The sequence below is a fragment of the Paenibacillus sp. 453mf genome, from assembly GCF_900116105.1.
GTDB classification, from domain to species: Bacteria; Bacillota; Bacilli; order Paenibacillales; family Paenibacillaceae; genus Paenibacillus; species Paenibacillus provencensis.
Genome location: NZ_FPAC01000001.1, coordinates 1501526 through 1559196 on the forward strand (window position 1 = coordinate 1501526; position 57671 = coordinate 1559196).

The following is a 57671-nucleotide window of genomic DNA, read 5'->3' on the forward strand; positions in this document are numbered from 1 at the left end:
CCCCTCGCACTCAGTACATTCCTGATCTGTGGCTTCTCGGGACAAGTCCCTCTAGTGCACGGCTTGCCGCATCCATGGGACTTCGATACGCATTTGCCTATTTCTCACCAGGGCAGGAGGAGCAGCTCTACTCTGCATTCCGGGAATATAGAAGGAGCTTTGTACCGCATGAAGGTCTCAATGATCCTTACGGACTTGCAGCGATTCGGGTGATCGCGGCAGATACGGATGAAGAAGCAGAGGAGCTCGCGAAGACGTCCATCCAGTTTACCTACTATTTAAAAAAAGGAAGGGTGCTGCGAATGGACACTCCCGAAGCTTGGAATGAAACCGAGCTGTCGCTGCATGACAAAGAGCTGGTTGATTCCATTAAACAGGCGCATATCATAGGCTCTAAAGAAACCATACAAAGAAAAATAACGGAGCTGAAAGAACGCTATCTGTTCGATGAGCTGATGGCTCTTTCCTTTATCTACGATCTGGATAAGCGTAGGAAATCATTTCGTATTTTGCATGAGGCAGTGCAGGCTCTATAGTCTATAGGCACGGATCATTTCAATATTGAATTCGGATGTGGTATTGTAGAGAATGAACCGGAACGCTTGGGTACAATAACAGATCTTATATCAAAAAGGTGGATACATTCGTTGAACAAGAAGAAAGACCAAAAATCACTGCTCTATATGTTGAAAGGAGATACAGCGGCTGAAGTGCCTGTCAAAGCAAAAGGCAAGCTGAATTGGACAGCTTCGTTCAAGCTGTTTAGAGTGTATCGACAGGTGAGGGCAAGCAAAATGCTGGCTCCAAGCCTCATTATTTTGTATTTTATCTTTGCGCAGATCATGCTGCTCTTTTTCTCAATAATCATGTCCGTGTCGCTCATTCCTTTTTTCCTGCTCGGCATTCTCCTATGGGCGATACTGAACAAATATCTAGTATGGGTACTTAAGGAAACAACGATTCGCACGTTAATTAAAGAAGGGTATACCGCGAAGGATCAAGAGGATCAAGCTTACGTAGACTCGCTGTACTTATAAAAAAGGTTGTAACCAATAATCAAGTTTACATCCGTATTTAATATCGATAGATGCCGTTCTTGCATCAGTATTTCAGTAAAACCAGCCATGAACATGGCTGGTTTTTTTCGTGTTAGGAGCTGCATCAGAAAAATGCGAATTTATAACATTAGGCGAATACAACATTAGTAATGTTTAGGGACCGATATTTTTATTTATTATCAATCAATTTCATAAATCATTAAATAGGTAAAATTATAAAATTGATTCCTATTCAGTTAAATAAGTGTTTTGGTCATTATAAAGTCAATTTGTTCTTCATCTCCCATAAAAAAAGAGTGGGCTCCAGTTTGAACAAACCCCATTTTCTTATAAAAAGCGATTGCATTATCATTTTTCTCCCAAACGCCTAGCCAGATCTTCTTTTTATTACTTTCGATTGCCATTTCCATAGCTTTATTTAGCAGGTGCTTTCCAAGCCCATGGTTTTGAAACTTATTCTTTATATAAATTCTCTCTATTTCAAGTGATTCCTCGCCCACTTCTTCAGACTGAGCATCATTTGTATTAACTTTTAAATATCCAGCGACGTCATTATTACAATAAACAAAAAAGAATTCTGATGAAATATTGGACAATTCCTTTTCCAATTGTTTAGAATGAAATGCTTTTTCCAGATAGGCTTTCATATTTTCAGATGAATTTTGATTTTTAAAAGTATCGTTGAATGTTTCAATACTTATCTCTTGGAGCAGCAGCAAATCTTCATGGTTGCACTTTTTTATTTTTAAAGTAACTGTCATTTAAAAATGTCCCTCCTTTATCTATTATCAGTAATCTCTTTTTTTACCTTTTTTTACATATTCCCAATCTGTTTCAATATTTTTTCTGATTCTTTGAAGAAAATTATGCATGATTTCTGTTTCTTTTTCAGAAAATCCCTCTAAAGCAACGTTATTCGAATAATCATTTTCTCTTTTAATAAATGGATAAACCGTCATTCCTTTCTCTGTTGGGAAGAGTTTCTTGATTTTTTTGTTATGTTCATCCTCTTTCTTTTCAATAAAGCCATTCGTTTCGAGTTTTTTTATAGCACGAGCTGCTGTTGTTCGATCCACTTTTATCATCTCAGCCAATTTTTCTTGAATGATTCCGGGTTTTTCGCAAATTCGCACAAGATACAAATACTGTCCTTTTGTTAGGTCGTATTCTTTAAATTCTATATTGCTTATGGAATCTAATGCTCTTGCTATCATTCCGATTACTCGTAGAATGTCCTTCATCGTTACCTCCTTTTATATTTTTGTTGCGAATCAATAAAATATATGATATTGAATTTAACTTAAAATTGTTGTAAATGCAACAAAAACAAAATAGAGTAATATAAAATGAAATATATTATATCGGTTAATAATTGATGTACCTCTCTGTTAATCTATCAAAAGACTGAAACTTATCAGATTAAAGAAAATTAACCTATTTTTTCTATTATTATAGTAAAATATGCAGCGTTGATAGAAACACTATTTACTAAATTGATGAGAATGGGAGACGAGCGAGAAATGAAGCAATGGGGAAAAATACTGCTCAGCTGCGCAATTGTATTAGGTTCAGCGGCAAGTGGAACTGTACTTACGTCTGCAAATGCGGCGAGTGCCAGTCAAGTAAAGATTATGCTGGATAACTATCCTTTGCCTTTTCCGGTAGAACCGGTTGTCATTAGCGGAACAACGATGGTGCCTTTCAGAGCCATATCCGAAGCGCTTGGAATTAATGTGATATGGAACCAGAAGGCCAAGAAAATAACGGCTTCAAAGCTCTCGGATGGCATTAAAAAGACAGTAGAGCTTACCCTTGGCAGCAAGACAGCAAAGGTAAACGGACAAAATGCAGCATTAACGTTAGCCCCTAGGACGATCAGCAATACGACGATGATTCCGCTTAGCTTCTTCAGCCAGCAGTTTGGTGCGGGTGTGGGCTGGAACCAAGCTTCTAAGACCGTATCTATCATATCGCCTCGGGAAGAGATGTATACGCTCGGCTATTATGCACTTCGTTCCTTTGATGAAATTTCCTACCTCCATCACTTTGACGCAGCCGCGTTTGGCTGGAGCCGCATCGATCGAGAAGGTAATTTTACATTAACCGGGGATGAGTACAGATGGCCAGCTCCATCCGGCGAGATTACTGGTGAGTCGATTATTAAGGATGCAGTATCTGAAGGAACAACACCATATCTAATGGTTTATTCTGTAGATGGCATGCTGGAGCTCACGAAAAACCTTGAGGATAAGGAGCTGCGAAATAAAACTATAGACAGCATTATGGAGGCTGCAGCAGAGAAAGGCTTCAAAGGCATCGAACTTGACCTGGAAGGACTCGGCATGACCGGCGATAAATCCAAGGTGAAGAGTGATTATAATACTTTTGTAAAGGAGCTGTCTTCAAGAGCAAAGCAGCAAGACATGAAGCTGACTGTCATTGTACATGCATTGAACAGTGTGTATCAAGGCTATGACTACAAGACACTCGCAAATCTAGCGGACGATCTTGTCCTTATGGCGTATGCCTACGGTGATGAACAAAGTCCCGAGCCCGTGGCAAAGGTGGATGAAGCCATACAGCTGGCACTGAAGCAGGTTGACAAGGACAAGCTCATTCTAGGTATTTCCCGCGGAAGCGAAACCTCGGCAAGCATTAATACGAAGATTGGTCTCGCGAAGCGTTATGATCTGAAAGGAATTGCTCTATGGCGCCTTGGGATTATAGGGCCTGATACTTGGACCGAAATGAACAAAACCATTGTACTTGATTAGTGAGGGGTTCCATTGAGAAATTTAAATTTGCTCGTTGTGCTTCTGTTCCTATGTATTGTAGGCTGCAGTGTTCCCAGTAAGGAAACGGACCTGTCTTATTTTCTATCTGATACAGAAGGGATGTACACCATTCATCTGTTCCGCGACGCGAGCACGGATCTCGATAACGAGCTGCTTGAATATATGAACTCAAGTGAGGAATTACTAGAGGTCATTCGAGGTATACAATTGTATAACGTTAATACAGTCGACAACCAGATAAAAGCGGATAAAGCAGATATTGATGAAATCCCAACGATGATGATTACCAATGACAAAGAAGTTGTCCTGCGTACCCAGAGCATTGAGGAAGTGAAGAAATATTTTGAAAATATAATTAACTGAATAAAGACGCCAAAATAAAGATTATTAGCCGCTGCTTTCATTTATTGTTGACAGCGGCTTATTTATATTTTGCTGGTACGAACCGGGAGAGAATAACTATAATAAGGTAATGTGATAAATGCGAATAGGAAAGGGTGGATAGAATGGGCGTGCCGACATTTCTTGAAACAGGTCATATGACAGAAGGTTTTCCTATCAGAGTTATTCATACTGGCGATCAATTCAATTATGCAGCTCATTGGCATGAAGAGGTAGAGATGGTGTTCGTCAAAGGGGAATACGGACGCATAGGCGTGAACAATTGTATGTATGAGCTCCAAAAAGGCGATGTGCTTGTGATTAAGCCGGGAGATGTACATTGTTTTTTGCCGGGTACACAGAATTTGACCATTATTTTATTTCGGATGGAGCTGTTTACGGGCAGCTTTATTGAAGATAATGATTGGCTAAGTATGAAGCAGTTATTTAATAAAACAACTGTTATTCCTGCTTCCACATGTAAAGAAAGAGACTTAGGGGAGTACGTCATTTCGTTGTCAGCCGAAGAAAGCAACAGGCAGGCAGGATACAAATGGGCAATGATAGCACGATTGTATGATTTTATTGTACAGCTCCTGCGAACTAAAGGCCTGTGCGAGGATTCCGATGCGCTTAACTGGCAAATTACAACCTCGAAGAAATTCGAGTTCATTGAGGGTGTATGTAAATATCTGGAAGAGCATTACTCCGAGAATATCAAGCTGGATCAAGTCGCTGACCATATTAAATTCAGCAAATTTTACGTCTGCAAGCTGTTCAAGGATATTAAGGGCATCACACTGATGGAGTACCTGAATCACTTTCGGATCATCAAATCGGAATGGGCGCTGCTGTTCAGTGAGGATTCCATTCTTGATATTGCTGTAAGCCACGGGTTTAACAATATTAACTCATTTAACCGTCTGTTCAAAAAATATAATGACTGCACGCCGTCCGATTTTCGAAAGAAGCACAAGACAAACAACACAAAATATGAAGGATGATGAACAATATCGGTGAAGAAAGCCCACTTCGAAATCAATATAATCGAATAAAATGTAAGCGTTTCCTTAAATAAAGGAGGGGGCTCATGAAGAAATTTTATTGTCAGCTGGATTCAAAGAGTAAACGTCATCATTTAGCGCTGCTTGTTCTACTATGCTCAGTCGTATTGCTGTCAGGCTGTCAGCTTCAGGCTATGGCCGAATCTAATGATAACGAGATCACGGTGTGGAGCTTTACGGATGAAGCCGGCTATGCGATTGAAAAGTTCGAAGAGAAGTACCCGGACATCAAGGTTAATTTTATCAACATTCCGGGCAACTTCTATATCACGAAGCTAAAGTCGGCACTGCAGACCAGCTCCAAGGCACCTGATGTCTTTATGATTGAAAACGCTAACATACGAGAGCTGATTGATGTACCTTACCTGCAAAATCTGTCTGAGGCACCTTATAATGCGGACGAACTGCTTCCTGAGCAGTACCCTTTTGTCCAGGCCAATGAGAAAGACAGTGAAGGCCATGTTAGAGCACTTGGCTATCAGGCAACTCCGGGCGCCATCTATTACCGGCGTGATCTGGCGAAGGAATATTTGGGGACAGATGATCCCGAAGAGGTCAGCAAGCAGATTGATACCTGGGATAAAATCTTTGAGATTGGCGAGCGGGTACAGCAGGAGAGTGGCAATCAAGTGCATGCTCTGGCGAACTGGAACGCGATCTCGAACTCCTATGACGGAATTCCCTGGGTACAAGATGGTAAGTTTGTCATGGACGATACTTATCTGGAAATTCTGGATCTGGTTAGGGAAGCGAGAGAACGCAAGGTGCTTGCTGAATATGAAGAAGGAAGCGCAGGCTCAGCTGCCTCCATGCAAAAGGGTACAGTCATGTTTTACCCAGCCGCCACCTGGGGGCTTCAATACACCTTCAAAGCTAATGCGCCGGATACTTCTGGCATGTGGGGGCTTGCTCAAGGACCGACAGGATTTAGCTCGGGCGGAACCTATATTGCCATGTACAGCAATAGCGACAAGAAGGATCTTGCTTGGAAGTTTATTGAATTTTATAACTTTGATCATGAATTTCTGTCTCAGCTTGCACAGGAGCAGGATTATTTTACGAGCAATATGATTGTGAATGATCAGCTGGCAAAGACAGTGACATCGGATTATCTTGGCGGGCAGAAGCATTTTGAATTCTTCTCAGAGGCAGCGAAAGACGTACCCGTCTATGAAAGAACCAAATACGATACCGTGATTAACAACGACATATTCAAGAACGTTCTTCAGCTGTACCTAAACAACGATATTCAAACAAAGGAGGAAGCGGTAGAGAGAATTAAACGCGACGTCAAATTGAGATTTCCAGAGCTCGAAGGATTGGAGTGAAATGCTGAATACGAATGAACGTCAATGTGAATCCGATGACGGGGGGTACAAATGAATGTTTGCTAAATCCATACGCAAAGACCACTATGGTTATTATTTTATTGCTCCGTTTTTCATCATCTTCCTCATATTTGGACTTTATCCGATTCTGTATAGCTTATACATCAGTTTCACCAACTGGGACGGGATTACGACACCGGAGTTCGTTGGTCTCGGCAATTATGTGGCGGTCGTGCAGGATCCGCTCTTTTGGAAAACACTGTTTAATACGTTGTTTATTTGGGGGATTTCGGTTGTTCCTCAGCTGACCGTTTCGCTGGTGCTGGCCTTTATTCTTAACGACAAGCTTCTCAGGGGAAGAGATTTTTTCAGAGCGGTGTATTTCTTTCCGAACATCGTCACTGCTGCATCCCTTGGCTTGCTGGTCAGCTTGATCTTTGATTGGCAGTCCGGGGGACTCAATCACTTTCTTGTACAAGTTGGTCTAATTGAGAACCCAATCAACTGGAAGAACGATCCTTGGATCATGCGGCTAATCGTATCTGCCATCCTGTTCTTTCAGTATTTCGGCTACTCGATGGTGATCTATCTTGCAGGCTTGCAGGGCATTGATCCTTCCTTGCAGGAAGCCGCTCAAATTGACGGAGCGGAGAAAAAGCATATCTTCCTTCACATCATCGTTCCTATGCTGCGTCCGATTATTTTGTTTCAGGTTATTACGTCCATTATCGGCGGAATTCAAATCTTTGATCAGCCCTTTACACTGACGAACGGAACCGGAGGACCCGACAGGGCAGCGATGACGAGCATTATGTACCTGTACAATGTTGCTTTCCAAAGCACGCGCTTTGGTTACGGAGCAGCCATCGCCTTCTGCCTATTCGTTATCATTATTTTGTTCTCGGTTGCATCGTTCGTGATGACTAAACGCAAGAGCAGCTCATAAGAGAGGGGAATGAGGATGCAAACGGCCAAACCTTTAGAGCAAAGCATGGCTTATGAGAGAAAAGCAAAGGCAAATCGGCTTACACCCGGCAAAGTGTTAATATACTTTTTCCTAATTGTGCTAGCCATTATATGTATCATCCCGTTCTATCTCATGCTGATCTATTCCACCCATAACAATGCTACCATCGCGTCGACCTTTACTTTTCTTCCGGGTTCATTCCTGCCCGACAATTATGTCAATATGGCTTCCAAGATCAATATCTGGCGGGGCTTTGGGAACAGCTTCTTCATCGCAGGAGCTTCTACGATCCTCTCACTGTACATCGGTGCCTTAACGGCATTTGGATTTGCCAAATATAAATTCAAAGGCCGCACGTGGCTGTTCCTGTTCCTGCTGGCGACAATGATGGTACCCGGACAGCTGGCGCTGATCGGGATGTATCGACTGTTCAGTACACTTGGTATGCTGGACAGCTATGCAGCCATTATACTTCCTGCAGCAGCGAATGCCTTCAACGTATTCTTTATCAAGCAATTCATTGAGAGCAGCATCCCGGATGAGATTATCGAGTCATCACGGGTCGATGGGAGCGGAGAGTTCAGAACCTTCAACCAGATCGTGCTGCCGATCCTTGGCCCGGCGGTAGCGGCGCTTGGAATATTCACATTCATTGGCTCATGGAACAATTTCCTAACCCCACTTGTGCTGTTCTTCTCCTTGGATAAATATCCGCTTCCCGTGCTCGTTGCTCTGGTACAAGGATATTATGGCATGGATTACGGGCTCTTGTACTTGGGTGTGGCGATCTCCATTGTACCGATCATTATCGTGTTCGCCGTGTTCTCCAGACAGATTATTGGCAGCGTTGCGCTTGGCGCGGTAAAGGGATAAAGAACGCAATCGCTATTAGGTAAGAAGACAAGGTTCATGTGAGTTCTACCGTACTCATGTGAAGCTTGTCTTTTTTTCATTGCTACCTAAATTCTGACTGATGGTACTGTAACCCTCGTGTTCGGCATCCAGCAATTTTATGGTGACTATGCAAAGCAAGTATACCGATCAACGTCAACAGTTACAGACTCCAAAACCGGTAAAACACAAACTATTCAAATGGTTACTAAATCCGATCTAATCGATCCGACTTTTAACAAACCAATCATTAATTCAGTAAATTATAATAACGTGCTGAACAATGGAGGTTACGGGGAGACGGAAGGACCTAATCTATTTGTAAAAGACCTTCCTGCAGCCATTGCAGAGACTCTCTCCAGCGGTACCGAAGAGGTACTTTATATCTCTAACGTTCAGTATGTAAGGGGAATATACTGAATATAAATTTAGGGAGTTGTTAATAGAAAAGATTGAATGTCAATTTCAAACATACTAATACATAAGCTATTACGAAGAGAATGGTGTTCGGAATCGCTATTATTATGATAGTAACCAGATCATAGCAGAAGCCGAAGTAGTTGATGGGAAGCCAATTCATAAGGCTACCTATATCCGTGGAAAAGAACTAGAAGCAATTGATTATGCAGATGGTTCAAGAGTGTATGTGTTATCCAACGGTCATGGAGATATTACTGAGTTGCAGGATAATACAGGTCAGACTCTAAACAGCTCTTATGATGTTTGGGGCAATATTCTTTCTCAGGAAGAACTAGTACACAATCCTTTCCGCTATTCAGGGGAATACTGGGATGATTCTACAAAACTACAGTACTTAAGAACTCGCTGGTATGACCCAAATATTGGTCGGTTTATTAATGAGGATACGTATGAAGATGAGCTAAATAATTCGCTTAGTTTGAATCTTTATACGTATGTGCATAATAATCCCTTAATTTATGCTGACCCGACTGGTCATAAAATTTGGCTTATTCATGGTACATTTAGTAATCCGGAAACTTGGACTCCAGAGTTTAAAGAGTATATTGGTGAATTGTATGATGAAGATGTTTCTACTCATCGTTGGACTGGTGGAAATGATAAACCTGCAAGAAAAGAAGGGTCTGAAGCATTAGCTGATGAAATAATTTAATGGAGAGAAGAGAATCTTGATGAACCTATTAGATTGGTAGGTCATAGTCATGGAGGAAATGTTGCGATTATGGTGGCTAATCTATTAGGTGATGAAGACATAAAAGTTGAAACTCTTGTGACGATCGCAACACCTGTTAGAGGATATCAGCTTAAACAAGAAGTAGGACAGCACCTTCATGTATATAACGAACGTGATGGAGTTCAAGTTAACGGAGGAAGTATATGGTTACTAGGGAAGGCACGTCGAACATTTAATAATGCAGGGAATGTGAAAGTAGAAGTTGATAAAAAGTACGATGGAATTGAGTCTCACTCGGTAATGCATTCTAACGTTTGAAAAAGTATGTTCAAGGACTATTAGCAGATTTCTATGTAAAATCATAATTATTCGTTGGTATATAAAGGACTGCAATTAGCAGACCTCATATATTTCAAATAATTATTAAAGGGGTGGTGTATTTGCTACAGCTAATAAGAGCTATATGGGTAGTGGCATTATTAATTAATCTATCTGCCGTTATATGGTTTATCTTAGGAACAACGGCAAATTTCCAACGAGGAATAGATTTGGTATCAACCGTAATTTTTGTCTATTTTGGAATACCATCAATACTGTTAATTAGTTTATCAATATTCTTATTTATCAAAAGATGGCTCCCTGCATCATCATGGGGCATAGTTGCTGTGTCTATAATAATTTTATGTATGCTATCATTGAGTCCAACTTTATTCAAAAATGTCAACAAGAGTGGTTGGTTAACAGAGAATATAGTAACGGACACGTTGCAAATAACAACGGATGGTCAGTATGAATATCAATTGGAATTAGTAAATCTATTTCAAAAAAACGGCAATGCTCGGCTCTATATTAAAAGGATTTCTGATGGTGAGGAAATGCATATCCCTTTAGATATGCATCTAAATAAAATTAAGGGATTATCAGAGGAAAAGGTGAATTATTGGGTAATGATGGATGGGACTTTTGAGAAAGATAAATATATTATGCATACGACATCAAAGTTTCCCTTGCCAGATAAAAAGTATAAAGTTGATTTAGAAAAAAGAGAAGCAGTGAAGACGAAATAAAATCGTTTTGTCTAGAAATCCATTGACTCAAGGTAATAATTAAGATAGCCACATGCGAGAATATTGCTCCATGTGGTTACTTATTGTCCTTTTGACTGAAACCCCACCCAGTACGGATGAATCTATTATGACTCAATGAACTTGCATTACCTATGTAATACCCCCGCTGCAACAAAATCTTAATAGCCTTGTACGCACATCTTATGCTTGAATTTTATACCCCAAATAACGCTATGCCGATACATTGGACTGGTCGATTATGGTCAGATACCACCATGATTGACCTGTTTTTTGTTTTCTTCGTTTTCTCATGTTTTTTTCAAAATTATTCGCAACTGTAGAAACTCTACAACGATATTGAGGATGAGAAGGAATTGAATCGCACCTTCTATGATGGAAAGAGCGACAATTATAGTGTAAGCGGTATTCAAAGGGTTTTGTTTGCAACCATGGAAGGAGTGAAAGTATCAATAGACCGTATTGTAGTTGACTTTACTAATGTGTTTTGGGATTTCTTTAATCCCTTTCAGCTGCGATTACGTCAGTACTTTAATGCATCTTTTAACGTGCATGAAAAAGGATTCAAGTACCATGTGCATGTAAGAGATGGAGGACATTTTTTGCACATTTCCTATCAACTTACCTTTGTTCCAAAGTCAAGGATTTTTGTCTTCTTACCCACTTAGTGTAACTTTATAAAATAGTACTTACATTACTATAAAACTTTACACCAACGGAGGAGAAAGAATATGGGATTTTTAGATGGGTTATTAGGAAATGCTTCGCAGGTGAATTTGACTGATGTTCAAAACATTCAATAGAACACAAATACGTGTTGAGCGATTTTCTATTCTCACTCCTGGCTCATTCATTCTTATCGGACAAATGATCAGAGATCTTACATGAATCCAGCAGGATTTTATGACTTGGCAAAGAACTGCTCAATATGTATAATGGTAAAAATATACATACACCTCATGCGATGATAGGGATTTGCTTCTGTAAGATGATGAAGAGAACTGCCGGCTGGTGCAAGGCAGGGATTCGAACAGAAGTATAGCTCACCCTGGAGCAGTATAGCTGAATTGAACTCTGAACTGATTGGAAGAGACTTCATTTAGGCTATGCCGGTTGACCGCCGATATTGGGTTATTCAAGGTTCGGGTGCATTTGTTGTTAGGAACAGCAATCGAACATAGAAGAGTGGTACCGCGAAGGAATTTAGCCTGTCGCCTCTTTAGAGGCGATGGGCTTTTTTGCGCCAAGCATGCATTTTAGCTAGAGATATATTACAGGGGGAAGGTCATATGAAAGAGATCATTGATTACTATTCTGCCTTTGATGAATGGGGAAGACTGGACCGTGAGCCACTGGAATTTATCGTGAATTGGCATTATATCAGCAAGAATCTTCCCCCATCCGGGCGGGTATTGGATAATGGAGCTGGTCCAGGTAAATATGCAATGAAGCTGGCGAAGCAGGGCTATCAGGTCACATTGTCTGATCTGACTCCCAGACTTGTGAGTGTAGCAGAGGAGCAGGCAGATCATTTACAGCTGACTTCACAATTTGACGGATTTCATGTGCTGAATGCGGCCGACCTCCATTTATTTTCAGATGAAGCCTTTGATGCATCCTTGATGCTCGGTCCTTTGTACCATCTGCAGGAGGAAGCGGAGCGATCCAAAGCTGCGAAGGAGCTGTATCGTGTTACCAAATCAGGCGGAGTTGTGTTTGTTGCTTTTCAGACACGAACCCGTATGCTGCTGAACTCATTACTGAATCCAGCGCACTGGAAGCCGAATCATACGATGGACAATCTTGAACAATTTTGGGCTACAGGCAGATTTAATCACGAGGACCAGGGACGGTTTACGGGAGCGTACTATTTCGACACAGCCGCCATTGAGCCTTTCATGGAGGAACACGGGTTTGAGAAAGTTAATCTCATCGGTTCTACAAGTATCGGTGCATTGCTTCATTCTGAACAGGTGGATTACTGGAGGAATCAAGGCGACGAGGCACACAGAAAGTATATAGAACTGATGATCACAACTGCAGAAGACCCAGCGCTGCTCGGTATATCCTCACATTTACTCTACATCGGACGAAGAAGGTAGCTTGAATCATCCAGCTTGATCATCAGCAAATAGCTCACCATTGGTGGTCAACTGGATTGACGGTGTTGATCATTCGTAATGTTCTTGGTATTAAGGTATAATGATGTCTATATAAGAAGGAGGGACAATCTAATAATGATCGCTCAAATTCAAAAAAATGAATCGGGTTATACAGCTGAATTCAAGCGGGAGTTACAGCATCCTGCATATAAGGTATGGGCAATGCTTACTGAGAATAAACGATTAAAAGAGTGGTTCCCAGAGCTTGAGGTAAAAGAACTCGGAACAGGCGGTATGATCCTGTTTGATATGCAGGATGGGACGTACGAGGAAATGCCGATATTGGACTATGTAGAGGGCAAAGTCCTTGAGTATGTGTGGGGAGAAGACAAGGTACGATTCGAAATTCATGCAGATCAAAATGGAGAAGCTTCCACACTTATACTGACCGAGAAGATCTCTGCTCTTACAGATCATACACCTAAGGATCTGGCAGGCTGGCATGTCTGTCTTGATGCTATTGAGACTTTATTAAATGGTAAGGCATTAATGGAGAGCAAAGAAGAGTGGGATCACTGGTATCCGCAATATGTGGAAGCGCTCAAGCCTTTTCGTTAGCTAGATGGAAGGAATGAACCCATTAAATTCTTCACTAAGACCAGCTTAGCCTAAAAAGGTCCTCCTTTGCGGAGGACCTTTTTGGTGTATCCTCATATATCCTCTTATCCCATCATAGTTGAAGTTAGAATAAGAACCAAAATGTTGGAAAAATATCCTAGGACACTTCTTTGAGAGCGTTTACAATACAGATGACACTTTCCAAGGAGAGTGAAATGGATATAGGAGGTCTGGTATGAATAAGTTCCGTAAACGATTTGGATTGATATTTCTAAGTCTCTCGATGTTATTGATGCTGCTCGGCCCGTCCGGTGGAGATCACAAGGCGGAGGCAGCACCTGCTTTTGCCAAAGGAGCGGATATCAGCTGGGTAGCAGGGATGGAGGCAGCAGGTTACAAATGGAAGGACAAGAACGGGGTTCAGCGTGACATCCTGCAGATTTTGAAAAATGATTATCAGATGAATTCAGTTCGCTTACGTGTATGGGTGAATCCCAATATGAGTGATTATGCAAACGGATATATGAATGCAGAGAAAGCAGCTGATCTCGCGCTTAGAGCGAAGAATCTGGGAATGAGTGTTATGCTTACCTTACATTATAGTGATTCCTGGGCTGATCCCGGACAGCAAAATAAACCTTATGCTTGGCGAAACTACACTTTTCAGCAGCTCATGGACGCGGTATGGTCCCACACAATTTATGTGATGAATACGATGAAGAACAAAGGGGTTACTCCGGACTGGGTTCAAATCGGCAATGAAACGAATGACGGCATGCTATGGAATGATGGTAAAGCTTCCGTGAACATGAAAAATTACGCGTGGCTTGTAAACACAGGCCATAATGCCGTGAAATCGGTCAGCCCGAATACGAAGACCATTGTACATCTGGCGAACGCTCACGATTATGCCGTGCTTGATTGGAATATCGGGGGACTGGTACAAAACGGGGCCAATTTTGATGTCATCGGTTTGTCACTCTATCCTTCAGCCTCGGATTGGTCTACGAAAGTGAACCAGACAATAACCAATGTGAATCAACTGATTTCCAAGTATGGTAAGGAGATCGTCATCTCTGAGATTGGTATGGATTATAATCAGGCATCGGCAGCCAAGAGCTTTATTACCAAGATCAAAAATGATGTGCGCAATATTTCTGGAGGCAAAGGACTAGGCGTATTCTACTGGGAGCCGCAGGCAACCCCGGGATATAATGGCGGTTATGCAAAAGGTGCTTGGAATGCGGATGGCAAACCAACGATTGCCCTGGAAGGATTTATTAATTAATTGGATTAGAGATAATGGAGCTGGCGTGTATTGTTCAAATACAGACCAGCTCTTTTTGCTTATAAGGAAGAGGAGATCTGTTAAAAATTGCTTGAAAGCTAGAGCTGCTTTGGATAAATAGCTGCGCTACAGTACGAAAATAGTGAAGCTGCAGAAGTTCCATTTATTTTCGCTCCTTTGTCTGTAATAACTACAGCTTAATATACTTGAGTATATAAGGATATGGCTAAATATATATTTTTCTTCCTTCATCTTTAAGAATAAACTGGAGAACAGAGAAGAAGAGGGAGGAAAAATTGGAATGGACGATAAAGTGGTTAGTCCGTCATCTCAACTAGGTGCAGCCGACACTGCTTATAAATTGATTCGAGTTTTGGCATTCACCATGGTGCTGTCCGTCATGAGTGTGACGATGTTTAACATCGCGCTAACTGACATCAGCATTGAATTTTCATTATCTGTAGCCCAGGTAAGCTGGGTCTCAACCGCGTATCTCGTCGTTTATGCGCTCGGAACCCTCACTTACGGGAAACTGGTTAACATGTTTCATCTGAGGCATTTAGTTGTGGTTGGATTGCTCATATTCGCTATGGGATCGTTAGTTGGATTTACAGCGGAGTCTTACTATATGGTTGTACTGGGTAGAATCGTACAGGCGGCGGGTGCTGCTGTAGTGCCGGCCATGAGTACCATCATCCCAGTCAGATACTTCAGTCCGGAGAAAAGAGGGTATGCACTGGGGATTACCTTTACAGGTCTTGCGGTAGGTAATGCAATCGGACCCGTTATCTCAGCAGCAGTTGTCAGCTTTGCCGAATGGAGATGGCTGTTTGCAGTGCCAATACTGACACTTACTACTTTGCCGTTTACTTGAAGTATCTGGGAAGGGACCAATTAAAGAAAGACGACAAGATCGACTACCTTGGGGGCGGCTTGCTAGCTTTATTTGTTATATTGCTTATGATGTCGATAACTCAAGCAAAAATACTGTATTTCGTAGCAGCGGCAGTCCTGTTTATACTATTTATTGTTCGCTCAAGGTTGACTTCAACCCCATTTATACCGCTTCAATTGTTTCATTCGAAAGGGTATGCGATTGGACTCGTTATCCTGGTTCTTGTACAAGGGATCGGTTTCTCGTTCCCATTTCTGACCCCGCTGCTGCTGCAGCAGGTCAATGATCTATCAGCTGGAATTGTCGGATTTATGCTGGTTCCTGCAGCGATCTGCTCTGCATTCCTTGGAAGAAGGATTGGAAAAATAGTCGATGCACATGGTAATCACTTTGTCTATTCGATATCGGCATCTCTCTTGGTCATTACTTTTATGGCGATGTCGATTTGGGCGGGTAGTCATCATTACTGGATTGCTGCAATTCTCATTGTCGGGACTGTAAGCCAGATGAGTCTTCAAATCTCGCTCATCAACAGCGTCTCCCGCTCACTTGCTCCAGAATATACCGGAGTAGGGATGGGTCTTGTTTCGACTCTTAATTTCATGTCGGGCGCAATATCGGCCTCCTTCTACAGTATACTCCTTGATCAAGGAGCAAGGACGGCATGGAATGGTATAAATGCCAACCTGGAAGCATCGGTGTTTAGCAATATGTATTTTGTTTTTGCCGTGATGCATATCTTACTGCTTGTAATATTTCACTACTTGTATAAGGTTCCCGTCCCGAAAGTACAGACAGCAAACAAGCAATCGCATTAATTCGTCAAATTGAAACAATTAGTATTATATTCCTATAAAATCATGGGCTACAAGCAATCAAGCCAGAAATAATCTATCAAACAGGACAAAATACATGCTTTATGAGCATATATAGTATTATTTCGATGATGAAAAACCATGTTCTGTGCGTCAAAACGCAATTATTCAATACAAAATACCTAAATCGTAATAGATCCCAAATCGTTCCTATATACGCCCCTATTTCGATGTCATTATCCAAAAAAAGCGGTCATACCAATGCTTCTAACAACATATTCCACTTTTCACATCAAGAACCGTGTTGATCACGGTTCTTTTTACATTTATAAGAATATTATCGAAAAATGCGGCAGGCATGTAATATGGCGTATCGGTCTTAGTTCTTAATTGACCTATGTAAAATAAGTATTAAGTACCAAATGTAAAAATATGCTAATAAAATGCTTGTAAGAGTCATTTTTTATGATTTATACTCTCTACACAAGTAAAAGTACTTACTTTAAATCTTCAAATTCACCTTTTTGTTAAGTTATAAAATTGATTAAATTTAACAAATCCTCTAAATGTTAATTTCGCATCTCATCAAATTCTCTCAGCAAAATGAAATAGACTAGCCCCCTGAATCTACTCGATTGAATCTTCTTTTTCCCATCTAAGATGCTTAATTCAAGGCACCTTCTTCCGAAGAGATTGTACAAGCATATCTGAACTGACCTAAGCCAATCATTTCATTCTTTGTTTTACCCTTTAAAGGAGGTGGTTGTCAAAATCATATTCTGAATCCTCGTCGTTTGATTTGTCGTGTATTGCTGCTCATGTTCTAAGTTGCTCGACTGTGCTATTTGTTCGCAGTTAGAAAGACAAGTGTTTGGAGGAAATTCAAACGGTTTCTATCTCGATTCTAAAGGAGTGTAGTAGACTTGGTCACAGCGAAAAATACGAAAAAAACCTTCTCATTAAGCATGGCTTTCCTCCTGGCAGTGTCCATCGTAAGTCCGGCTATGGCCGCTCCAACGACCTCGGTTTCCGACAAGATTGATTTGCGTTCAACGGCTCCCGAACTGATCACTGCAAAAGTAGACTCTAAGCTGAACAAGCTGTTTAATGAAGACAAATATGTCACCTATTTGGTTAAGATGTCCGAACAAGCGGATACTGCGCTTGCCTCACAGAAAGCAATGGAGCTAGCTTCCACTCAAAAAGCAACCCCTGCAGCTGCGAAGCTCTCTGCTCGTACCTCAGTAGTGAGCACACTGCGTGAAACGGCAACCCGTACACAAATACCGATTCAAAAATACTTGGATGAACAGAAGGAAGCTGGGGGAGTACAGGAGTATAAGAGCTATTTCATCGTAAATTCCCTGGCGGTAACAAGTACAAAAGAAGTGATGGAGGAGCTAGCCCTTCAGCCTGGCATTGAAAAAATCCTTCCGAACGAAGAACGGTTCCTGCAGGAAGTTACGGTTGATAAGAATGCTTCCACTCCTAAGGCGAGTGATCTAGACAGCGATTCCTCTGCTTCAGCAGCGGACAAGAACAAGAATACAGAACCTTCAGATTATGATCCGGCGAATATAGAATGGAACATTGCCCAAGTTAATGCTCCAGAAGTATGGGAGCAAGGGATTGACGGTTCTGGTATTGTCGTCGCTAATCTGGACACAGGTGTTGATTATACACACCCTGCCCTTGCAAGCAAATGGCGCGGTTTGGATGCAAACGGCAATGTCGTTGATCCAGAGCTAAGCTGGTACGATCCGCACAGTGGTGCCTCACTTCCAGCAGATACAGATGGTCACGGAACTCATACTATGGGAACGATGGTAGGTGCTGAAGAAGATGGTACTAACATTATCGGTGTGGCTCCTGGAGCTAAATGGATGGCGGTAAGGATATTCAATCCTTCCACTACCGATGCCATTATTCTAGATGGTGCTCAGTGGCTGCTAGCACCAGTAGATGAAGAAGGAAATCTTCATCCTGAGCTTGCTCCAGATGTGGTGAACAATTCCTGGGGTGGAGGACCAGGCATTGATGAATGGTTTAGACCTATCGTGCAAGCATGGCGTGATGCACAGATTTTTCCGGAATTCTCTGCGGGTAACACCACACTAACGAACCCTGGTGGACCGGGATCAGTTGCCAATCCGGCGAACTATCCGGAATCCTTCGCCACTGGCGCAACCGATATAAACGGAAATTTGGCTGACTTCTCTCTCCTGGGTCCATCTCCGTATGACGAAATTAAACCTGAAGTCTCTGCTCCAGGTGTGAATATTCGTTCATCGGTACCAGGGGGCAGTTATGAAGGAGGTTGGAATGGAACATCGATGGCAGGGCCCCATACAACTGCAATTGCGGCCATGCTTCTGCAAGCGAACAGCTCTCTCACTGTCGATGATCTGGAATATATTCTGACAGAAACGGCGACGGAAAGAACAGACAGTACCTATCCCGAATCACCTAACAATGGATATGGACACGGTATCGTAAATGCACTTGATGCGGTTGGCTCTGTCCTTCAAGGTGTTGGCTCTGTGTCGGGTCGTGTGACCATTGATGGTGATGATCTGACAGCACCTGAACTGGAATACACGGCAATGGAATCGGTTTACGCTGGACTTGATGCTGCCTTTTCCATTGATGCCAGTGATAATGTATCCATTACCGAGGTAAGTGTTTTCGCAAGAACAGAAGGAATGAGCCGCTATGTATACATACCAGCGGAACTTACTTCCGGTGATGCGCTTGAAGGTACGTACCAAGCCGTCATCCCTGCATCACTAATAGAGGAGCCTGGCCTTGAGTATTACATTCGTGTCAACGACTATGGCAATAATGGTTATAGTACGGAAGTACATTCAGTAGAAGTACTGGAAGGAATTGAGCCAGGGTATACCCAGGATTTCGAACAAGATTATGTCGGTTTCTTACCGGATCTTGAAGATCCGTGGGTCTGGGGAAGTCCTGAAAGCGGTCCTGGAAGTGCCTATTCCGGAGAGAATGTAATAGCGACAAATTTAACGGGTACTTACGCACCCAACTCAAGTACTGCACTTATTGCGCCGCCAATCAATCTAGCAGACGCGCCGGAAGGTGCACTGTTGTCCTTCAAACAATGGTATGACCTTGAAGATGGCAGTGATTTCGGCAGTGTGTACTTAGCGACAGAAGAGAATGACTATGAATTTGAACAGCTGCTAACTGTTACGGGCAGCAGTGAAGATTGGGTAAGTCAGTATATTGATTTGACAGCGTATGCGGGTCAAAAAGTATATCTTGCATTTGTTCTTAGCTCAGACAGTTCAGCCGAAGGAGAAGGCTGGTATATCGACGACTTCTCGCTGCAGCTTCCAGATGAAGTTGCTCCAGCAGCTCCATCCGAGCTGACAGGAACACCTTCTATCCTTGGTGACGTAACGCTTGAGTGGACTGCTCCTGCTGATGAGGATTTGAAGGAATACAATGTATATCGTTCCTTAACATCAGACACGGGTTACGAGCTGATTGGAACGAGTGCAGAAACATCGTATGTTGACAGTATTACAATAGAAGGAAACGCAACTTATTATTACGTTGTAAAAGCTAAAGATTACAGTGGCAACGAGAGTGACGCTTCTAATGAAATTGCTGTAGAGGTTGCCGTACCTGAGACCATCTTCAGTGATTCGTTCGATGGTGATAATGACAATGGTTGGACACACTCGGGAACGAATGATGTATGGGAGCGGGGTGCTCCTGCTGCGCCGGGTCCAGCTTCTGCGGTAACTCCTCCGAATGTTTGGGGAACGGATCTGAACGGAACCTATCTGGTAAGCTCTAATTTCTCTCTGGTATCACCTGTGATCGATTTGACCTCTCAGAGTACGGCTGCACTGACCTTCAATCACTGGTACGAAATCGAAAGAAACTATGATGATGCCTATGTGGAAGTCACCACTAACGGCGGAACTACTTGGACAGAGATTGGCTACTATTCTCATGCAACAGAAGGAAAGCAATGGTCACCTGTATTTATTGATCTGACGAGCTATACAGGCCAAGAAATTCAGGTCCGCTTCAGATTTACGACTGACAGCAGTGTACAAAAAGCCGGATGGTATCTGGATGATTTCCGGGTGCTTGCTGTTTCAGCACCTGAATCTACGGCTAGTGATCAGAAGACGGAGACGGATAAAGCCAAAGTAATAGAGAAGGCACCTGTATTAAGTGACTTTGTGAGCAAGCAAACGATTGCTACGCAAGGTGATTCCGTATCCAAAGACGGGGAAGTCGGACTGTTTAGTCTTCCAGTCTCCGCAACGGTGACGGTTGTTGAAACCGGAAGATCTGTTCGCACGGATGCTTATACAGGCCGCTACAGCTTTAATCATGTAGCCGGCGACTACAATTTGAAGGTTGAGTCTTACGGCTATTATCCACAGACGGTACCTGTAACCATTGAAGATGGCAAGACACGTAATGTTAACTTCCAACTGGATGAAATTCCTCAAGGCACGATTACGGGAACCGTTACAAACGAACGCACGGGAGAACCGATTGCTGATGCGGTAGTTATGGTCATGGAAGACGCGCAGGTATCACCGGTTCGTACTGACGAAAATGGAATCTACACCCTGCAGGTATATGAAGGAACATATACTTTGTCCATCTCTGCACTGGATTACTATAGTGAAACATCTGCAGTAACTGTTCCTGCGAACGATTCTGTCACGCATAATTTTGATATGAAACCGTTCATAGGCTATGCAGGTGAGATCAAATACGATGATGGAACAGCTGAAAATGCTCGTGCATGGAATGCGGCAGGGAATGCGTGGGCTGTGAGAATGACCCCTGAATCCGAAGCCGCACAAGTAACCGGTGCATCCTTCCTCTTCTGGAATACAGAGTGGCCAAATCCAGGTGGTACGGCTTTCAGTTATTCTGTATATGATGCAACCGGGCCTGACGGGGCACCAGGCCGTGAGCTTGCAGGGCCTTTTGACGGCACTGCTCTAAGAAATGATGAATGGACAATAGTGGAATTCCCGGAACCGGTATCGGTTACAGGAGATTTCTACATTGTATACGAGCAGACTGAAGCTAATCCATATTCACCAGGACTTGCTACGGATGAGAGCAGCACGGTTGCTGAACGGGCTTGGCAGCGGATCAGTGGCGCATGGTCAGCCTCACCTGTAGATGAAGGAAACTATATGATTCGGGCGCATGTCCAATATGCGATTGGCGCACCTGTCATCACCTCTCCAGCAGAAGATACCTTCACGAATGAAGAGTCCATTACGATTACGGGTACTTCGAATGCCAATGGATCCACGGTGACTATTTATAATGGGGAAGAAGTAGCTGCAACTGCAACGGTGGAAGAGGGGCAATTTGAAGCAGAGATTGACCTGAATGCGGGAGAGAATGTACTTGTCGCTGAAGCGTTGGTCGGTGATGAAGTAACAGATCCTTCAACTCCAGTTACGGTAACTCTTGATCAAGCTGCACCGGAGCTTATCGTTACTTCTCCTGAGGATGGAGAGACTACGAATGCTGAAGCTTATACCGTTAGAGGTACAGTGAATGATGAATTTCTTGATACCGTTACAGTGAACGGTGAAGCAGCTGAAGTTGCCGAAGATGGAAGCTTCGAGCACCGTCTTCTGATTAATTCAGGTGATAATGTCATTACTGTTATCGCTGCGGATTTGGCGGGCAACACAACAACCATTACTCGTACCGTCACTGTAAACTGGACTGCACCGGTCATTACGAACCTCATGCCAAGCTCTGATCTGCATATAGCTGCAGGAGACCCGGTATATGTATCCTTTGACAGCAGCCCAGGTCTGTCGGCATCGTTCCGTGTCGAACTGCCAGGCAATGCACCGTCAAGCATGAATGAAACTCCGCTCTCTGAGACATCACCTGGTCATTATGAAGGAACATATACAACTTCTGAATCCCTTAGGCTTGAAGGCGGAGTTATTGTAGTGAGAGTATGGGACCCAGCAGGTAACGAGACAGAAGTTACCGCACTCGGCAAAGTATATGTAACGCAGAGTGGGGAAGAGCCTGCTCCACCAAATGTGGCCCCAGTTGCCATCATCCAATCTCCAAACGCAGCTCAGCGCAACAGGGATGTTACATTTGATGCTTCAAATTCATATGACGAGGATGGCAGCATTGTTTCTTATGAATGGAATTTTGGAGATGGAACAACAGGAAGTGGAGTCACCGCCTCACATGCCTATACCAGAAGCGGAAACTATACAGTAGAGTTGACCGTCACAGATGATCAAGGTGCGACGAATACGAAAACATTCGTTATTCGAATTCGCTAAGGTTTAGGACGAACGATTTTTCATCGTGAGAAGAGGAGTACCGGCATATAGTCCGAGTACTCCTCTTCTTCATTTTCACGCCTGATATTTGGATAAATCGATTCGCCGGTCGAGTCCAATCTCTACACCTTCATCTTGCAGCTTCATCTCTTGGATCAATCGGTGCTCGTCCTCAACTATGGCTATTTCTCCGAACTTATTTACGACTCGATGCCAGGGAAGTGCATGCTTCTCACTCATGGAGTGGAGTACCCGGACGACCTGTCTCGCCGCCCGAGGGCTTCCTGCCATGGCCGCGACTTGTCCGTAGGTCATTACCTTTCCCTCTGGGATGGATTGAATGATTCGAATCACTTCTGCGGTAAAGGGCTGCATATGTATAATATCTCCTTATGTTGAAACATTCAAAATTGATTTGATTATATCAAAAATATATCGTTCTTAAGAACTGTTTATCACGGGGGATGGTAATTAGTGGTTGACGATAATTATGAAGCAAATGTAATATATTGATGCAAACGGTTTCATTATATTCAACATAAGGAATATGTTTCTAGCTAATGCCATGAGCAGACAATTAAAAGATTATTTGTGTATAACAGAACGGAGGTGCATAGTTACGCTTTTTCTGAGCATGAAGAAGTATACTGACAAAGCTCAATCATATTCGACTTTTTGTGCAAACGGTTCCAATTCAATGTGTATTTCAATCTATAGAATCGGAGGAATGTTCATGCGTAAGTTTCGTTCTTTTCGAATAGGGATGACGGTGTTCATCGTAATGGTTATGATCTTGACAAGTATATGGATTGTCCCTGCTCAAGCACAGGAGAATCATACCATTCAATCCGTACCGGAGCAGAACTTGAGGATTCATTATGAGGGTGCGGGAGAGAATTTGGGTGTATGGGTATGGGAAGATGTGGAGCTTCCATCAGCAGAGTGGCCTCAAGGCGCCATCCCTTTTACAGCTGAACAGCAGGATTCTTACGGCGCATTCGTAGATATTCCTCTCAAAACCAATGCCAAGAAAGTCGGATTTCTTATCGTAAATCGGACGACTGGAGAGAAGGAAGGGGGAGATAAGCTTCTAGAGCTTAATTCAACAGGTATGAATGAGGTGTGGGTTGAACAAGGATCCGATGAGATTCTGCTGTTTGAACCTGTACCTTTAGCTGATGATGTCGTACGGATCCATTATTCTCGCGCAGATCAAGATTACAATGAATATGGATTATGGTTATGGGAAGATGTGAAATCGCCTTCAACGGATTGGCCCAAGGGTGCGCTCCCTTTTACAAACAAACAGACGGATAAATATGGAGCCTACATTGATGTTCCGCTAAAAGAGGATGCAACTAAGCTCGGATTCCTAATCGTCAATCGCAATAATGGAGAAGAGAAGGATGGTGGGGATAAGAGCTTCAGCCTGCTTCAGCATTATAATCATCTATGGATTAGAGAAGGTGACGATCAGGTCTATGTCTCACCCTATGGTGAGATGGCTACAGGAGTCACGGCTGCCACAGTCACATCAAAGGATCAGATCGAGCTTCGATTTACTCGAACCGAAGGACTTACTCCCGATACGATAAGCAAAGAATTGATCATTGAAGATCAGGACGGTTCGCCAGTTGGGATAAGTGAAGTCAAAATAACGGAGGAGAATACAGCAGTGATTACTGCTGCCTTTGATCTGAACAGACTTCCACTTACAATTACCTATGCAGGTATATCGGTTAAGGCGGAGCTTCATTGGAGTGTCATTGATAAATTATATGCTTATAAGGGTAACGACCTCGGTGCTACATACAGTAAGAAAAAAGTTACCTTCAAGCTATGGGCACCGACTGCAAGCTCGGTAAAGCTAAATGTATATGACAAGAAGGATGCATCTGCTTATATTGGATCCAAAGAGCTGACCCTTAAAGAGCAAGGGGTATGGATGACGGTAGTTCGCCCGGAGGAGCTTGGCGTAAAGGATCTGAATAATTACTTCTACCAATATGAGGTCGTAAACAATGGGATAAGCAGAAAAGTACTTGATCCTTATGCCAAATCGATGGCAGCATTTCAGGTCGATACCTCAGGCGCTGCGGGTCAAGACGGTGATGTCGTTGGCAAAGCAGCCATCGTTGATCTGAACAATACAGATCCTAAGGGTTATAACTATGCCAAGATTGATGGTTATAAGGAGAGGGAGGATGCAATTATATGGGAGCTGCACGTTCGTGATTATACTTCTGATCCTTCCATTCAAGGTGACTTAACATCCAGATGGGGGTCTTACAGCGCATTAGAAGACAAATTGGACTACATGAAATCACTTGGAGTTACTCACGTACAGCTTCTCCCGGTCATGGCTTGGTACTATGGGGATGAGACGAAGATGGGTGATAGAGAACTTGAGTATTCTGCCGGAGGCAATGAATATAACTGGGGATATGATCCACATAATTACTTCTCTCCTGATGGGGCGTATTCCGAGGATGCCACGAATCCAGAGCTTCGGATCAGAGAGCTTAAGAACATGATTGACGCAATTCATGATGCAGGTATGGGCGTAATTCTGGATGTCGTTTATACGCATATGGCGAATGCCGATCTTCTGAATGATATCGTTCCGAATTACTATGCATGGAAGGACAGCAATGGTGCATACGTCGGTGGTTTTGGCAATAACCTGGCTACGAACCATCTTATGGCCGAGAAATTGATGGTCGATTCCGTAAAATACTGGTTTGATGAGTACAAAATTGATGGAATGCGATTCGATATGATGGGTGATGCAACTTCGGATTCCATTCAAAAAGTTTACGATGCAGCTGCCAAGCTGAATCCGAATGCTCTATTCATTGGTGAGGGCTGGAGAACTTTCAGTGGAGCAAATGCAGATCCTGAGCTTGCCGGACTTGGTGCGGATCAGGATTGGATGGACAAGACAGACGATGTGGGTGTATTTTCTGATGAGATTCGAAATGAGTTGAAATCCGGGTTTGGATCTGAAGGAGAGCCCAGATTCCTAACCGGTGGTGCCAGAGATATCAATCTGATCATGAGCAATATTAAAGGGCAGCCGACAAACACGCCGGCGGACGATCCTGGAGATATGGTGCAATATATTGAAGCTCACGATAATCTTCCGCTATATGATGTCATTGCGCAATCGATCAAGAAGGATCCGTCAATACCGGAAAATGATCTCGAAATTCATAAGCGAATCAGGCTTGGGAATCTGATGGTCCTGACTTCTCAGGGAACAGCATTTCTACATGCTGGACAGGAATACGGACGCACGAAGCAGTGGCATGGAGAAGGATTGCCGGAGCAGAAATATCACGCACTGTCAGATGAAACGGGTGAAGTGTTTGGCTATTTTATTCATGATTCTTATGATTCTTCGGATGCGATTAACAAGTTCGATTGGAGTATGGCACTGGACAGTAAGAAGTATCCCGTTAATAGTGTAACTCGTGAATATACGGAGGGTCTCATTCAACTTAGGAAATCGACCAATGCCTTCCGTCTGGGAGATGACGCTTTAGTGAATAAGAACATATCTCTAATTGAGACACCGGAAATGAACAGCGAGGATTTAATCATTGCATACAAGAACAAGTCAACGGATAAGACTGGAACGTACTATGTTTTTGTTAATGCGGATCAAACCACAAGAACGTTTAGTCTGAGCACAGACCTTACGAAAGGAACCGTTGTCGTGGATCAGGATGAAGCTGGAGTTAAGGCGGTTTCTGACAAATCAGGGTTTAAGCTGACCAAGACCTCCATTACGCTTGAGCCGCTGACAGCTGTTGTTATTAAAATGAAAGAAAAATCTAGAGACTAACCCATAGTCAAATCAGTATCTTTCTATAAAATTCTAGTAGCTCTAAGAAACTCTCCTTAATTTAAAGGGAGAGTTTTCTATTTATCAGAATAATTCTACATATTTAACCCTTATTCACGAAAAAGCACCTTTTATCAGAAAAGCTGATAGGTTTTATAAGATGAAACTAATTGACCAGTTTCTGGAGCTGTGATAGTTTCAGTAGAGACAAATTAATTCTGACAAACTTACTGAGAATTATTATCAAAGCATCCGAGGTGGATATTATTGGAACTCCAAGTGATTAACAGCCCATTTACTCAGGAACAGACAGAACTATTAAATCGACTATTACCGACATTTACTGAGACACAGCGTATTTGGCTTAGCGGCTATTTAACGGCGATTCAAGCAAGCGGTGTGGCTGCGACATCAATGGCAGAAGCTCCGGCTCTGAATGCAGTCGGTCAGCCTGCGGCACCTGCACCTGCAATCAGCAAAGAGATTACGGTGTTGTTCGGCTCTCAGACGGGAAATAGCAGCGGAATTGCCAAGAAATTCAGCAAGAAGCTTCAGGAGCAGGGTTTTGAAGTGACAACCAGCTCCATGAGCGATTTTAAACCGAACAATCTCAGGAAGGTTCAGAATCTGCTTATTGTTATCAGTACACATGGAGAAGGAGAACCGCCAGACAGTGCGATTGCTTTCCATGAATTTTTGTACAGTAAACGCGCACCTAAGCTGGATGACTTGAAATTCTCTGTACTGGCGCTTGGAGATACTTCCTACGAATTCTTCTGCCAAACAGGCAAGGATTTTGACAAGCGTCTGGAGGAGCTTGGAGGCAGCCGCTTGACGCCTAGAGTCGATTGTGACGTCGATTTTGAAGAGTCTGCAGCAGAATGGATGAATCAAGTCCTGTCCGAGCTGAGTACTGCAAGTGCATTAACTCCAGTAAATGTCAGTAGTGTAGGTGCGGCAGCCTCTACCAGTACGGAATCAGAGTTCACCAGATCGAATCCGTTTCAAGCCGAAGTGCTTGAGAACTTGAATTTGAACGGGCGCGGGTCCGATCGTGAAACGAGACATATAGAGTTATCTTTAGAAGGATCTGGACTCAGTTATGAGCCAGGAGACAGCCTGGGTATCATCCCTCAGAATCATCCTTTACTAGTAGAAGAGATCATTGCTGCAGCGGGGTGGAACGGTCAAGAGGTGATTCAAGTCTCCAAAAAAGGCGATACACTCCCTTTAAATGAGGCTCTAACGACGTATTTTGAAATCACCGTACTTACGAAGCCGCTGCTCGAACAAATTGTGAATTTGACCTCGAATGCTCAGCTCAGAAAGCTGGTCGAACCCGGTAATGAACAAGAACTTCGTAATTATATCAATGATCATGATTTGCTGGATTTGATCCAGGACTTTAATCTACGAGGTGTGACCGCATCTGAATTCGTTTCTTTGCTTCGTAAAATTCCGGCACGCTTGTATTCCATTGCAAGCAGTCCAAGTGCATACCCTGACGAAGTGCATTTGACAGTGCGCACGGTACGTTATCAAGCTAACGGCCGGGATCGCTACGGTGTCTGCTCCGTCCAGCTGGCAGAACGAATTGAACCAGGAGGTCAGCTTCCTGTATTTATTCAGAATAATGATAACTTTAAGCTTCCAGCTAACCCCGATGCACCGATTATCATGATTGGACCAGGCACGGGAGTCGCTCCTTTCCGCGCATTCCTCGGAGAGAGAGAAGAGCAAGGAGCCGGGGGCAAGAGCTGGCTGTTCTATGGAGATCAGCATTTCGCAACGGACTTCTTGTATCAGGTGGAGTGGCAGCGCTGGCTCGCAGATGGTGTGCTGACTCGTATGGATGTCGCTTTCTCCAGAGATACAGATGAGAAAGTATATGTTCAGCACCGGATGCTCGAGAGAAGCCGAGAGCTGTACGAGTGGCTTCAGGAAGGTGCTTACATCTACGTCTGTGGAGATGAGAAGAAGATGGCTCATGATGTCCATTCTACACTTGGAGCCATTCTCGTACAGGAAGGCGGTATGACGATGGAAGCGGCAACCGACTATCTCATTCAATTAAAGCAGGACAAACGATATCAACGCGATGTTTATTAAGGAAGTCTTTTCATACCGGAAGGAGATACTAGCATGGCACTAAATGAACTTTACCCGCCACAAAATGCACCCCACAGCGATGTGGAGGATATAAAGCGTCAAAGCAATTATTTAAGAGGCAGTCTTGTTGAAACATTGAAAGATCCGATTACAGGATCTATACCAGAGGATGATAACCGTCTGATGAAGCATCACGGCAGCTACATGCAGGATGACCGTGATCTTCGCAACGAACGTGCCAAGCAGAAGCTGGAGCCAGCTTACCAGTTCATGCTTCGCGTTCGGGCTGCTGGTGGTGTGGTGACGCCGGATCAATGGCTGATGATGGATCGTATCTCCCATAAATACGGGAACGGTACAATCAGGCTGACGACCCGTCAGTCCTTCCAGCTTCACGGTGTACTGAAATGGAATTTGAAGAACACGATTCGTGAAGTGAACGACGCTCTGCTGAGTACACTTGCTGCATGCGGCGATGTGAACCGGAACGTCATGTGCAATCCGAATCCTTATCAGTCCGAAGTACATGAAGAAGTGTATGCATGGGCTAGTAAGGTTAGTGATCATCTTGATCCCCGTACAAGAGCGTATCATGAGATCTGGCTTGACGAAGAGAAGGTCATTGACAGTCGTGATCATGATGTAGAGCAGGAGCCTATCTATGGTGAGGTATATCTGCCGCGTAAATTCAAGATCGGTATCGCAGTGCCTCCATCCAATGATGTCGATGTATTCTCCCAGGATCTTGGGTATATCGCTATCGTGGAGGATGGCAAATTGAAAGGATTCAATGTGACTGCAGGCGGCGGTATGGGCATGTCGCATGGGGATACCAAAACCTATCCACAGGTAGGTAAAGTTATCGGTTTCTGCACACCAGAGCAAATGGTGGATGTGGCAGAGAAAATTGTGACGATCCAGCGTGATTACGGCGATCGTGCCGTTCGTAAGCACGCACGCTTCAAATATACAGTAGATGATCGGGGACTGGATTGGCTGAAGAATGAACTGACCACACGTCTCGGTTATGCTTTGGAAGCTGCTCGTCCCTTTGAATTTGATCACAATGGTGACCGTTATGGCTGGGTTCAAGGCAGCAATGGCAAATGGCACTTCACCCTGTTTATTCAGAACGGTCGAATTGTCGACCTCGATGAATATCCGCTGATGACAGGTCTTCGTGAAATTGCCAAGGTCCACAAAGGCGACTTTCGTCTCACTGCCAATCAGAATTTGATTATCGGTAATGTGGGTCCGAATAGCAAGAAGAAGATTGAGAAGCTGATCGCTGAATTCGGGTTGACAGATGGGCTTCATTATTCAGCGCTTCGTAGAAATTCGATGGCCTGTGTTGCACTCCCTACATGCGGACTTGCGATGGCTGAATCAGAACGTTACCTTCCTACTCTTATGGAAAAAATCGAGTATATACTGGAGAGCAATGGACTTCGTGAGAAGGAAATCGTTATTCGTATGACTGGCTGCCCTAACGGTTGTGCCCGACCGATGCTGGCTGAGCTATCCTTCATCGGCAAGGCACCTGGTAAATACAATATGTATTTGGGTGGCGCATTTAACGGTTCACGTCTTAACAAGCTGTATAAAGAGAATATCGGGGAAAAAGAGATTTTGGAATCACTTGATGAGATCATCGCAAGATATGCTAAAGAACGTGAGGACGGAGAGCATTTCGGTGATTTCGTTATTCGTGCCGGTTACGTTGAAGCCGTTTATGACGGACTTAGATTCCACGCATAACATTCAGTCAGAAGAATTGCGGTTAAGAAGTACCTGCATTGTCAGGTACTTCTTTTTCCACATTTATTCAAACCATGACAACGTTATTTTTTCGATTGAACCCACCATAAATTTCTGAATGGATCAACAAATCCTGCCATGCATCCGCCTCCTCATTTTCCATAAATTCCATATAAAGTAACTAACCTACATTGATTATGCATTAGAAGAACAAATACGAGGAATAGCAGCATTACAGAAGCTTCTGGATGTTGTGTCATCAATACACTTAAGACGAGGAGAATTAATTACATGGCAGAACCATTAAAAAATATATACAGCCCCTCCTTTTTAATGAATTTGGGGCAAACGATACAAGCTGTCGATTCTTCCTTTCCGGTTGAAGCTTTCGTAGAGAAAGTGATGAATGATCATTGGGAGGAGCTTGCTCTTAAAGCCCGAATCCGTCACATATCCAACGTACTTGGAGCATTATTGCCTAATCGATATGAGGATGCGATAGATATTTTACTTGAAGTGAACCGGCATTGCTCTGGTTTTCCTTATCTGATTCTTCCAGATTATGTGGAGGTATATGGTCAAGCCAATGAGCATTTTGAGCTGTCCATGCGAGCACTTGAGGCATTTACACAGCAATCTTCCGCTGAATTTGCAGTGAGGCCGTTTATTATCCAGAATCCTGAACGGATGATGAAGCAAATGCGAGCTTGGTCTATGAGCGAGAATGAGCATGTTCGGCGACTCGCAAGTGAAGGCTGCAGGCCAAGACTACCATGGGGACAAGCACTGACTGAATTTAAACAGGATCCTGCTCCGATCCTGCCCATACTGACTCAATTGAAAGCCGATCCTTCGTTATATGTTCGCAAAAGTGTCGCTAACAACCTGAATGACATTGCAAAGGACCATCCAGAGATTGTACTTCATATTGCTCAAAAATGGATTGGACAGCATCCGCATACGGACTGGATTGTAAGACATGGCTGCCGTGGTTTAATTAAAAAGGCTGCCCCAGAGGTTATGGCCTTGTTTGGCTATACAGCCTCTTCCAAAGAAGTGCCACTGGCAGAAGACGCTGAGATTATCGTAACGCCGGATCAGATCCGAATCGGAGACGTTACAGAGCTCAAGTATAATCTCCTTATTCGCACAAGCGGAACCGCTCGTATCCGATTGGAATACGGAATAGATTTTGTGAAATCCAGCGGCAAGGTGTCACGTAAGAAGTTCCTTCTATCTGACAAGACTGCCCAGGAAGGAGCGAGGCTTAGTGGTTCCAGAATTCATCGCTGGGCTGACCTGACAACACGCCGTCATTACCCGGGCTTGCACCGGATCATATTGCTATTGAACGGCCAGGAGATTGCAGAGACCCAAGTGCAGCTGGAATTGTAGTAACTTGAGCCTGCTGGATAAGAGTGATGGAAATCGCGATTTTTTCAAAAATAAGGATGTCCAAAACAGTAAAATATTGGTATAATCTGCTCATCCTAATAGATGAGGTGACTTATGGCTCTTCAAAGCAAGCAAATATTTGTAAATCTTCCTGTCAAAAATCTAAAGAACTCCATCGCATTTTTCTCTTCCATTGGTTTCGCATTTAATGAGCAGTTTACCGATGAGAATGCAACCAGCATGATTATCAGCGATCACATCTATGCTATGCTGCTTACCGAAGAGCGTTTCAAGGATTTTATTGATAAACCGATAGCAGATGCTAAATCAGCAGCGCAGGCTATTCTATGCTTGTCGGCGGACAGCAGGGAACAGGTAGACGAAATTGTTGAGAAAGCATTGGCTGCGGGTGGAAGATCATATAGCGAGCCACAGGACCATGGTTTTATGTATGGAAGAAGCTTCGAGGATCTGGACGGACACCTGTGGGAGATCATGTGGATGGACCCGGCTACAGTGGAATAACTAGATGAACTAAGAGTGCCCTCTCTGAACCGCTTTTTCAGCGTTGTGATCAGAGGGCTTTTTGCTCATCGAGATTTTTCCACTATGCAATGGAGAACATATGAGATTGAAAGTAGGCGGTATTGAAGTACGTGGTCCTATGCCTAAATGCGATGCAAAATGTTTGGAATCAGATTTATGGGGAGTGGCTTCCTTCCAGTGGTTATGTGCAGTCAGGCTTTAATACAGTTCGAGTATTATACAGATCAAGATCCGTACAGTCTGGATTGTGATTCAGAAATCTGGATTCCGGTGAAGTAGCTGCAGCAGTGCTTGTCAATATATGAGCGCTGCTGCTCATTATTATGCTTAACTCTTCTTCATGTGCAGATGAGCAAAAGGACATTTACCTGCAGCCGGCTGATCATCATCACTGAGAAAATATTGCTTCCATTCAAAATTGTCCTCACTGCCATAGAAATTCAAGTCTGGATGAATACCCGTTTCATCAAACTCGGTAATTCTTTCTCGAATTTTCTTCTTGATTTGAGCAGCGGCTGACACGTTCTTGTTGAATTCAGTAAGCACCCAGCGAGGGGTAATGGCAAAAATAAAATAAGGGAAGTGCCGGCTTTGTCTTCTCTGATGAGCAGGAGTTGCACAATACATAAAATATTGTTCGTTACCAAAGCAATATTCCCACACATTATGATCCGGTTCTTGCGGAATATGAGCTGGCCATGGCTGTTCATCCAACGCACTCGTTTGACTAAGCACATCCCAGAACAAGGATCGGTACTCTTCCACTTGATATTTCTCGACAAGATCCGCCGGGGTTTCAAAAATGGCAATGAGTGAGGTGTAGTTACCGATTTCTTTTGACTGTTCTCCATAGACAGCAAGGCTGTTCGCCAATTGCTCTGAAGCTAGTTCAGATCTGGGATCACTAAGAAATACATAGCGGAAATGATTCAATTTATATCCAATTGTTGCAGGGATGCAAGGGAATTTATGCTCTGTATCAGACATTTTAATTGAGAAAAAACGATAAGCTTCTTCCATCCAGCCACCAAGTGATGCGTGCTCTATATATTCTTTATCAAATATCAGCATATATCTTAGGCCTCCTTATGATGCTATTACTGTATTAAAGAAGGCCAAAATTTGTGTATCCGTCTATATCTATTTTACAAAGGAATCGGTTAGCATCTTGTGAACCGGTTCCTTGTTCAATTTACGGACGCTTGATTTCGTTATCTTAGCGAACATATGTGCTATAATGTAAAAATGTTGAAACCACAGACGAGATTTAAAGGAGTTAATGACTGCCCATGAATAATCAATTAAAGGAACAATTACTTGCATTATCCGATGTGAAATATCAGCAGTTTACAGCCCGGCTGATACCCAATATCACGAATCTACTGGGTGTTAGGCACCCTGAGCTGCATAAGCTGGCCAAGTCTATTGCCAAAGGCGATTGGCGTACATATCTTAATCAGGCGGAAGATGAGTATTTTGAAGAAGTGATGCTGCAGGCGATGGTTATCGGCTACGTCAAGACAGATATTGACGAATTGCTGGAATACGTAGCTGTTTTTATACCCAAGATCAATAATTGGTCAATCTGTGACAGCTTTTGCAGCGGACTTAAGATAACGAAGAAGAACAGAGCACGCGTATGGGATTTTGTTATCCCTTATCTGTCATCCAAGGATACCTACCATATTCGTTTTGGTGTCGTGATGCTTCTTACTTATTTTGTTGATGAAGAATATATTGATCAGGTGCTGCACAAGCTCGACACAATACACAGCGAGGAATATTATGTTCAGATGGCTGTCGCTTGGGCGATATCTATTTGTTATATCAAAATGCCGGAGCCTACGCTGATATATTTGCAGAGCAGCTCACTAGATAGGTTCACTTATAACAAGGCACTGCAAAAAATAACCGAATCATATCAAGTAAGTGCTGAGCAAAAAGTGTTGATTCGCAGCATGCGAAGAAAATCATAGAAAAAGACGGAACATCAATAGGATCTTTATACTTCTATTGATGTTTTGTCATTTGAGTACACATATCCATTATATCTCTAATGAGTTTGAGGAAGGAAACGGACCGGGTATATATTGAAATAGACAGGCGAGTGGTTTGCTCCTTCGCGAGAGCGGATCGATGCGGAAAGCAGGAGATAATCATGAATTCGATAATATGGATCATTCTGATTGCTATAGCTGTAATCTGTGGCTTTATCATCCTTCAGTCGGTTTTACAGAGGAGAGCTCCTAAGATACCACTGCAGATTGTGATGACGATCCAAGGCGATCCGTCAACCAGCAGAGCATTTACCTGGCACAGCCGTGATACGAATGGCAGCGCTCAGCTGCAAATCACAAAGGGTAATGCGTTAGACTTCCAGCATAACTCTGTCGCAAGCTATGAAGCCAGCACTTCTGTTATCAGACAGGACGGTAACGAAATAGCTGTTCATCGAGCGGTGGCAGCAGATCTTGAGCCGGGTACGATGTACAGTTATCGGGTAGGAGACAGCAGCGGGAGACATTGGAGTGAGCCTCATGCTTTTATGACGGCACAGGAAGAGATATCAGAGGTATCACTTATCTATGTGACCGATTCCCAAGCTGACACAGTGACCGATTTTCGTCTCTGGGAGGATACGATGAAGCAGGCCTTTGCCCGCTATGCAAATCCTGACTTCGTTGTGCATGCCGGAGACCTGGTTGAAACAGCAGCCAAGAAGAGTGCATGGAACCATTTTTTTAATGCCAGCACCACCTGGATTGGAGAGACGCCGATCGTTCCGGTAATCGGTAATAATGATGTCAAAGACGTCGGAGCAGCCCGTTATGCTTCTTATTTTCATCTTCCAGAGAATGGAGCCCAAGCGCTGGCGGGAACACAGACGAACTATTCCTTCAATTATGGCTTCTTGCATATTGCGGTACTGAATACGGAGATGTGCATTAAGCAGCAAACGAAATGGCTCGAAGCCGATCTGGCGGGAGCTGACTGCGAATGGAAAATCGTGGCGATGCATCGTCCAATCTATGGCGGCAATATTACGAAAAAGCTAATAGAGTGGTCTAGAATCATTGATAAATATAAGGTTGATCTGGTGCTTCAGGGTCACAATCATGTGTACTCACGTTCTTATCCTGTGAAGGGCGGAAAGGTCACCGGGGATGGAAGCGATATGGTACGTCATCACGAAGGAGCCATTTATGTCGTGGTCAATGCCAGTGGTCCCAAATTCAATGCGTTGAAAGAGGATCAGTTCTATCACAAGCTGCATTTTCAGAACAATAAACAGATGTATGCCGGGATTTCGATCTCAGGAAAAACGCTGAAGTATGAGGCCTATGACGTAAATGGTCAGCTGCTAGATCAATTTACGATTCAACATTGAGTATTTAAAGAGGCTCGCATTAGAACCCAATTCTTTGTAGGAGAGATGGGTTCATACGAGCCTCTTTTTAGGTTTAACTCTTCACGATGCGGACGCCGGCGGCATGCATCAACGCACAGCCGGACAAATAATGTCCCAATTTATGACATGACACCGGCACAATTCAGAAATGCGTACCATCAGACTTTTGTGAACAATTTGTAATTAATCCATTGAAAGCGAATACAGATGATGCTATTATTTAACAAATAGTTAAATATATTTATATATATGTAAACTATTCATCGATATACATACTTCTTGTTCAGTCTTTTTCATACGTCGATCGATTCTTTGTGTAAGCGTTTTAAGTGACTCTAGGTTCATACTTTTTTTGGTGCAAAGGAGAGGGATGTTTTGCGTAATTTACTCAAAGCAAGCAAAAAAGCAGCCGTATTAACGACAACGCTGACTGTACTATGCGGCGTAATTGGAACTTCGGGATATGCAAGTCCAGAGGAGGATACGGCTAAGAAAGGGAAGCCTGCCAATAAAGCTCCAGTTTTTCAGGAAGGCTCCGTGCATGACCCTTCTGTTATCAAGGTAGACGATACCTATTATGTGTTCGGTTCCCATCTTGCTGCGGCGAAGACAGATGATCTGATGAACTGGGATATGGTCGCCGCTGGTGTAGCCAATGGCAACAAACTAATACCTAATGTTACGGAAGAGCTCAAGGAAACGCTTGAATGGGCACAGACAAATACCCTGTGGGCAGCCGATGTTATTCAATTGGAAGATGGACGTTATTATATGTACTACAATGCCTGCAAAGGGGATTCTCCAAGATCAGCGCTCGGCGTAGCCGTGGCGGACAACATTGAAGGACCTTATGTAGATCAAGGGATCATGCTGAAATCCGGCATGTGGGGCGAGCCGAGTGAGGATGGAACCATTTACGATGCGACCATTCATCCGAATGCGGTAGACCCGGATGTGTTTTTCGATGAGAACGGAAAGCTGTGGATGGTATACGGATCTTATTCAGGAGGCATCTTTATCCTGGAGTTAGATCCTGTAACCGGCAAACAGCTGCCAGGACAAGGCTATGGCAAGAAGCTGATGGGAGGTAACCACAGCCGGATTGAAGGTCCGTATATTTTGTATAGTCCGGAAAGCGATTACTACTATATGTTTGTATCCTATGGCGGACTAGATGCCGTTGGCGGATATAACATCAGGGTTGCGAGGTCCAAAAATCCGGATGGTCCGTATGTGGATGCTGAAGGCACAGATATGATTCAGGTCAAAGCAAATCCGGAGCTGCCTCTGTTTGACGATCGGTCTATTGAACCTTTTGGGGTAAAGCTGATGGGGAACTATCAATTCACGAGAGAGCTTGGAGATCCGGGAGCAGGCACGGGCCTTGGCTATATATCTCCAGGCCACAATTCCGCATATTATGATGAAGAGACAGGCAAGCATCTGCTGTTCTTCCATACCCGTTTCCCTGGACGTGGGGAAGAGCATGAGATTCGCGTCCATGAAATGTACATTAATGACAAAGGATGGCCGGTCGTAGCGCCTTACCGCTATACGGATATCCAGCAGAAGGAAGTAAAGAAGAACGAGGCGGCAGGAAGCTATAAAATTGTGAATCATGGCAAAGACATTTCAGCAGAGCTCAAAACATCCGTCATTGCAACACTAGAGAAGAACGGCAAGATCAGAGGTGATGTGGAGGGCACATGGAGCCTGGATAAAGACGGAACTGCCACTCTTAAGACAGATGGCGTTACCTATACAGGAGTGTTCACTAAGGAGTGGGACGAATCGTCACAGAAAAATGTCGTAACCTTCAGCGCATTGTCAGATACCGGAGTTGCACTCTGGGGCAGCCAAATGGAGGAAATGAAAGACAAGGAAGTCGTTGCTGCGGTGAAGAAGGACCTCAATCTAAGCAATACTTCGGCAATTTATCAAAATATGAATTTGCCTGTAGAAGGAACTAGGGACAGTGTGATTTCATGGACTTCTTCTAATGAAAATGTCATATCAAAGGCCGGAATCGTCACAAGACCCGAAGCTGGCGAAGACAATGCGGTAGTGAAGCTTACAGCCACCATTCAAAAAGGAAAAGTGCGAGATACCAAGACGTTTAATGTAACTGTACTTGCTGAAATCGAAGGGCCGAAGCTGGTCGAATATGATTTTGAAGGAATATCGGGACCATCGGTTCCTGACCTCAGCAGCAACGGATTTGATGGTACATTGATCGGCGGAGTTGAATCACAAGTATCTGGCAAACAAGGTCAAGCTATCAAATTCAACGGTACAGACGGTTATGTGGAAGTGCCTGAGTTAGTCACAGATGCAGAAGACTTCACATTCGCAGCATGGGTTTACTGGAACGGCGGGGGAGATTGGCAGCGAGTCTTTGATTTTGGCAATGGGCTCGGCAAGCATATGTTCCTGACACCTTCTCAGCATCTGGGAGTCATGCAGTTTACTATTCATAATGGAGTAGATCAAAGTCTTCTTGCACCTACGAAGCTTCCAGTGAATGAATGGACGCATGTTGCGGTTACACTCGAAGGGAACACAGGCAAGCTGTATGTGAACGGAGAAGTCGTAACGACGAGCGATCAGATTACTTTTAATCCGAAAGAGCTCACCTCTACCGATGCGTATCTTGGCAAGAGCCGTTATGCGGCAGATCCGTATTTAAACGGCAGCCTCGATGAAGTGAAAGTATACAATGAGGCACTTACGGATGAGGAAGTTAGAGCACTGGCTGAATAGAAAAATGTCATGGATCGTATACAAGAAAAGGATGGATCTTTCGAAGCCTTTTGGCCTCAAAGATCCATCCTTTTTTTAATACTGTATTGCGGATTTGTTCTGCGTTCAGAAATAAATGAACCGACCAAAGTGAGGAATACTCCAATCCCCATAGTCCAGGAAAGAGGCTCGCTCAATACCAAATGTGAGGCAATGACCGTAATGACAGGCACTATGTAAATATAAATACTTGTCTTGACAGCGCCTAGAATGCCTACTGCCCTATTCCAGGTCACGAAGCACAGTGCTGATGCGCCAATACCAAGATAAAGCAGATGCAGCAGACTCATAGGTTCGGTTAGTTTCGCCAAGCTCAACTCTACATCAAATAGGAACAATGCCGGCAGCATAAAGACTAAACCATAGAAGAACACTTTTCGTGTAGAACCGATAGTATGATAGCCCCTTTCGCTGATTTTTCTCATAAGCACTGAATAGATTGCCCAAAAAATAGGGGCGAGGAAGGCTAGAAAATCACCGAGAGGATTTAGATTGAGCACAAAACTGCCATTAAACCCGATCATTACGATACCGATAAGAGCAATGATAAATCCAACCATAAATGATACGCTAAGTTTTTCGCCTTCAAGAAAAAAATGTGAGAATACAGCCGTGAAAAAGGGGGCAACTGATACGATGACGCCTACACTTGCAGCAAGGGTAAGGGTCAGCGCGATATTTTCCAAGAGAAAATAAAGGGTTACTCCACATAATCCAGCGCCTGCAAACAGTAGTTCTTCCGTAATTGAGTTCGTATTTACAATTCGGGGATAGAGTAGCAACAGAACACAGTATCCTATAAGAAAACGTAAATACAACACCTCAATCGGATTGAAGTCAGACAGCAGAAGCTTAGTAGACACAAATGTCGAGCCCCATACAAAGATCGTGAATATTGCGAGTAGATGTCCCGTTGATGCGGCTTGCTTCTTTATCATCATGCCATGGCCTCCGTATATACGGGTGGTGATGTTTGATCGGTAAATATCCTCATATATTGTTTTGGCGTAAGCCCGATGAGCTTTTTAAAATGATTAGTGAAATGGCTCTGGTCACTGAACCCGGAACGAATAGCAACCTCAATGGGAGGAACGCCTTGCTCTAGAAGCTTTTTGGCATGGATGATGCGCTGTGTCTCTAGATAGCTGTAAGGTGAAATTCCTTTTTGTTTGGTAAACGAACGAAGCAAATAATATTTACTAAGACCAGTAAGCTTACATAAATCCTGAAGCGTAATGGTTTGATCAAAATGATTATCTATGTAATTACATACCGTTTTGATTTCTGTGCGAAGACAGAGTTCATATGAAGAGATAAACTGATCGGTATGTTCTCTTAAGAGATGTTCAATAAGAAATAAGAGCAATTCCTCTTTTTTAAAATCAGATTGACCTTCGGAGATCATCGTGTGCAAATCGCGCAAGGTATCCGCGATTTCACTATTACAAAGAACAGGTTCCTTAAAATAAGGCGTTTCCTTCTTTCCCGTAATTTCAAATACATATCTTTGCATGATGCTTGGCTGTATATTTATACAGCGGTAATCCAACGTTCGTCCATCAACTTGCTCACATGCATGGGGATCATATGGATTGAAAATAATAACATCACCAGTATTTATGATGTACTCTTTATTTTTACAAGCCAAGTAACGCTTCCCCTGTTCAATGAACCCGAATACATAATAATCATGAAAATGGTTGGGGAATTTTTGCATAATTCCTTCAAATCGATAAGCTTCCACTTGTAAATCCGTATCATAACAAACCATTCTATTCTCTTGAGCCACTAGCTGCACCTACTCTCCATGATCTATCTTTCTGCTGTCATTATATTATAAGCAAGCTTGTGATTCTTGTAAGATATTGCTCATCATAGTTAGAAATGAAAAGAGTCGTTAACCGTTTATATACATGGAATATGGTTTAAATAGGAATACTGTAGAGGTATTGATAACTAAATAGGTTAGAGGTGGGATTATTGATTCGTAAATTAATGAAAGACAAGGTATTCAGCATTTCAGCAATCATCATCACTCTCCTTGTTGTTCTTGGTGCTCTGATGCCAGTCGCATTCGGTAACACAACAAGTATGCTGTACAATTTTACAACCAATAATTTCGGTTGGTTTTATCTGCTGTCCATCTTTGTCATTATTGCGTTCCTCATCTGGGTGGCTGCCAGTAAGTATGGAACCATACGTTTGGGTGGCGAGAAAGGAAAGCCGCAGTATCCATTTTTCACATGGATAGGAATGCTGTTTTCAGCCGGTTTCGGTGTTGGTCTCGTATTCTGGGGCGTAGCGGAACCCATGAGTCATTTCTTTAATACTCCGTTTGGAGGTGTGGAATCACAGACGGAAGAAGCGGCACGCGTTGCAATGGGATACTCCTTCTTTCACTGGGGGATCAGTCAATGGTCCGTATTTGCACTGGTAGGTCTCGTAATTGCATTTCTTCAATTCCGCAAGGAGAAGGATGGACTCGTATCCACAGCGCTGGAGCCAGTAACGGGTAATAAACCTGCTGTTAAGAAAACGATCGATATTCTGGCCGTCATCGCTACGGTCATGGGAATTGCGACTTCCATTGGTCTAGGTGTTATGCAAATGAGTGGAGGACTTAGTACTCTTACAGGAACTAGCAACAGCAAACTTATTCAGCTGGGAATACTAGTCGCTATATTCATTGGGTACATGATTTCATCTACTACAGGTCTAGATAAAGGGATAAGGTATTTAAGTAATCTAAATCTCGGTGTAGCCTTATTGTTCCTTCTCTTTGTATTTACTCTCGGTCCGACGGTGTTCATACTTGAGACGTTTACACTGGCTCTGGGTGATTACATAACGAATTTTATTTCATACAGTCTACGGTTACAGCCTTATACCGAGGGAACCTGGGTTAGAGACTGGACTATATTCTACTGGGCTTGGGCAATTGCCTGGTCGCCGTACGTAGGTGCTTTTGTAGCAAGGGTGTCAAGGGGCAGAACGATCCGAGAGTTCATCGTGGGAGTTATGGTCGTGCCACCGCTCATTGCCTGTCTCTGGATCGCGACTTTTGGTGGAACGGCCATTTGGTTTGATCTTCATGAAGCTACTGGCATCGCGGCTGCAGTTAATGAGGATGTCACTTCGGCATTGTTCCAGCTCTTTAGACAGCTTCCATTGTCGACGATCATGTCCATATTGTCCATTCTGCTGATTCTCACTTTCCTCGTAACCTCAGCCGATTCGGCGACCTACATCTTGTCCAGCATGACAACGAAAGGTAGCCTCAATCCGCCAATGACGGCGAAGATCGTGTGGGGAACACTGATGGCTGCCATCGCAGGAGTTCTATTATACAGCGGCGGCCTGGGGGCTCTGCAAACAGCCTCATTAATAGCCGCTTTGCCTTTTACAGTTATATTGCTACTATTAATCATCGCTGTTGTAAAGCTGCTTAGAAAAGAACCTCTCCCGATTAGGAAGGCAGACTTGAAACGATATCGTCGATTGGAAGAAGCCGCAAATAAAACGTCAGATAAGTCTAGAAAATAAGTATGAAGAAGAGCAAGCGCCGTATGGTGCTTGTTTTTTTTGTGCGGAAGCTCGGTTGAATAACAGAATGGTCTCAGTGAATTGTAGAGATGGGACCTGTCTGGCTGGGATTAAATACGAATTAAACAATGAATTAATGGTTAAGCTATCTCTCGAATTTGATGACAAATACAGGCAAGGGGTAGGTACCTGTGAAATATAGTGAGAAATTGCCTCAGGTGCTGCAGCACATATTAAATATTTGCCTGCTGCTGGTGGGGCTGCTCTTGTGTATATCCTTATTCAAAGTAACCTGGGATATATTTGCATATGTTGTTCTCCCTGCGGAGAACGACAAATCCTATTATGAGTTTACGGATGATCTGCTCGTGTTCTTTCTCTATTTTGAGTTTATCGCGTTAATTATCAAGTATTTCAGCACAGGGTTTCATTTTCCACTGCGATACTTTATCTACATTGGAATTACGGCTGTCATTCGATTGATTCTGATTGAGCATGACCGCGCAATAGATACGTTCTGGTGGGCTGCCGCGATCTTGGTCATGGTAGGAGCATTGTTAATTGTAAACCATAGGCTGCTTAAGAGAGAAAGCTGAGTAATAAGTCACTGGATAAGTCATTTCATATCTCAAGTTCATACTCTATTGTATTTCCCTCCATTTTTGCACTATGTTATATTGATCTAGATAAGACATAGGAGGATAGAGATGGACAACTTATTCATGATCGGAGAGATCTCAAAGCTCTTTCAAATCGACATTCGCACACTTCGCTATTATGATGAAATAGACTTATTTAGGCCGGCATCCATCGACACATCTACGGGATACCGCTATTACTCCATAGATCAATTTGAACAGCTAAATACCATCCTCTATCTTAAAGCGCTCGGAGTTCCGCTCAAACAGATCAAGCAGTTTCTCGATCATCGCGATATCGATCATATCTTACAGCTGCTTCAGGATCAGTATGAGCGAACCGTAAATAAAATCAATGAGTTTACCCAAATTAAGCAAAAGATTGAAAGCCGGATTCATCAAATCAAGGATGCAGCGAATGTAAAAGAGCTGTATAAAATTCGTGAGGTTGAGCTGCCCGAAAGAGCGATTGTAGTTCTTAAGCATAAGATACATAAAAGTGATAATTTAGAATTGCCGATTCGTATGCTTGAGAATCAAACCAAGATGAAATCAACGATATTTCTAGGTAAAGTGGGACTATCTATTGCACTAGAAAGCTTAGTTGCCCGACGCTTTGAGGAGTATGATTCGATCTTTGTTGTTGTTGAGGAACAGAGCAAGCAACTTCATCAAGGGCAGAAGCTTCTTTCACAAAGTAGAAATATAACTATTCGGTTTGCAGGTACACATGAAGATGCGGCCCCGTATTATGAACAGCTTATCAATTTCATTGAAGATAATGGCTATCAGATGTATGATGATGGACTGGAAATAACCTATATTGATTATGGACTGACCCAGGATGCTTCCAAGTTCGTCACAGAAATACAGATCCCTGTAAAATAACATTGACTCTCCAGTAACTGGAGGGTTTATTCTGTGTTTAACAACAACTCAAGTGGGAGAGGAATTAGATGATTGGAACGATTGTAAATGTAGCAACGATCCTGGTGGGAAGTGCACTGGGAAGCTTATTTAAGAAGGGAATCGGGGAGCGCTACCAGGACATCTTGATGCAGGCTATGGGACTTGCTGTTACCGCGCTAGGCATAAACTCCATCGTTAAATACTTACCTGACAGTCATTACCCCGTCCTGTTCATTATCAGTCTTGCCGTAGGTGGTCTGATTGGAGAGAGGCTGAATCTTGAGAGCAGCTTCAAAAGCGCCGTATCCCGCATCTCCAAAGGGAATCTGGCGGAAGGATTATCGACAGCAATCATGCTGTTCTGTATCGGTACATTATCCATCGTAGGACCCATTGAAAGTGCATTGAACGGTAATCATACCTACCTGCTGTCAAATGCAATGCTGGATGGCATCACTTCTATGGTGCTGGCGTCCACATTTGGCTTTGGTATTGCCTGGTCAGCAGTTGTGCTGCTCTGCTGGCAGGGATTGATTTATATGCTGGCAGGTGCGGTATCTGGGTATATCACGCCCGAGCTGCTCACGGAAATTTCGATCGTTGGCGGGGTGCTTATTCTAAGTTCTGGGCTCAGCCTCCTGGGTATCAAGCATTTTAAAACGATGAATTTGATCCCGGCTCTGTTTGTCCCCGTTGTTTTCATTGTCATAAAGAATTTGCTCGGGCTGTGATATATTCATTAGTTCAGTTTAGGCTAACTGGTTGTAAAATATTATTTGAAGCGATAAGCTCTAGGTTCATCAAACCAGAAGCTGCCGTCTTTGGAAAAGTCGATATAAGGGCTAGGGGATATTTCATCAACTCGTCTTATATCCTCTTCTGTAAGTTTAACATCGAGTGCCCCAAGATTGCTGTTTAACTGTTGTTCGTTTCTTACCCCGATCACGGGGATTATACCTTGGCGATGAAGCAGCCAGGCAAGAGCAAATTGACCCAGTGTAATTCCCTTGGCCTCGGCTAGCTCAGCCAGTCTATCCACTTTAGCCAGCTTATCACGATTCACTGGAGCTTCTGTATCCATCCGCTCACCACGTGAATTCGAAGGAAGAGGTTGTCCGCTGCGATATTTGCCGGATAACCAGCCCCCATCTAATGGGGAGTACGCTAATGTCGATAATCCATGACGCTCGGAGGCAGGTAATATCTCCTGCTCAATGTAACGATTAAAAATGTTGTAGGAAGGCTGATTGGTGACAAAGCGCTCCAAATTCATCTTCTCACTGACCCATAAGGATTCCACGATACGCCAAGCCTCAAAGTTGGAACATCCGATGTATCGTACTTTGCCTTGAGTGACCAGATCATCCATCGCCCGAAGGGTTTCATCAAGCGGAGTGTATGGATCAGGACGGTGTATCTGGTACAGATCAATGTAGTCCGTATTCAGACGTTTAAGGCTCGCCTCAACCTGGCGCATAATTCGATATCGACTGGCTCCTTCGCCATTGACTCCTTCAGCAGTCCGAACTTTAAACTTGGTCGCTACGATGAATTGATCCCGTCTTCCCCGAAGTGCCTTGCCAATAATCTCTTCTGTCGTCCCTTTTCCGTATGTATCTGCCGTGTCAATAAAATTAATCCCTGAATCGAGCACCTGATCAATGATAGAGAGCGAGCTTGGCTCATCCATATCCCAAGCACCATATGTCATTGTACCAAGGCATAACCTCGATACTTGCAAACCACTTCTTCCCAAATAAGTGTATTCCATTTTGCATACCTCCCTGTATTCATGAATTTAAATATTACATCTTACACGATATCTATTATAGAGCAAGTTTGTCAAAATCGGCCAGATTTTAATAGATATGAAAAGCGCTGTAGCACGTATTGTTGTTACCCTTTACCTTTCGATGAAGTCAATTTATAATTTGTTTAGCAAGAGAATGCATGTTCTTATTATCTTATTACAGAGCACAGGATTCCTTCATACGCCAGCAGACATACATAACGGGATACGGAGAATAGGAGGAATTTAATGTTGGCCGTAATATATGCCATAGCGGCAGCCATCATGATTGTCATCGCCGCAAGAATAATCATCAGTATATCGAGACGGCGAAGGCATAGGGAGCTTAATCCCTATAAGATAACCATTAAAGACATTGACCGTATGGAAGACGGAAAAGATTTCGAGGAATATTTATTTCGGTTATTTCTTGCCTTAGGATACGAAGATGCTTACAAGACCGTCAGCAGCCGGGATTTTGGTGCTGATCTGGTATTCACTGATCGAAATGGAAATAGGGCAATTATTCAAGCCAAGCGATACTCTGTTAATAATCCAGTCGGATTATCTGCTGTTCAAGAAATATATAGTGCAATGCCGTTTTACAGGGCTCAGAAATCCATCGTGATTACATCAGGCATTTATACGGATGCTTGCTTGAAGCTGGCAGGATATAATGGTGTAAGACTGCTGGATCGCGAGGATTTAATAGACATCATGAACGATCTCCGCAGCAGGCATGAGGATGCTGCTATGGACTTAATAGAAGCAGAGCCGGTACGGCTGCTGGATTCATGGGATGATTATTTGAAGGACAAGCAGTATAAAAAAGAGCGCAAGGCAGTTGAAAAAAGAATTACAGGTTAGTTATTTTACGGACAAACTTCGTCCGTATAGGATAGTTATTTTTGTATCCATATGTTACTCCTTTGCCGTTCTTGATGGACTGACAACCGAATTCATGGGCGTAGTGGGCTTGCAAGTAAATAAAAATCACAATCATGCCGAGCTTGCTTACTGGATTGGCAAACCGTTCTGGGGAAAGGGATATTGTACGGAAGCGGCTCAATGTGTACTCCAGTTTGCTTTTCGCGAACTACAATTAAATCGGGTATGGGCAGCGGCTATGAGTCGTAATCCTGCTTCCTCTTCAGTCATGAGAAAGATCGGAATGAGACATGAAGGGACATTCCACCAGCATGTAGTGAAGTGGGGACAATATGAGGATTTGGAGTATTACGGAATATTGGCTTCTGAGTATAAGGAATGACTGTACAACAATTTTTCCATCATTTACAATAAGGACAGTCTATACACAAGAGGTGAAGAGGATGGCATTCCGTATCGTTCGAAGTAATTAATCATCGGGCTGGGTAAAACGCGTACCAGCCGCCAAGGGAGCAGTCTGCCTTTTGGCCAAAAGTTGATTAATTGTTTGAACGGTGCCCGGCATTGATCATTCTTAAGAACAGTCAAGGGACACCTGTATAAGGACAAAAACGCCTGTGGCCGGAGAGCCAGGCTTAATTGTCCTGCCCGGTGATTCCTTGGCTTTTTTACATTTCACTGATGGAGGTTAGACGCTCCTTGTTAAAGAACTGCATAAAGCATTTTAAATGGATGATTATGATATATATTCTGATTGGATTTGCCATTCAATATTTAGAAGCGCAAGGGATCAAAATGTTTCAAGAATTACTGGATACCATCGTAACCGTGGATCATATCGAAGAAATAATACCGTTAATTCTACTGTATGGCGCTGTGCTCATCGGATCGACCCTTCTGAATTATGTTGATGAATATCCAAATACCTACTTATCGATTAGCATTGTTGAGAAGCTTAAGATCATGGCCCTATCCAAAGTGTCCAAAATCGACTATTCATCTTATCAAAGCATTGGAACCGGCGAAATGATCAAGGTGATTGAGAACGGAGCTCAGGCTGGAGGAAAAATGCTGCATTCTTTCTACCTGACGATATTTCACGAATTATTACCGAAGATTCTATTCAGCCTGTTATTTATCGGTCTATACAATATCCATATTATGTTGATTATCTTAGCTGGCTATGTTCTTGTATTCCTTATGACGCATGTGCTGCTGCGGACACTCTATCGTGTTAAAGCCTCACTAATAGCGGATCAGGAGAAAATGTCCAGATATACTACTCGCGGGTTTATGGAGCTGGTTGTATTTCGACTAAATAAGCGGTATCAGAGAGAGATGGATCGTATGACCCGGACATCTGGTCAAATCATAAAGAGAAGCACTCAGATTAGACTTGTGCATGAAGCATTTTTTGCGATTTTCGCTCTGATTGTTAATTTGATTAAGATTGGGGTTATCCTCTACGGTGCGAACCAGATCATTTCAGGCCACCTGTCCATTGGTGTAATTGTTGCCATGATAATGTTTATTGATCAGGTGTACACGCCGATTGCGATCTTCAATGTACTGTATGTGGATCACAAGCTGGATCTGGTTACTTATTCTCGGTTTGAAGCTTTCCTTAACAAGCCAGAAGATCGAAATCTTGATTCCGGTATTACCATAAGCTCTCTGAAAGGGAGAATCGAGTTTGATAAGGTCACGTACGATTATGGAGATATACGAATATTAAATGGGGTTAGTTTTACAATCGAGCAGGGCACTTCTGTAGCCATTGTAGGAATCAGCGGGAGTGGTAAATCAACCATCGTCAAGCTGATGACGGGCCTGCTCAAGAAAAAATCTGGTCGAATACTCATAGATGGTTTGGACGTTGATGAGCTTCATCTCCATCATCTGTACGATCAGCTGTCCTATATTTCGCAGGATTCTCCAATCTTTGATACAAGCATTCGTAATAATATGCTGCTGACGAATCACTCCGATGATGATTTGTATGATTTGCTGGATAAGGTCGGATTAAAAAACAAGGTGAAAGCCCTTCCTCAGCAGCTGGATACATGGGTAGGGGAAAGAGGTACAAAATTGTCCGGTGGTGAAAAGCAGCGGCTTGCTTTTGCCCGGATTATGGGTCAGCAGCGCCCCCTTGTTATTCTCGACGAACCGGTATCCGCGCTGGACAATATTATGGAGAAGCAGATTATGCGAGAAATGCTGCGTTTGTTCAAGGAGAAGACAATCATTATTGTTGCTCATCGGCTTAGCTTCATCAAGGAGGTAGATAAAATCCTGTTAGTTAAAGACGGAGCGATCGAGGACGAAGGCAGTTTCGAGGAACTGATAGACCGAAGTGGATATTTCCAAGAATTATGGAACAAGGACCATCAAATCACCAAGTTAGAGTTTAATAAGGTATAGAAATTAGGAAAGGCTGCCTTCACGGGCAGCCTTCTTGTTTATTATTGCGTATCTTCATTCACTACGGGTTTACCGGCTTCAACCAGCACTTTATTTCCGACGAGGGTAAATGCCAGCGCCAGCAGCAATACACCAGTTCCCAACAGCAGCCATTCAATAGCCACCACATCGGCAACAGGGCCAAATATGAGCATTCCAAGCGGCATCATCGAAGTGGATATCATCGTCAGGACACCAAACACTCTGCCGAGATAGTCAGGCTCCACTTTTTCCTGAAGCAGGACAGTGAATGGGGTATTAAAGAAAGGCATTGCGAGGCCGAACAAGCTCATGAAGGCTAAGTAAATGGCGAATACCGGGACTACGCCAAGAGCGACTGTACAAGCTCCCATGATCAAGCCTGCCATCGTCATGGTGTGGATCTTGTTTTTGAATCCGCCCCAGGTTGCAAGCAATATTCCCCCGATCATCATTCCAATAGCAAAAGTAATTTCAATGGCGGTTAATCTCCATACATCACTGCCAAAGGTTCTTGTGACTTGCAAGGGTGTCAGGAATGCAGCAGGTGCGGCAAGAACATTAAATAATGCGACATAGACGAAAAATTTCTTCAGGAATGTGTGACCACTTATATATTTGAGGCCTTTTTTCAAATCATCAAAATAGCTGGTGTTCTGATCCTGCATCGCCTTGGTATGGGCAGGAATACGAAGGAAGAATAGCAGAGTAAGAATAGCAATCAGTGCCGTAACGACGTCGATAAAGAAAATAGCTTCAATGCTTGCCTTCGTAAGCAATGCTGCGCTCGCCATAGGAGATACGATCATGATAAAGGCTTGTATGCTTCCGTTGATTCCATTAACTCTGGTTAATTGATCCTCTGGCACAAATTGCGGAAGAATGGCTCCTACAGCCGGCATCTGAATCCCTGTTCCGATCGCTCGAATCGCAGACATTGCGAACAGCAGCCAAATGGCATCATAACCGAGCAGGAACAGCACAGCAAGTACCAGTGTTGATATGGCGATCAAGGAGTCTGCAAGGATAATCAAGAGCTTCCGGTTGAACCGGTCTGCCCATACCCCGGCAAATGGGGATAGGAAGAAGGCAGGAACAAATCCGCAAATAATGGAAATAGTCATCATAATGCCTGATTGGGTCTCCAACGTGATATACCACATGACGGCATACTGGACCAAGGAGGAACCGAATAGAGATATCGTTTGGCTGGTTAGAAATAGGACGGTGTTCTTTTTCCAGGCATTAGCAGCTCCATTCTTACTTATCATGTGTGCAACATCCTTTTATTTTATTTTGGTTTGCTCGACTAATAGCCAAACTGTGTCGTGAGTAAGTATACCTGAGTGTACTGAAAGGGCTGAGGCGCAAAGGAGGGAACAAAATTGAAGAAGATGCTGTTATTAATGATCATAAGTGCAGTGATCTTGTTTACAACCGTCTATGTAATTACATCATTAAGTCTTGATCGTTATCCTCCCAAACCAAGCATCCAAGCTGGCGAGAAGAAAGTCCCATACTTACAAAGTACCTATTGCTGGAATGAATGTGCTGATTATATGGCACCGCCTGATATGGTGAAGCATCAGCAGCTAGAGCCGGTCATTGTCTCACCAGAAGCAGAAATCTCAATCGAGTTTACACCCAAACCTTGGGAAGGTTCGATGGGAGTTACAAAGTGGACGGATGATCTTCAATCCGAAAATGTCCCATTGGATTATAACATAGTGACTGCACCGGGCATAGCAGGTATTTATATTTATAGTGTTTATGCTTCCTGGGATAAAGGAAGTTCCAGTTATGTGTTCGCAATCAAAGTCGAATAATATGAAATAATATGTATCATTTTTTGGATGTAAATTGTAACTTGCGGATAATATAACATCTAGAATCAATTTCATAACTCATTAATAAGGCGGATTCGAAGCTATATAGACAAATTAAATCATTTTGATCTATATATACTCTTGATTTAAGCAGCTAAAGGCATTATGAAATTGATTCAGAAAGGAGCGATTCATATCAAAAAAGAAATGGCGAAATTTCTGGCATACAGTGTGCTGGTAACAGGACTGCTGATGTGGCTCTCCGATGCTTCCTTCATCACTTCCTGGTTTGCCGCTTTGCTGATTGCGGCCATTGGCTTTTTGTTCGGCGACATCGTCGTATTTCGCAAGACCAATAACTTGATCGCGACCGTAGCCGATTTTATTTTTGTATTTGCCTCTCTTTGGATCTTCAAGGAGCTTATGTTCTGGAATACATCGTTAACCGACATTCTGATTATTTCTTTAGTGATGGCTGCATTCGAATATGTCTTCCATATATGGGTAGATCATGACAATCGCGAGCTGAGGAAGAAGCAGACCTACGGAACCAAAGAGTCCTAATCATCATTCTACAGCACGAAAAGGAGGTACTTAGTATTGAGTATGGAAGCTAGTCGATTGTTGATCGCAGCTCTTGGCGGCGTCAATGAAATTGGTAAAAATATGTACTTCATTCAATATGACCATGATCTGGTGCTTATAGATTGTGGCTCCAAGTTTCCGGACGAAAGTCTGCCGGGGATTGACCTTATTGTGCCCGACTTCTCATACCTGCTAGATCATCAAGAGGACATTAAAGCGCTGGTGGTCACGCACGGGCATGAAGATCACATAGGCGGCATACCTTATTTGCTGAAGCAGTTAAATATACCGGTGTACGGAACCGCACTAACCATCGGATTAATCAAAATAAAGCTGAAGGAGCACGGATTGTTAGACGAGTCCCAGCTGCATGTCATTGATGAGAATTCGGTAGTGGATGCAGGCTCCATTCAAGCCACTTTTTTTCCAACCATTCACAGTATTCCGGATTGTCTGGGCATCGTATTCGACACTCCTGAAGGCACGGTCGTCCATACAGGCGATTTTAAATTTGACATGTCGCCTGTAAACGGACCATACCCGGACCTTCACCGGATGGCAGAGATCGGCAAGAAGGGCGTTAAGGTCTTAATATCGGAGAGTACCAATGCGGAACGTGCAGGCTTCACTCCCTCGGAACGTATTGTCGGCAGCCATATCCTTGATGCTTTTTCCAGTGCCAAGCAGCAGGTGTTCATCTCCACTTTTGCCTCTAATGTGAACAGAGTTCAGCAGATTATTGATGCTGCGATTGAAACGAATCGCAAACTGGCTCTGCTCGGACGCAGCATGGTTAATGTAGTGGAAGTAGCCAATGATCTAGGTTATTTGCGAATTCCTGAAGGCCTGCTGATTGATGCGAGAGATTCCGAGAAATATCCGCCAGAACAGATCGCCGTTCTATGTACGGGAAGTCAAGGTGAGCCTATGGCGGCATTGTCCCGGCTCGCAAGCTCACAGCATCCGCATATTGAGATATTGCCAGGGGATACGGTAATTATCGCTGCCGGAGCGATACCTGGTAACGAACGTAACCTATCGAATGTAGTTGACAATCTGTATGGTATTGGCGCTAAAGTGTTATATGGCTCGGGCAGTGCTTCAGGTATGCACGTCTCGGGTCATGGAAGCCAGGATGAGTTGAAATTAATGCTTACGCTCATGAAGCCTGAATACTTATTTCCCGTACATGGTGAATTTCGAATGTTGTACAAGCACCGCTTGCTTGCCGAGTCTGTAGGTGTGCCTAGCGAGAATGTGTTCATCGTTCGCAATGGGGAAACCATACAAATTATGAATGGCGCGGTCTCCATGGGACCTAAAGTACATGCTGGAAACAATCTCGTGGATGGATTAGGGGTTGGGGATGTCGGAAACATTGTACTTAGGGATCGGAGACATTTGGCATCTGATGGTATGCTGATCATTGTTACCACACTAAGCAAAACAGAGAGAAAAATGATGGTTTCTCCCGAAGTTATCTCACGAGGATTCATATTCGTCAAACAAAATGAAGAGCTCATGGAGCAAATTCATCAAGTGATCTTAGACTCCATGGACAGTCTGTCCGAATCAGAAGTAAGTCAGTGGAACCTGATCAAGCAAATCTTGAAGGATGACGTTGGCCGATTCATATATAGCCAAACCAAAAGAAGACCGATGATACTTCCAATCATTATAGAAGTGTAGTTCAAATGGAAATGAAGGGACACATAAGTTATGTGTTCCTTTTTTTGTCATCCATTATCGCAATCTTCAGGGAAGTCCTTTATAATGGTCACAGAAGTGAAAGCCACAGCCTTTATTTTTTTGAAAACGGTGACAATTTGTTATCAAGGGAGAGGGTACATTCAATGTCGAAAACGATTAAGTGGGGAATATTAGGGACGGGATGGATTGCATCACAGTTTACGAAGGACCTTGCCTATGCAAGCAATGGAGAGGCATATGCCGTCGGTTCAAGACATGCGGAGAGTGCGCAGAAATTCGCCGCTGAGTATCGGATTAAGAAAGCTCACGCAAGCTATGAGAGCTTGGTAAACGATCCTGAGGTCGATGCCATCTATGTGGCTACACCGCATCCTTTTCATAAGGAGAATGTGCTTCTATGTCTAAGAGCGGGAAAAGCTGTATTATGCGAAAAGCCTTTTACCGTGAATGCCGGTGAAGTAGAAGAGCTGGTATCCTACGCAAGAGAGAATAAACTCTTCCTCATGGAAGGAATGTGGACGAGATTCCTTCCAGCAATTTGTAAAGTGAGAGAGTGGCTAGATGAAGGGAAGATTGGAGAAATCAAGCTGGTGAAGGCCGATTTTGGATTCCGTGCAGATTACGATCCAGAAGGCAGGCTCTTAAATCCTACACTTGGAGGCGGCGCATTATTAGATGCAGGGATCTACCCGGTATCCTTTGCGTCCATGATCTTCGGGGCTAAGCCTGAACACGTGTGGAGTACAGCACATATTGGTGATACGGGCGTCGATGAAGAATTTTCACTGTTGTTCTCCTACGGTGCCGGCAGAACAGCTCAGCTGAACGGGGCCGTACGACTCGGCCTAACCAATGAAGCTTACATTTATGGTACCGATGGATATATCCGAATCCCGTCTTTCTTAAATGCGTATACAGCAGAGCTCCATGTCGAAGGCAATGTAACAACCTTCGAGGATGATCGTGAAAGTATAGGTTACGCATTTGAAGCCGAGGAGCTTGGAAAATGCTTGATTGAAGGACGTACAGAGAGCTCGGTTATCCCACTTGATGAGTCTGTATCCATCATGAAGCTGCTTGATCAGATTCGAGGTCAGTGGGGACTCCGTTATCCATTTGAATAATAATCCAACTCAAGGAGTGATTAGGATGGAACAACAGCAAATTATACATTCCGTGGTATTTTCACTGAAACACGATTGTGGCTCTGTGGAAGAATCCGCATTTCTTCAGGAAGGTAAATCTGCACTGAGTAATATTCCTACCGTGAACAACTTTCAAGTGTTTCGCGAGATTAGTCCGAAGAATACATATGACTTTGGTTTTTCCATGGTATTCAACAGTCGGGAAGATTATGAGGCATATAATGCTCATCCGAAGCATGTGGAATTTGTAACTGAGCGCTGGGAGAAGGAAGTTGTTCAATTTATGGAGATTGACTACAGCGCAGTTTGAGATGAATCTGCTCATTGACAATGCAGTAGTCTATGTTTGCATCAACGAGAAGAGCGGCTCGTTCCCGAAGAACACCTGACCAAGGCTTCCGGCTGGGGCCAAATGGTAGGATCTATCACCAATAAACTGAGATGTATTGAACTCTCGAATGTTGCACTTCTCTTCATGACTGCTGGCGTTCTGATCGTAGCGAATGCATTGATCACAAGGCGTCTGAAGTAAAATAGTACCATAGATTAATACAAAACCGCGCATGTCACGATTCTGTGGCTTGCGCGGTTTTGTTGTTAAGTGATAGGAGAATAAAAAGGGAAACATCAAATTTCCCCATTGCCCTTTATTCCGAATTTCCTATATATTGAAAGTGTCATTTAACTTTAACTCTATTAGAAAATATGATCTTATGCAGAGAGGAAGCGAGAGTCCATGAAATATAGAAGAGTAGGAGCAAGCGGAATCAAGGTTAGTGAGATTGGTCTTGGCAGCTGGTTAACCTATGGTACAGCGGCGGAACAGCAGGCGGCAGATGCCTGTATTGATAAGGCTTTTGAGTGCGGGATCAACTTTTTCGATACGGCTAATGCGTACAACCGCGGAGAGGGAGAGAAAGCGCTGGGAACAGCTCTAAGATCCTATAAACGCTCTGACTATGTGCTGAGTACGAAAGTGTACTTCCCAATGGGAGACGGACCAAATGATAAAGGATTATCCAGAAAAGCAATCATGGAGCAATGTGAGGCCAGCTTGAAGAGACTGGGAACAGACTATATCGACATCTATTTTTGTCATCGGTATGATCATGAAACGCCAACAGAAGAGACCCTTCGAGCACTGGATGATCTCACTGCACAAGGTAAAATTCTGTACGCTGCCATCAGTGAGTGGACTCCAGTTCAAATCACAGAAGCTGCAGCAATATCGAAACAGCTGAATCTCCGCCCTATCATTGCGAATCAACCTATATATAATATGTTCGAACGATACATAGAGGACGAGGTGCTGAATGTATCCGAGCAAGCAGGAATTGGACAGATCGTCTTCTCTCCGCTTGCTCAAGGTATTCTTACAGGTAAGTACAAGCCCGGAGCTAATCCACCCGCAGGTACACGAGCAGCCGACAATTCCGTGAATGGCGTGATTCGCAGCTACCTTCGTGACGATGTGCTTGAAGTGGTGCACCAGCTGGATGGATTAGCTAATGAGCTTGGACTCAAGCTATCACAGCTTGCACTTGCTTGGACACTTCGTCTGCCGGGAATCAGTTCTGCATTGATTGGTGCCACCAGACCCGAGCAGATTGTAGAGAATGCCCAATCCGTGGATATCGAACTGGATTCTATAACTCTTGCGAGAATAGACCAACTATTAGATCAAGTCAAAGATTTTAAACCAATGAGATAGCCTCCGAGTGAACTTAGAAATTTATTTAAGATACAGGCTGCTGCACGGCGCGTAATGCATTAATGCGGCCATGCGCCCAGAAGGTGCCGGTACCTGCAATCGGATCACAGGTAAATACGATACAATCTCTAACGTTGGTATTGGATCTGCCCTGAGCTGCAAGCAGAGCTGCAAGTCCTGAAACGAGAGGTGTAGCCATAGAAGTACCGCTTAAATAGGCAAAGCTGCTGCCGAGATAAGTGGACAATATTTGGTCACCAGGCGCAGCTACATCGACCCATGCACCATAATTGGAAAAAGCCGACTTCACATCGGACGCATTCGTTGATGCCACCGCGACGACGCCAGGGAGATAGGCCGGATACATCGGCGTTGTCGTATTATCGTTACCGGCTGCTGCAATAACAACAGCTCCACGATCCCAGGCATATTGCACAGCAGCTTGAAGAAACGAATCATTGGCCGGCGATCCCAGACTGAGGTTCACGACATGTGCCCCATTGTTCGCTGCATACACAATGCCATTAGCGACACTGGATAATAATCCATTGCCACTGTTATCCAAGGAGCGGATGGGAATGATGGAGGCCAGCGGAGCCATACCGGCAATACCGACTCCATTGTTTGTTGAAGCGGCAGCGATGCCGGCGACATGCGTTCCGTGCCCATTCCCATCGCTGGTATTAGGATCCCAATCGACATAGTCATATCCAGGAAGTAATTTCCCGGCGAGCTCAGGATGGTCAGGCTGAACGCCAGTATCTACGATCGCTATTCTTATGGCAGGAGAGCTCTGGCTGATGTCCCAAGCAGCAGGAGCCAGTACCTTCTGCGGAGCATATTGATAACCTGGGAAGAAGGGATCATTCGGAGTATATAGGGCTTTGTACACATGATTGGGTTCAGCTGATTCAATCAGTTTATGCTTACTATATGTTTTGAGCATTTTACGCATTTTTCGTTTAGATGCAATTCGATAGAATCCCAGATCCTCGTAGTAATCTATAACCGTACATTTTGTTTTTTTGTACAGAGCGTTCATCTCATCCTGTGATGTGCCCTCAACAAACTTGATAATCAGCTCATTTGGCGCATGAGGATGGAATTTGCTGTCCGCCCGTTTATCCAGATATCGAAACGTGATGGTTGAGAGCACAATCACAGCGGCTGCTAATAATTCAAATCCTAGCCACATAATCATTCCTCCTCTATGAAATCAGTGATAGACTTGGAATATCATATGTGTTTATAGTGCTAAGGCTTGGACTTCACGGTAACTTGATATTTTAATCGTGTTAGGGATGGAGGACATAATTATGAAGAAGATCTTGATACTTGGCGGAACGCGATTTTTTGGAAAAAGACTTGTGGAATATCTGCTGCACGAGGGGAAATCAGAAATTACGGTAGCAACACGAGGAAATACGCCTCTTCCCTTTGGAGAAGAAGTGAGACATCTCATCGTTGATCGCGAGGTCGAAGAGCAGCTACGATTAGCCGCCGGAAGAGAAGCGTGGGATCTCGTATACGATAATATTTGTTACTCTCCAGATGCAGCCAAGGATGCGGTGAAGGTGTTTGATGGCAGAACGAATAAGTATATTTTTACATCCAGCTTATCCGTCTACGACGCAGGAGTTAAGGATGCTTTTGAGGAAGCGGATTTTGATCCTTCGACTTATACGATTCAGCAGGGCAGACACGACCGCTTTACATATCAGGAGGGCAAAAGGCAGGCCGAAGCTGTATTTATCCAGCAAGCTTCTTTTCCAGTCGTGTGTGTACGGTTTCCCATTGTACTCGGAACCGATGATTACACGAAACGTCTGCATTTCCATGTGGATCGCATT

At 43.6% G+C, this 57671-nt stretch carries 49 protein-coding genes and 1 pseudogene (2 of these 50 running past the window's edge); 40 read left to right on the forward strand and 10 right to left on the reverse strand.

Going from position 1 to position 57671, the window contains the following annotated elements; genetic code table 11:
- Positions 1-536, forward strand: partial view of an LLM class flavin-dependent oxidoreductase gene (locus BM415_RS07150; RefSeq protein ID WP_091156161.1) — the 3' portion only. It extends 469 nt beyond the left edge of the window; only the last 536 of its 1005 coding nucleotides appear in the window; the start codon falls outside the window, past its left edge; it ends in the stop codon at positions 534-536.
- A gap of 111 nt (positions 537-647) precedes the next feature.
- Positions 648-1037: a hypothetical protein gene (locus tag BM415_RS07155; protein WP_091156163.1), complete on the forward strand. Its 390-nt coding sequence runs from the start codon at positions 648-650 to the stop codon at positions 1035-1037.
- 257 nt (positions 1038-1294) lie between these two features.
- Here the strand turns inward: BM415_RS07155 and BM415_RS07160 are convergent, their stop codons facing one another.
- Positions 1295-1819, reverse strand: a complete 525-nt coding sequence (locus tag BM415_RS07160; protein WP_091156166.1) for a spermidine/spermine N(1)-acetyltransferase — start codon at positions 1817-1819, stop codon at positions 1295-1297.
- A 27-nt stretch (positions 1820-1846) separates the two neighbouring features.
- A complete protein-coding gene (locus BM415_RS07165) occupies positions 1847-2299 on the reverse strand; it encodes a MarR family winged helix-turn-helix transcriptional regulator (RefSeq protein WP_091156168.1) in 453 nt (150 codons plus the stop codon).
- Between the two features lie 279 nt (positions 2300-2578).
- Between BM415_RS07165 and BM415_RS07170 the strand changes: the two genes are divergently transcribed.
- The 16 genes and pseudogenes from BM415_RS07170 to BM415_RS07250 all read left to right on the forward strand — a co-directional run bounded on the left by BM415_RS07170 (position 2579) and on the right by BM415_RS07250 (position 22775).
- The gene (locus tag BM415_RS07170; protein ID WP_091156171.1) at positions 2579-3832 is read left to right on the forward strand and encodes a stalk domain-containing protein; all 1254 of its coding nucleotides are present in this window, start codon (positions 2579-2581) and stop codon (positions 3830-3832) included.
- Positions 3833-3844: 12 nt separating this feature from the next.
- Complete coding sequence (locus BM415_RS07175) at positions 3845-4216, forward strand: hypothetical protein (protein WP_091156174.1); 372 nt, start codon at positions 3845-3847, stop codon at positions 4214-4216.
- A gap of 143 nt (positions 4217-4359) precedes the next feature.
- Complete coding sequence (locus BM415_RS07180) at positions 4360-5238, forward strand: AraC family transcriptional regulator (protein ID WP_091156177.1); 879 nt, start codon at positions 4360-4362, stop codon at positions 5236-5238.
- 86 nt (positions 5239-5324) lie between these two features.
- Positions 5325-6626 carry an ABC transporter substrate-binding protein gene (locus tag BM415_RS07185; protein ID WP_091156178.1) on the forward strand — a complete coding sequence of 434 codons (1302 nt, stop codon included), beginning with the start codon at positions 5325-5327 and terminating at the stop codon, positions 6624-6626.
- A gap of 55 nt (positions 6627-6681) precedes the next feature.
- Positions 6682-7572: a carbohydrate ABC transporter permease gene (locus BM415_RS07190; RefSeq protein ID WP_091156181.1), complete on the forward strand. Its 891-nt coding sequence runs from the start codon at positions 6682-6684 to the stop codon at positions 7570-7572.
- A gap of 15 nt (positions 7573-7587) precedes the next feature.
- Positions 7588-8466, forward strand: coding sequence for a carbohydrate ABC transporter permease (locus BM415_RS07195; protein WP_091156183.1), 879 nt, complete (start codon positions 7588-7590; stop codon positions 8464-8466).
- Positions 8467-8583: 117 nt separating this feature from the next.
- Positions 8584-8904, forward strand: a complete 321-nt coding sequence (locus BM415_RS25010) for a hypothetical protein (RefSeq protein WP_091156186.1) — start codon at positions 8584-8586, stop codon at positions 8902-8904.
- 259 nt (positions 8905-9163) lie between these two features.
- Positions 9164-9616: an RHS repeat-associated core domain-containing protein gene (locus tag BM415_RS25890; RefSeq protein WP_348272308.1), complete on the forward strand. Its 453-nt coding sequence runs from the start codon at positions 9164-9166 to the stop codon at positions 9614-9616.
- Positions 9617-9640: 24 nt separating this feature from the next.
- A pseudogene (locus BM415_RS07210) lies at positions 9641-9955 on the forward strand (hypothetical protein); the annotation flags it as partial.
- Positions 9956-10107: 152 nt separating this feature from the next.
- Complete coding sequence (locus BM415_RS07215; protein WP_244533173.1) at positions 10108-10704, forward strand: hypothetical protein; 597 nt, start codon at positions 10108-10110, stop codon at positions 10702-10704.
- Positions 10705-12011: 1307 nt separating this feature from the next.
- Complete coding sequence (locus BM415_RS07225; RefSeq protein ID WP_091156195.1) at positions 12012-12824, forward strand: class I SAM-dependent methyltransferase; 813 nt, start codon at positions 12012-12014, stop codon at positions 12822-12824.
- Between the two features lie 135 nt (positions 12825-12959).
- Positions 12960-13442 (forward strand): SRPBCC family protein, encoded by a 483-nt coding sequence (locus BM415_RS07230; RefSeq protein ID WP_091156197.1) that lies wholly within the window; start codon positions 12960-12962, stop codon positions 13440-13442.
- A gap of 283 nt (positions 13443-13725) precedes the next feature.
- A complete protein-coding gene (locus tag BM415_RS07235) occupies positions 13726-14730 on the forward strand; it encodes a glycoside hydrolase family 53 protein (RefSeq protein WP_244533264.1) in 1005 nt (334 codons plus the stop codon).
- 301 nt (positions 14731-15031) lie between these two features.
- The gene (locus BM415_RS07240) at positions 15032-15604 is read left to right on the forward strand and encodes an MFS transporter (protein ID WP_244533174.1); all 573 of its coding nucleotides are present in this window, start codon (positions 15032-15034) and stop codon (positions 15602-15604) included.
- Positions 15547-16443, forward strand: coding sequence for an MFS transporter (locus BM415_RS07245; RefSeq protein WP_139236964.1), 897 nt, complete (start codon positions 15547-15549; stop codon positions 16441-16443). Before BM415_RS07240 ends, BM415_RS07245 begins: the two co-directional genes overlap by 58 nt.
- Positions 16444-17405: 962 nt before the next feature.
- Positions 17406-22775, forward strand: coding sequence for a S8 family serine peptidase (locus BM415_RS07250; protein WP_091159116.1), 5370 nt, complete (start codon positions 17406-17408; stop codon positions 22773-22775).
- 75 nt (positions 22776-22850) lie between these two features.
- Here BM415_RS07250 and BM415_RS07255 read toward each other — a convergent pair whose 3' ends face one another.
- Positions 22851-23150 (reverse strand): MGMT family protein, encoded by a 300-nt coding sequence (locus BM415_RS07255; RefSeq protein WP_091156207.1) that lies wholly within the window; start codon positions 23148-23150, stop codon positions 22851-22853.
- A 358-nt stretch (positions 23151-23508) separates the two neighbouring features.
- Between BM415_RS07255 and BM415_RS07260 the strand changes: the two genes are divergently transcribed.
- The 5 genes from BM415_RS07260 to BM415_RS07280 all read left to right on the forward strand — a co-directional run bounded on the left by BM415_RS07260 (position 23509) and on the right by BM415_RS07280 (position 32409).
- The gene (locus BM415_RS07260) at positions 23509-26622 is read left to right on the forward strand and encodes a pullulanase (protein ID WP_244533175.1); all 3114 of its coding nucleotides are present in this window, start codon (positions 23509-23511) and stop codon (positions 26620-26622) included.
- Between the two features lie 267 nt (positions 26623-26889).
- Positions 26890-28731: an assimilatory sulfite reductase (NADPH) flavoprotein subunit gene (locus BM415_RS07265; RefSeq protein ID WP_091156212.1), complete on the forward strand. Its 1842-nt coding sequence runs from the start codon at positions 26890-26892 to the stop codon at positions 28729-28731.
- Positions 28732-28764: 33 nt separating this feature from the next.
- Positions 28765-30489: an assimilatory sulfite reductase (NADPH) hemoprotein subunit gene (gene cysI / locus BM415_RS07270; RefSeq protein WP_091156214.1), complete on the forward strand. Its 1725-nt coding sequence runs from the start codon at positions 28765-28767 to the stop codon at positions 30487-30489.
- A 291-nt stretch (positions 30490-30780) separates the two neighbouring features.
- Positions 30781-31884 carry a DNA alkylation repair protein gene (locus BM415_RS07275; protein ID WP_091156217.1) on the forward strand — a complete coding sequence of 368 codons (1104 nt, stop codon included), beginning with the start codon at positions 30781-30783 and terminating at the stop codon, positions 31882-31884.
- A gap of 114 nt (positions 31885-31998) precedes the next feature.
- On the forward strand, positions 31999-32409 hold the full coding sequence (locus tag BM415_RS07280) for a VOC family protein (RefSeq protein WP_091156219.1): 411 nt from the start codon (positions 31999-32001) through the stop codon (positions 32407-32409).
- A gap of 348 nt (positions 32410-32757) precedes the next feature.
- Here BM415_RS07280 and BM415_RS07285 read toward each other — a convergent pair whose 3' ends face one another.
- Positions 32758-33501 (reverse strand): YqcI/YcgG family protein, encoded by a 744-nt coding sequence (locus tag BM415_RS07285; protein WP_091156222.1) that lies wholly within the window; start codon positions 33499-33501, stop codon positions 32758-32760.
- A 218-nt stretch (positions 33502-33719) separates the two neighbouring features.
- Between BM415_RS07285 and BM415_RS07290 the strand changes: the two genes are divergently transcribed.
- From BM415_RS07290 to BM415_RS07300, 3 genes are all read left to right on the forward strand, one after another.
- A complete protein-coding gene (locus BM415_RS07290; RefSeq protein WP_091156224.1) occupies positions 33720-34406 on the forward strand; it encodes a DNA alkylation repair protein in 687 nt (228 codons plus the stop codon).
- A 182-nt stretch (positions 34407-34588) separates the two neighbouring features.
- Entirely contained in the window at positions 34589-35818 is a 1230-nt protein-coding gene (locus BM415_RS07295; RefSeq protein WP_170862389.1) for a purple acid phosphatase family protein, read from the forward strand.
- Between the two features lie 396 nt (positions 35819-36214).
- Positions 36215-38599, forward strand: a complete 2385-nt coding sequence (locus BM415_RS07300; RefSeq protein WP_091156228.1) for an arabinan endo-1,5-alpha-L-arabinosidase AbnB — start codon at positions 36215-36217, stop codon at positions 38597-38599.
- A gap of 56 nt (positions 38600-38655) precedes the next feature.
- Here the strand turns inward: BM415_RS07300 and BM415_RS07305 are convergent, their stop codons facing one another.
- Entirely contained in the window at positions 38656-39576 is a 921-nt protein-coding gene (locus BM415_RS07305) for a DMT family transporter (protein ID WP_211753663.1), read from the reverse strand.
- Complete coding sequence (locus BM415_RS07310) at positions 39576-40409, reverse strand: AraC family ligand binding domain-containing protein (RefSeq protein ID WP_211753664.1); 834 nt, start codon at positions 40407-40409, stop codon at positions 39576-39578. The genes BM415_RS07305 and BM415_RS07310 overlap by 1 nt, the downstream gene beginning before the upstream one ends.
- Before the next feature lie 209 nt (positions 40410-40618).
- On the opposite strand from BM415_RS07310, the gene BM415_RS07315 reads away from it, so the two are divergent.
- From BM415_RS07315 to BM415_RS07330, 4 genes are all read left to right on the forward strand, one after another.
- Positions 40619-42181 (forward strand): BCCT family transporter, encoded by a 1563-nt coding sequence (locus tag BM415_RS07315; RefSeq protein ID WP_091156235.1) that lies wholly within the window; start codon positions 40619-40621, stop codon positions 42179-42181.
- Positions 42182-42372: 191 nt separating this feature from the next.
- Complete coding sequence (gene psiE / locus BM415_RS07320; protein WP_091156238.1) at positions 42373-42777, forward strand: phosphate-starvation-inducible protein PsiE; 405 nt, start codon at positions 42373-42375, stop codon at positions 42775-42777.
- Between the two features lie 111 nt (positions 42778-42888).
- Positions 42889-43707, forward strand: a complete 819-nt coding sequence (locus BM415_RS07325) for a MerR family transcriptional regulator (RefSeq protein ID WP_091156240.1) — start codon at positions 42889-42891, stop codon at positions 43705-43707.
- 68 nt (positions 43708-43775) lie between these two features.
- Positions 43776-44459, forward strand: a complete 684-nt coding sequence (locus tag BM415_RS07330) for a DUF554 domain-containing protein (protein WP_091156243.1) — start codon at positions 43776-43778, stop codon at positions 44457-44459.
- 41 nt (positions 44460-44500) lie between these two features.
- Here the strand turns inward: BM415_RS07330 and BM415_RS07335 are convergent, their stop codons facing one another.
- Complete coding sequence (locus BM415_RS07335) at positions 44501-45499, reverse strand: aldo/keto reductase (RefSeq protein ID WP_091156245.1); 999 nt, start codon at positions 45497-45499, stop codon at positions 44501-44503.
- 267 nt (positions 45500-45766) lie between these two features.
- Here BM415_RS07335 and BM415_RS07340 point away from each other — a divergent pair, with 267 nt between their 5' ends.
- The 3 genes from BM415_RS07340 to BM415_RS07350 all read left to right on the forward strand — a co-directional run bounded on the left by BM415_RS07340 (position 45767) and on the right by BM415_RS07350 (position 48826).
- Positions 45767-46384 (forward strand): restriction endonuclease, encoded by a 618-nt coding sequence (locus BM415_RS07340; protein WP_091156247.1) that lies wholly within the window; start codon positions 45767-45769, stop codon positions 46382-46384.
- Positions 46362-46787 (forward strand): GNAT family N-acetyltransferase, encoded by a 426-nt coding sequence (locus BM415_RS07345; protein ID WP_244533176.1) that lies wholly within the window; start codon positions 46362-46364, stop codon positions 46785-46787. Before BM415_RS07340 ends, BM415_RS07345 begins: the two co-directional genes overlap by 23 nt.
- A gap of 317 nt (positions 46788-47104) precedes the next feature.
- A complete protein-coding gene (locus tag BM415_RS07350; protein WP_091156249.1) occupies positions 47105-48826 on the forward strand; it encodes an ABC transporter ATP-binding protein in 1722 nt (573 codons plus the stop codon).
- Positions 48827-48867: 41 nt separating this feature from the next.
- Here BM415_RS07350 and BM415_RS07355 read toward each other — a convergent pair whose 3' ends face one another.
- The gene (locus tag BM415_RS07355) at positions 48868-50115 is read right to left on the reverse strand and encodes an MFS transporter (protein WP_091156252.1); all 1248 of its coding nucleotides are present in this window, start codon (positions 50113-50115) and stop codon (positions 48868-48870) included.
- A 114-nt stretch (positions 50116-50229) separates the two neighbouring features.
- On the opposite strand from BM415_RS07355, the gene BM415_RS07360 reads away from it, so the two are divergent.
- From BM415_RS07360 to BM415_RS07380, 5 genes are all read left to right on the forward strand, one after another.
- Positions 50230-50670: a hypothetical protein gene (locus BM415_RS07360; protein ID WP_091156254.1), complete on the forward strand. Its 441-nt coding sequence runs from the start codon at positions 50230-50232 to the stop codon at positions 50668-50670.
- 165 nt (positions 50671-50835) lie between these two features.
- Positions 50836-51234, forward strand: coding sequence for a DUF2512 family protein (locus tag BM415_RS07365; RefSeq protein ID WP_091156256.1), 399 nt, complete (start codon positions 50836-50838; stop codon positions 51232-51234).
- 42 nt (positions 51235-51276) lie between these two features.
- Complete coding sequence (locus BM415_RS07370; RefSeq protein ID WP_091156259.1) at positions 51277-52944, forward strand: ribonuclease J; 1668 nt, start codon at positions 51277-51279, stop codon at positions 52942-52944.
- Positions 52945-53108: 164 nt separating this feature from the next.
- On the forward strand, positions 53109-54089 hold the full coding sequence (locus BM415_RS07375; RefSeq protein ID WP_091156261.1) for a Gfo/Idh/MocA family protein: 981 nt from the start codon (positions 53109-53111) through the stop codon (positions 54087-54089).
- Between the two features lie 25 nt (positions 54090-54114).
- A complete protein-coding gene (locus BM415_RS07380) occupies positions 54115-54420 on the forward strand; it encodes a Dabb family protein (RefSeq protein ID WP_091156263.1) in 306 nt (101 codons plus the stop codon).
- Positions 54421-54450: 30 nt separating this feature from the next.
- Here BM415_RS07380 and BM415_RS07385 read toward each other — a convergent pair whose 3' ends face one another.
- The gene (locus tag BM415_RS07385; protein WP_091156266.1) at positions 54451-54738 is read right to left on the reverse strand and encodes a hypothetical protein; all 288 of its coding nucleotides are present in this window, start codon (positions 54736-54738) and stop codon (positions 54451-54453) included.
- 108 nt (positions 54739-54846) lie between these two features.
- On the opposite strand from BM415_RS07385, the gene BM415_RS07390 reads away from it, so the two are divergent.
- Entirely contained in the window at positions 54847-55821 is a 975-nt protein-coding gene (locus tag BM415_RS07390) for an aldo/keto reductase family protein (protein WP_091156268.1), read from the forward strand.
- A gap of 25 nt (positions 55822-55846) precedes the next feature.
- Here the strand turns inward: BM415_RS07390 and BM415_RS07395 are convergent, their stop codons facing one another.
- On the reverse strand, positions 55847-57016 hold the full coding sequence (locus BM415_RS07395) for a S8 family peptidase (RefSeq protein ID WP_091156270.1): 1170 nt from the start codon (positions 57014-57016) through the stop codon (positions 55847-55849).
- A 121-nt stretch (positions 57017-57137) separates the two neighbouring features.
- On the opposite strand from BM415_RS07395, the gene BM415_RS07400 reads away from it, so the two are divergent.
- Positions 57138-57671: the 5' portion of an NAD-dependent epimerase/dehydratase family protein gene (locus tag BM415_RS07400; RefSeq protein WP_091156273.1), read on the forward strand. It continues 348 nt past the right edge of the window; 534 of the gene's 882 nt are visible here — the first part of the coding sequence; it begins with the start codon at positions 57138-57140; its stop codon lies off the right edge, out of view.

Bases quoted from the DNA above. Each gene is read 5' to 3' on its own strand.
- BM415_RS07160 (WP_091156166.1), bottom strand. From the start codon at position 1,819: ATGACAGTTACTTTAAAAATAAAAAAGTGCAACCATGAAGATTTGCTG.
- BM415_RS07165 (WP_091156168.1), bottom strand. From the start codon at position 2,299: ATGAAGGACATTCTACGAGTAATCGGAATGATAGCAAGAGCATTAGAT.
- BM415_RS07170 (WP_091156171.1), top strand. From the start codon at position 2,579: ATGAAGCAATGGGGAAAAATACTGCTCAGCTGCGCAATTGTATTAGGT.
- BM415_RS07180 (WP_091156177.1), top strand. From the start codon at position 4,360: ATGGGCGTGCCGACATTTCTTGAAACAGGTCATATGACAGAAGGTTTT.
- BM415_RS07185 (WP_091156178.1), top strand. From the start codon at position 5,325: ATGAAGAAATTTTATTGTCAGCTGGATTCAAAGAGTAAACGTCATCAT.
- BM415_RS07190 (WP_091156181.1), top strand. From the start codon at position 6,682: ATGTTTGCTAAATCCATACGCAAAGACCACTATGGTTATTATTTTATT.
- BM415_RS07195 (WP_091156183.1), top strand. From the start codon at position 7,588: ATGCAAACGGCCAAACCTTTAGAGCAAAGCATGGCTTATGAGAGAAAA.
- BM415_RS07225 (WP_091156195.1), top strand. From the start codon at position 12,012: ATGAAAGAGATCATTGATTACTATTCTGCCTTTGATGAATGGGGAAGA.
- BM415_RS07230 (WP_091156197.1), top strand. From the start codon at position 12,960: ATGATCGCTCAAATTCAAAAAAATGAATCGGGTTATACAGCTGAATTC.
- BM415_RS07235 (WP_244533264.1), top strand. From the start codon at position 13,726: ATGTTATTGATGCTGCTCGGCCCGTCCGGTGGAGATCACAAGGCGGAG.
- BM415_RS07240 (WP_244533174.1), top strand. From the start codon at position 15,032: ATGGACGATAAAGTGGTTAGTCCGTCATCTCAACTAGGTGCAGCCGAC.
- BM415_RS07245 (WP_139236964.1), top strand. From the start codon at position 15,547: ATGGAGATGGCTGTTTGCAGTGCCAATACTGACACTTACTACTTTGCC.
- BM415_RS07250 (WP_091159116.1), top strand. From the start codon at position 17,406: ATGGCTTTCCTCCTGGCAGTGTCCATCGTAAGTCCGGCTATGGCCGCT.
- BM415_RS07255 (WP_091156207.1), bottom strand. From the start codon at position 23,150: ATGCAGCCCTTTACCGCAGAAGTGATTCGAATCATTCAATCCATCCCA.
- BM415_RS07260 (WP_244533175.1), top strand. From the start codon at position 23,509: ATGCGTAAGTTTCGTTCTTTTCGAATAGGGATGACGGTGTTCATCGTA.
- cysI (WP_091156214.1), top strand. From the start codon at position 28,765: ATGGCACTAAATGAACTTTACCCGCCACAAAATGCACCCCACAGCGAT.
- BM415_RS07275 (WP_091156217.1), top strand. From the start codon at position 30,781: ATGGCAGAACCATTAAAAAATATATACAGCCCCTCCTTTTTAATGAAT.
- BM415_RS07280 (WP_091156219.1), top strand. From the start codon at position 31,999: ATGGCTCTTCAAAGCAAGCAAATATTTGTAAATCTTCCTGTCAAAAAT.
- BM415_RS07285 (WP_091156222.1), bottom strand. From the start codon at position 33,501: ATGCTGATATTTGATAAAGAATATATAGAGCACGCATCACTTGGTGGC.
- BM415_RS07290 (WP_091156224.1), top strand. From the start codon at position 33,720: ATGAATAATCAATTAAAGGAACAATTACTTGCATTATCCGATGTGAAA.
- BM415_RS07295 (WP_170862389.1), top strand. From the start codon at position 34,589: ATGAATTCGATAATATGGATCATTCTGATTGCTATAGCTGTAATCTGT.
- BM415_RS07305 (WP_211753663.1), bottom strand. From the start codon at position 39,576: ATGATAAAGAAGCAAGCCGCATCAACGGGACATCTACTCGCAATATTC.
- BM415_RS07310 (WP_211753664.1), bottom strand. From the start codon at position 40,409: ATGGTTTGTTATGATACGGATTTACAAGTGGAAGCTTATCGATTTGAA.
- BM415_RS07325 (WP_091156240.1), top strand. From the start codon at position 42,889: ATGGACAACTTATTCATGATCGGAGAGATCTCAAAGCTCTTTCAAATC.
- BM415_RS07330 (WP_091156243.1), top strand. From the start codon at position 43,776: ATGATTGGAACGATTGTAAATGTAGCAACGATCCTGGTGGGAAGTGCA.
- BM415_RS07335 (WP_091156245.1), bottom strand. From the start codon at position 45,499: ATGGAATACACTTATTTGGGAAGAAGTGGTTTGCAAGTATCGAGGTTA.
- BM415_RS07340 (WP_091156247.1), top strand. From the start codon at position 45,767: ATGTTGGCCGTAATATATGCCATAGCGGCAGCCATCATGATTGTCATC.
- BM415_RS07355 (WP_091156252.1), bottom strand. From the start codon at position 50,115: ATGATAAGTAAGAATGGAGCTGCTAATGCCTGGAAAAAGAACACCGTC.
- BM415_RS07365 (WP_091156256.1), top strand. From the start codon at position 50,836: ATGAAATTGATTCAGAAAGGAGCGATTCATATCAAAAAAGAAATGGCG.
- BM415_RS07370 (WP_091156259.1), top strand. From the start codon at position 51,277: ATGGAAGCTAGTCGATTGTTGATCGCAGCTCTTGGCGGCGTCAATGAA.
- BM415_RS07375 (WP_091156261.1), top strand. From the start codon at position 53,109: ATGTCGAAAACGATTAAGTGGGGAATATTAGGGACGGGATGGATTGCA.
- BM415_RS07380 (WP_091156263.1), top strand. From the start codon at position 54,115: ATGGAACAACAGCAAATTATACATTCCGTGGTATTTTCACTGAAACAC.
- BM415_RS07385 (WP_091156266.1), bottom strand. From the start codon at position 54,738: ATGTTTCCCTTTTTATTCTCCTATCACTTAACAACAAAACCGCGCAAG.
- BM415_RS07390 (WP_091156268.1), top strand. From the start codon at position 54,847: ATGAAATATAGAAGAGTAGGAGCAAGCGGAATCAAGGTTAGTGAGATT.
- BM415_RS07395 (WP_091156270.1), bottom strand. From the start codon at position 57,016: ATGTGGCTAGGATTTGAATTATTAGCAGCCGCTGTGATTGTGCTCTCA.